This is a genomic window from Streptomyces jeddahensis (genome assembly GCF_001642995.1).
In the GTDB taxonomy this organism is placed as follows: domain Bacteria; phylum Actinomycetota; class Actinomycetes; order Streptomycetales; family Streptomycetaceae; genus Streptomyces; species Streptomyces jeddahensis.
The window spans coordinates 1-57671 of sequence record NZ_LOHS01000052.1 but is presented as its reverse complement, the minus strand read 5'-3'; the positions used below and the strand labels follow the sequence as shown (position 1 = coordinate 57671).

The window sequence follows — 57671 nt, the reverse complement described above, 5'->3', positions numbered from 1 at the left end:
GTCGCCCAGGAGCAGGTGGGCCTGGCGTACGCGGGGTGGGACCGGCTGCTGACCAGGGTCGCGCTTCCCGCGTGGCGGATGGGGCGCTGGCCGTCCCGGCTCGACGCGGGTGTGGTGGCCGCCCTCACCGAACTCTCCCGCCGCGACCGCCTCGCCGAGGGCTTCGCCTCGCGGCTCGGGGAGCGGCCGGCGTGCGATCTGCTGGAGGAGCCGGGTGCGGTGGACGAGGCGGCGTCCCTGCTCGCCGCCCGTCTCTTCCACGGCGGACCCGCGGAGCCCGGGCCCGACTGGACGCCGGTGAGCTGGCAGGAGTATCCGGACGAGGTCGTCGACCGCAAGTGGCGTACGGATGCGGCGCGCCTGCATCGCGTAATGGATGCGCTCCGGCCTCTGCCCCGCACGGCCCCCCACGCCGCGGCCCCCCACGCGGTGGCACCCCATTCCGAGGGTGCGACCCTGGCCCGCGTGATGGACCACCTCACCGTCCGCGAACCGGGTGCGTCCAGGGGCCCGACGGCTTCGGCACCCACCGCGGGGGCGGCTTCCCCCGTCCCGGCCGCTCCCGTGCCCGCGTACGGCCCGGCGCGCCGGCCGGCGTCCGCTCCCGCCCCGTCCACGACCCGCACAGCCGATGTCGACAGCGCTCATGTCGACAGCGCTCATGCCAACAGCGCTGATGCCGGCAGAGCTGACGCGGGCGGAGCTGACGCCGGCACAACCGATGCGGACACAGTGGATACCCCCGCGACAACGGCCGATGCCGGCAGGACCCCGGGTGGAGGCGGTGGATTCGGACGGGGCGAAGCCCTCGCGGCGGGCCTCAGCGCCGAGCTGGCCCGGGAGGAGTCCGCGTCCCCGGACGTGCGGTCTGCTCCGGCGGATCGTTCCGGTAGCGCGGGTACCGGCGATGCCCTGTGGGAGGACGGCATGCTGCCCCTCTTCCCGTCGCAGCCGCCGCGTACGGGTCGAGAGCTGCTCACCGACCACGTCACGGCAATGGTGTGCTGCGCCGCCGTGGACACCGCCGGGGCCGCTCCCGGTCTCGACTGGCTCGACGGGCCGGCGCTCATGGTCGGTGGTGAACGTGCGGCGGACCTTACGCCGCTGGTTCTGAGGCTGGTGGAAGAAGGCGATCCCGAGCCGTTGCGGGGCTGGCTCGTGCGCCTGGGCGTCCGCCCCGAGAAGCCGGTGCGACTGGTGTGAGCTCGACGTTCGGAGGCCGGACAGCCGACGCCGACCGGCGGCACGGACCATGCCGTACCAGTCCCGCGGTCCCCGCCCCACGACGGCAGTTGCGGAGCCTGCCCGTCCGGATCGAGTCAATTAACAACGAACGGTGACGGAGTGCGTGCGTAATGTGATGTGCTGGGGAGCGGCCACTGATGCGCGGCCGCACGGCGTCGGATCCGAAAGTCTTCCGGGATGCGGCGCACGCAAGGACAAAGACTCCGGAACATGAGGGAGGGGAGCAGGCAATGGGGCCGGATCGCGGCGAGCAGGGCACAAGGCCGGAGGAGACTGAGCAGCGGCCGAAGCGGCCCGAACGACCGCAGCCGCCGGAACAGACTCAGCCAGCTGACCATCCGCAGCCTACGGCGCCACCGTCCGCGGCCGAACGTCCGCAGTCAACCGTACGGCAACCCCTGTCCGAGCCCTCGCAGCAGGCCGAGCCCTCACGGTCGTCCAAGCCCTCGCAGCAGGCCGAGCCGTCCCAGCCGATCGCCCCTTCGGTGGCAATCCATCCCGTAGAGGCAACCGGCCCCACGGAGGCAACCGGCCCCACGGACTCGACGGGTCCCACGGACTCGACGGGTCCCACGGCCTCGACCGGTTCCGCGGCTGCGGAGTCCCCGACGACCTCGTCCCCGACACCCGCAACCCAGTCCCCGGCGCCCCCGCCCCTGCCCGCGGCACCGTCGCCCCAGCCCCTGACGGCCGCCGTACCCGCCGTACCCGCCGTACCCGCCGTACCCCAGCCCGTGATCCGCCGATGGGAGTCCGGCGCCCTCGCGCACGCCGTGACCGACCCCTTCGGGCAGGGGCCGCTGCCCTGGCTCCGCGGCAGTGAGCACTATTTCGACGACACCGGGCAGGTGGTCCCGTGGTACGTCGACCACGTGCCGGCCCCCGGCGCCGCCAGGATCCCGGCCCCCCGTACGGGCGGCCCCCGTACCGCCGACGACGTGCACCGCCAGATCAAGGGGTTCACCTCGACCGGCGCCGCCGCCCCCGGCGAGGCGATCGACTTCCACGTCACGGTCGACCCGCCGCAGCAGTTCAGCGTCGACATCTACCGGATCGGGCACTACGGAGGCGACGGCGCGGCGAAGATCACCACGAGCCCGCGCCTCTCCGGCATCGTCCAGCCGCCCCCGCTCACCGCCGACCGCACGGTCTCCTGTCACCACTGGTGGCTGTCCTGGCGCCTGCAGATTCCGTCGTACTGGAACATCGGGGCGTACGTCGCCGTCCTGACCACCGTCGACGGCTACCGCTCGCACGTCCCGTTCACCGTCCGCGACCACCAGCCCGCCGATCTGCTGCTCCTCCTGCCCGACATCACCTGGCAGGCGTACAACCTCTACCCGGAGGACGGCCACACCGGCGCCAGCCTGTACCACGCTTGGGACGAGAACGGCCGGCTGCTCGGCGAGAGCGAGGCCGCCGTCACGGTCTCGTTCGACCGCCCGTACGCGGGTGCGGGGCTGCCTCTCCACGTCGGCCACGCGTACGACTTCATCCGCTGGGCCGAGCGGTACGGATACGACCTCGCGTACGCCGACACCCGCGACCTGCACGCGGGCCGCGTCGACCCGACGCGCTACCGCGGCCTGGTCTTCCCCGGCCACGACGAGTACTGGTCGGTCCCGATGCGCCGCGTCACCGAGCTCGCCCGCGAGCACGGCACCTCGCTCGTCTTCCTGTCCGCCAACACCATGTACTGGCAGGTCGAGCTCGGGCCGTCCCCCTCCGGCGCACCGGACCGCCTGCTGACCTGCCGCAAGCGCAGAGGACCGGGAAAGCCCGCGCTCTGGCGCGAGATCGACCGGCCCGAACAGCAGCTGATGGGCATCCAGTACGCGGGCCGCGTACCGGAGCCGCACCCCCTCGTCGTCCGCAACGCCGACCACTGGCTGTGGGAGGCGACTGGCGCGCACGAGGGCGATGAGATCGACGGCCTGGTCGCGGGCGAGGCCGACCGCTACTTCCCGCGCACCGCGCTCCCCGAGCACCGGCGGCGCATCCTGCTGGCCCACTCCCCGTACCGGGACGGGGAGGGCGTGCTGCGCCACCAGGAGACGTCCCTGTACCGCGCCCCGTCCGGCGCGCTCGTCTTCGCGTCCGGCACCTTCGCCTGGTCCCCGGCGCTGGACCGCCCCGGACACGTCGACGAGCGCATCCAGCGGGCCACGGCCAACCTCCTGGACCGCATCTGCAAACGCGCCTGACCCGACCGCGCTGAGCCCCTGGCGCCCACCCCGAAGCAACCCGCCCCGGGCTCGGACACCCCAACGCAACCCGCCTTCGGCCCGGCCACCCAACGCAACCTCCCAGGCCGCCCCGCGCCCACCGACCCACACCCACCCCTGACCGCGCCACCGAAGCCGTGCCGCAGCCGACCCCTGGCCAGGGCCACCATCCGCATACGGGAGAATCGAGGCAGCGATTTAGACAGAACCACGGGGAGGAACCGTGTCCGGATTCGTTGAAAAGCCCGAACCGATCGAGGTTCCGGGCCTGGTGCATCTGCACACCGGCAAGGTGCGCGAGCTGTACCAGAACGAGGCGGGCGACCTGGTCATGGTCGCCAGCGACCGCCTCTCCGCGTACGACTGGGTGCTCCCCACGGAGATCCCCGACAAGGGCCGCATCCTCACCCAGCTGTCGCTGTGGTGGTTCGAGCAGCTCGCCGACCTGGCCCCGAACCATGTGCTGAGCACCGAGCTGCCCCCGGGTGCGCCGGCCGACTGGGAAGGCCGCACGCTGATCTGCAAGTCGCTGCGGATGGTGCCCGTCGAGTGTGTGGCCCGCGGCTATCTGACCGGTTCGGGCCTCGCCGAGTACGAGCAGTCGCGCACCGTGTGCGGTCTCGCGCTCCCCGAGGGCCTCGTCGACGGCTCGGAGCTGCCCGCGCCGATCTTCACGCCCGCGACCAAGGCCGAGGTCGGCGAACACGACGAGAACGTGTCGTACGAGGAGGTCGCACGCCAGGTCGGCGCCGACACCGCGGCGCAGCTGCGCCAGGTGACCCTCGCCGTCTACGCGCGCGCCCGCGACATCGCCCGGGAGCGCGGGATCATCCTGGCCGACACGAAGTTCGAGTTCGGCTTCGACGGCGAGGCGCTCGTGCTCGCCGACGAGGTGCTGACCCCCGACTCCTCCCGCTTCTGGCCCGCCGACGCATGGCAGCCGGGCCGTGCCCAGCCGTCGTACGACAAGCAGTTCGTCCGGGACTGGCTGACGTCCGCAGAGTCCGGCTGGGATCGCAAGAGCGAGCAGCCGCCGCCGGCCCTCCCGGACCACATCGTGGAGGCGACTCGGGCGAAGTACGCGGAGGCGTACGAGCTGCTGACCGGCGCCAAGTGGTCGTAGGCCCGACAGGCCCGTAGAAACGACGAAGCCCCGGCGGTCTGACCGCCGGGGCTTCGATCTGGAGCGGACGACGAGGCTCGAACTCGCGACCTCAACCTTGGCAAGGTTGCGCTCTACCAACTGAGCTACGTCCGCATTGCGCCGTTGCGCGAGAGCTACTATACCCAACCCCGCTCGCGAGCGAGACGCACAGCCGCATGACGGTTTTCCATCCCGAGCTTGGACACGGCCGACGACAGGTAGTTCCGTACGGTCCCCTGCGACAGCGCGGCCCGCTCGGCGATCTCCGAGACCGGCGCCCCGTCGGCGGCCAGCTCCAGCACCTCGGCCTCGCGGGCGGTCAGCGGCGAGTCCCCGGCGGAGATCGCGTCCGCGGCCAACTCGGGGTCGACGTACCGGTTCCCGGCATGCACCGTGCGGATGATCTCCGCGAGGCGTTGCGCGCTGACGGTCTTCGGGACGAATCCGCGCACACCGGCCGCGAGCGCCCGCTTCAGATGCCCCGGCCGTCCGTGACTGGTGACGATCAGCACCTGGCAACCGGGCAGTTCGGCGCGCAGGGATGTGGCGACCTTCACACCGTCCGCGCCGGGCATCTGCAGATCGAGCACGGGCCACGTCGGGCGCGTGCGCCCGCGCCATCGCCAGTGCCTCCGGGCCGGTGGCCGCCTCGGCGACGACCAGGAGGTCGTCCTCCAGTGACAGCAGCGCGGCGAGGGCCCCGCGGATGAGGTGCTCGTCGTCAGCGAGCAGCACGCGCACCACAGGAGACGTCATGACACGCTCTCGCACCCGGCCACCGCCAGCGGCACCTGCGCCACTCCCACGTCCCGGGCCCGCATCAGCAGCCCGGTGGCCGACCGCTGCAACTCATGCGTCCGCAGCCGTACGAACCGCCCCTCCACCGTGTGGCGACGACGCCCAACTCGCCCAGCGCCGGGAGATCCGCCAGGGAGTAGCCCTCGGGCAGTTCGAAGGAATATCCGGGCCGGCTGGGACGCCGTCACCTCGGCCGGAGTCCCGGTCGCCGCGATCCGCCCCTCGTGCAGGATCGCCAGCCGGTCGGCCAGCCCCTCCGCCTCCTCCAGGTAGTGCGTGGTCAGCAGCACGGTCGTCCCCGTGTCTCGCAGCCGCCGGATCAACTCCCAGGTGTCCCGCCGCCCTTCGGCGTCCAGCCCGGTCGTCGGCTCGTCCAGGAACAGCACCTCGGGATCGCTGAGCAGCGCGAGCGCCAGATCCAGGCGCCGCCGCTCACCCCCGGACAGCTGCTTCACTCGTACGCCGGACCGCGGCCCGAGCCCGTTCCGCGCACGGCCTCGAACCCGCCCCCGTACACGCGCCTCAGGTCGGTGACCTCGATCACGTGCTCGTGTTCGTTCGTTTCCATGACCAACAGCGTCGCAGTGATCAAGTGCCGGCAGCAGTGCGCGCTGTCATCACTCCGCATGACAAATGTCAGAGAAATCGCCGGATGAGGACAGCCGGATCAGGACAAAAGCAGAGGCCCCGGTCGATGACCGGGGCCTCTGCTCCTGGAGCGGACGACGAGGCTCGAACTCGCGACCTCAACCTTGGCAAGGTTGCGCTCTACCAACTGAGCTACGTCCGCATTGCCCCCGATCAGCTTTCACTGACCGGTGCGAGCACCAGCCTACCTGATCCACAACCGTGCTCGGTAAGCGATGCAGAGCGGGTGACAGGAATCGCACACTGCGCCTCCCCCTTGGAAAGGGGGTGTTCTGCTACTGAACTACACCCGCAAGATCCGTGAGGTGCGGCCTTTCCGGCCTCGCCCCTCGGCGTGATCCAGACTCTAACTGATCACCAGGGGTCCGACGCAAGTCGGTTGCAGGGGCCAGTGCACCCAAGGGGCCGCGCGGATCCGCGCGCGAGTCCCTCAGTTCGCCGCGTCGAACGCCTCGTACACCTTCTTCGGGATCCTGCCGCGCGGCGGGACCTCCATCTTGTTCGAGCGGGCCCAGGCGCGGACCGCCGCGGGGGATGCGGCGACCGCCGTGTGCGTGTAGTCCGCGGCCTGCTTGGTCGCGGTTCCGCCGGCGGACCTCCCGGCGGCCGTCCGCTTGCGGCCGGCCTGCATGTAGGGAGCCAGCGCCTTACGCAGTTTCCTGGCATTGGCTGGATTGAGGTCGATCTCGTACGACTTGCCGTCCAGGCCGAAGGCGATCGTTTCCGCCGCTTCTCCGCCGTCGATGTCGTCATGGAGGGTGACGACGACACGCTGCGCCACGAATATCGGTCCCTTCGTGCGGCATCACTGCGGTGACGTGCGGTGATGGCGACTGTTCGGCAGTATTTGAGCAAAGTACGGAGCAAGTATCGGCTATTGCCAATTCCTTTGTACAGGGCTTGACATTGCATCGGGGGTCCGACTGAATACGCCCGCGTGTCCGCTTTCGGAGTGAGGGTGGCGGTCCCTGGGCGGAGATGCAATCCGGGCCCGCGGTGTTTTCCCTGAATTTTCCGTGAAGACGCCTGGGCCGATACCGGATCGTGATCGCGATCACGTGCGTTGCTCCATATCTACGCGAGTAGAAATCGGGTGCGGGTAGTCTGAAGACACTTGCTCACGCACCACACACCGGGAGTGCCAGTGGCACGCGTCGTAGTCGACGTCATGCTCAAGCCGGAGATCCTCGACCCCCAGGGACAGGCGGTGCAGCGTGCACTGCCGCGCCTCGGCTTCGAGGGCATCTCCGACGTACGTCAGGGAAAGCGCTTCGAACTCGAGGTGGACGGGCCGCTCGACGAGGCCGCCCTCGCCCGTATTCACGAGATGGCGGAGACCTTCCTCGCCAACACCGTGATCGAGGACTTCGTCGTCAAGGTCGAAGAGGCCGAGGCTGTAAAGGTGGAGTCGTGACCGCTCGTATCGGAGTCGTCACTTTTCCCGGAACGCTCGACGACCGCGACACCCAGCGTGCCGTCCGGCTTGCCGGTGCCGAGGCCGTGCCGCTGTGGCACCGCGACAAGGACCTGAAGCAGGTCGACGCGGTGGTTCTGCCGGGCGGTTTCTCGTACGGCGACTATCTGCGCGCCGGCGCCATCTCGCGTTTCTCGCCGCTGATGGGGACGATCATCGACCAGGCGAAGGCCGGAATGCCGGTGCTCGGCATCTGCAACGGCTTCCAGGTGCTCACCGAAAGCCACCTGCTTCCCGGGGCGATGCTGCGGAACAACCATCTGCACTTCATCTGCCGGGACCAGAAGCTGCGCGTGGAGAGCGACCGCACGGCCTGGACCGCCGATTACGTCGCCGGTCAGGAGATCTCCATTCCGCTCAAGAACATCGACGGCCGGTACGTGGCCGATGAGCGGACGCTGGACATGCTGGAGGCCGAGGGCCGGGTCGCCTTCCGCTACCTGGACGTCAACCCGAACGGGTCGCTGCGCGACATCGCCGGCATCACGAACGAGGCGGGCAACGTCGTCGGCCTCATGCCGCACCCCGAGCACGCCGTGGAGCCGGGGATCGGGACCGGCCGCACCGACGGCCTCGGATTCTTCACCTCGATCCTGAAGAAGCTGGTCAACGTCTGATGACTCTCGACACCGTCAAGCACGCCACCGAAACGCCCGACGTCGAGCAGCCCTGGGCCGAGCTGGGCCTGAAGCGGGACGAGTACGAGCGCATCCGCGAGATCCTCGGCCGCCGTCCCACCGGTGCCGAGCTCGCCATGTACTCGGTCATGTGGTCCGAGCACTGCTCGTACAAGAGCAGCAAGGTCCATCTGAAGCAGTTCGGCGAGAAGGCCCCCGAGAACGACGCCCTGCTCGTCGGCATCGGCGAGAACGCCGGTGTCGTCGATGTCGGCCAGGGTTACGCGGTGACCTTCAAGGTCGAGTCGCACAACCACCCCAGCTACATCGAGCCGTACCAGGGCGCCGCCACCGGCGTCGGCGGCATCGTCCGCGACATCCTCGCCATGGGCGCCCGCCCGGTCGCCGTGATGGACCCGCTGCGGTTCGGCGCGGCCGACCACCCGGACACCAAGCGCGTCCTGCCGGGCGTCGTCGCGGGCATCGGCGGCTACGGCAACTGCCTGGGCCTGCCCAACATCGGCGGCGAGGTCGTCTTCGACGACTGCTACCAGGGAAACCCGCTGGTCAACGCGCTGTGCGTGGGCGTCATGAAGCACGAGGACATCCACCTCGCGAAGGCGTCGGGCGCCGGCAACAAGGTCATCCTGTACGGGGCCCGGACCGGCGGCGACGGCATCGGCGGTGTGTCCGTGCTGGCGTCCGAGACCTTCGAGTCGACGGGTCCCGCCAAGCGCCCGGCCGTCCAGGTCGGCGACCCCTTCCAGGAGAAGCTCCTCATCGAGTGCACGCTCGAGATCTTCAAGGAGAACCTGGTCGCGGGCATCCAGGACCTCGGCGGTGCGGGTCTCTCCTGTGCGACCTCGGAGCTCGCGAGCGCCGGTTCCGGCGGTATGCGCGTCGAGCTCGACACCGTCCCGCTGCGTGACGCGACGCTCTCGCCCGAGGAGATCCTCATGAGCGAGTCGCAGGAACGCATGTGCGCGATCGTCGAGCCCGACAAGGTCGACCGCTTCCTGGAGATCTGCGAGAAGTGGGACGTCATCGCCACCGTCATCGGTGAGGTGACGGACGGCGACCGCCTGGAGATCTACTGGCACGGCGAGCAGATCGTCGACGTACCGCCGCGGACCGTGGCCCATGAGGGCCCGGTCTACCACCGGCCGTACGCCCGCCCGGAGTGGCAGGACGCCCTCCAGGCCGACGACGCGAACAAGCTGCCGCGGCCCGCGTCCGGCGCCGAGCTCAAGGAGCAGGTGCTCAAGATCGTCGCGTCCCCGAACCAGGCGTCCAAGGCGTGGATCACGGACCAGTACGACCGCTTCGTGCAGGGCAACACCGTGCTCGCCCAGCCCGAGGACTCCGGCATGATCCGGATCGACGCGGACACCAACCTGGGTGTCGCGGTCGCGACGGACGGCAACGGCCGGTACGCGAAGCTCGACCCGTACGCGGGCGCCCAGCTCGCGCTCGCCGAGGCCTACCGGAACGTGGCGACGACCGGCGCCAAGCCGCTCGCCGTCTCCGACTGCCTCAACTTCGGCTCGCCCGAGGACCCGGCGGTCATGTGGCAGTTCGCCGAGGCAACGCGCGGTCTCGCCGACGCCTGCCAGACGCTCGGCACCCCGGTGACCGGCGGCAACGTCTCGCTGTACAACCAGACCGGTGAGACGGCGATCCACCCGACCCCGGTCGTGGCGGTCCTCGGCGTCATCGACGACGTGACCCGCCGTACGCCGGTCGCCTTCAAGGAAGAGGGCCAGCTCCTCTACCTGCTGGGCGACACCAAGGAGGAGTTCGGTGGCTCGGCCTGGTCCCAGGTCGTCCACGGGCACCTCGGCGGTCTGCCGCCGGCCGTGGACCTGGAGCGGGAGCGGCTGCTCGCCGAGATCCTGATCTCGGCGTCCCGCGACGGCATGATCGACGCCGCGCACGACCTCTCCGACGGCGGTCTGATCCAGGCCGTGGTCGAGTCGTGCCTGCGCGGCGGCACGGGCGCGCGTCTGGTCGTCCCGGACGGCCTGGACGCGTTCACGTTCCTCTTCTCCGAGTCGGCGGGCCGCGCGGTCGTGGCCGTGCCGCGCTCCGAGGAGGTCCGCTTCAACGACATGTGCGGGGCGCGCGGCCTGCCCGTGACCCGTATCGGTGTCATCGACGGCGACGCGATCGATGTCCAGGGCGAGTTCGCGCTGTCCCTGGCCGAGCTCCGCACGGCGCACGAGGAGACGATCCCGGCGCTGCTGGCCTGACGCATACGGCGCTGAACAGCCCCCGCCCGGTCTCTGGGCGGGGGCTGTTCCGGTTGTGGGCACCTTTCGGTTCCGGTTGTGCGTAGCTGTCGGTAACAGGCCCGGCTACTCGGTACCCCAGAACTCGTCCACCTGCTCGATGTCCGCCACGCACTCGTCCAGGTCGGAGATCTTGCCTCCGATGATGGTGAAGAAGATCCCGCCTCTCATCTCGATGCCGCGGTCGCCGCGCTCTGCGTAGATCTTGTGGACGGATATGGCATGTCCCCGCCCGTCCGGGAAGACGCCGTCGAGCTCGACGCGCATGGTGCCGTCGGTGAGCTCCCAGAGCCTGCGGTACATGCCCAGGACGTTGTCCTGCCCCTTGAAGTGCCCGGAGATCTGACTGCTTCCGGGCGAGTGGTGGACGCAGTCCGCCGTCAGCAGCGAGCGAAGCGTCTGCTCGTCGCCCTTGTTGAACGCTTCATAGCCTTGGCGTACCAGGGCGGTGTCCGGGTGTTCGCCCATGGTTCCTCCATGCCTCTCGTACGGGTGTCCCGCCCCCTTTTCGTGCGGTCATGCCCGCCCTTTTCATCTTCCGCCGGGTCCGCGCCCCCTGTCGTGCGGACCCTCCCGAACCTCTCCCGGGACCGGCTAGCCTCACGGCATGCCACCGGCCAAGAAGCGCAAACGTACGTACGACTCCGCGAAGATCCGCGCCGCCGTCCGCACCCAGTTCGGCACCGTACGAGAGGCCGTACGCGCCCTCACGGACGAGCAGCTGGCGCTTCCCGCGCAGCTCGGGGACTGGACTGTGCGGGATCTGGCCGCACACATCACCATGGCCGTGGAGAGCGTGAGCCGCATCCTCGACGAGGAGCCGCCGGCGCGGCAGGACGTCTCGCTCATGGAATATCCGTCGCTGTCGCTGACCCCCGGGCTCGCGGAGGCCGTCGCCGAAGGCAGCCGTGCCCTCGCCGCCGCCCACGCCGACCTCGACGCGCTGTACACACGGACCGCCGGGCGCATCGAGGAGCGGCTGCCCGGCGCGCCCGACGAACGGCTCCTCGCCACCCGCCTCGGCGCCATGACGCTCCTCGACTACCTGGTCACCCGCACCGTCGAACTCATCGTCCACACCGACGATCTCAACCGCGCCACAGGCCTCGACATCCCGCTCGACCGCCAGGCGCTCGCCGCGTGCACCCGGGTGCTGGCCGACGCGCTCGCCGACAGGGCACCGGGCGCCTCGACCGAGGTGCGCATCCCGCCCTTCGCGGTGGTGCAGTGCATCGAGGGCCCCCGGCACACCCGCGGCACCCCGCCGAACGTCGTCGAGACCGATCCCCTGACCTGGATCCGGCTGGCCACGGGCCGTACGACCTGGGAGGCCGAGCTGGCGGCCGCGCACGTGTCAGCGAGCGGTGAGCGGGCCGACCTCTCCGGCCTCCTGCCGCTCATGGGGTGACATGCCTCACGGGCGACGGAACCCGCTCGTCGTCGGATACGTCACATCGCCGTGAACCGAGTGATGAACGTGACGTACGCCGCCCTGGCCCTGACCGGCACGGTCGCCCTGGCCGCCTGCGGCACTCAGACCGGCGGCGGCAGCGGCACGGTCGGCGGCGACGTACCCGTGGCCGGCGTCCGCTGGATCCCGGAGAAGCTCACCGTGGACGGCAAGGACATCCCCCTTCCGGAAGGGGCTCGCAACGCCCATGTGACGTTCAAGCCCGGCACGGCGAAGCAGGGCGAGGGCGGCGGCCAGTCCGGCGGCTCGGTGGGCTGCAACAGCATCGGCGCCGACGTGGAGGTCGAGGGCGACACCGTCAGGGTCTCCGACGTGGCGAGCACCGAGATGGGCTGCCCCGGCCCTGTCCAGGAGTTCGAAGAGGGGTTCGTCCGCATCTTCAGCGGCGACCTCGAGGCCAGGATCACGGAGCCGGAGGGCGAACCCAAGATCCTCACGCTGACCAGCCACGACGGCGACAGCATTACCCTCAGCTCGGAGGCCGCCCCGCCGTTGACGGGCACCACCTGGACAGTAGATGCCCTCACCACCGGGAAGGGCGCCGATGCCGCCGCCGAACCCCTGCCGCAGGCTGCCCGCGGCAAGGCGTATCTCGTCCTCTCCAAGGACGCACTCACCGGCGACGGAACCGTGCACGGCAGCCTCGGCTGCAACACCTTCTCCGGCAAGGCCACCGTCAGCGACGGCAGCGACGGCACGATCGAGTTCAGCCGCCTGGCCACCACCCGCAAACTGTGCTCGGCCCCCGTCATGAAGACAGAGAACGAGATCAAGGAAATACTGGACGGGAAGGTCGCATACGACAAGGAACACGACGTCCTGACCCTGACAGCGGACTCCGGCAAGGGCCTCACCGCCCGGGCGGAAAAGACGAAGTAAGAAGTCCCACTGTCCCCGAATTCGGACCAGTGGTCGATCTCGCCTACACTCGGTGGCGTGCCACGTGGTGACGGTCGACTCAATCATGATCTGCTCCCCGGCGAGAAAGGCCCCCAGGACGCGTGTGGCGTCTTCGGTGTCTGGGCTCCCGGTGAAGAGGTCGCCAAGCTCACTTACTTCGGGCTCTACGCCCTCCAGCATCGGGGTCAGGAATCCGCGGGAATCGCGGTCAGCAACGGCTCCCAGATCCTCGTCTTCAAGGACATGGGCCTCGTGTCCCAGGTCTTCGACGAGACCTCCCTCAGCTCCCTCCAGGGCCACATCGCGGTGGGCCATGCCCGGTACTCCACCACCGGCGCCTCGGTGTGGGAGAACGCGCAGCCGACGTTCCGCGCGACCGCGCACGGCTCCATCGCGCTGGGCCACAACGGCAACCTGGTGAACACGGCGGAGCTCGCCGAGATGGTCGCCGCCCTCCCCAAGGAGAACGGCCGCGCCACCCAGGTCGCCGCGACCAACGACACCGACCTCGTCACCGCGCTGCTCGCAGGCCAGACCGACGACGACGGCAAGCCGCTGACCGTCGAGGAGGCCGCCGCCAAGGTCCTGCCGCAGGTCAGGGGTGCCTTCTCGCTCGTCTTCATGGACGAGCACACGCTGTACGCGGCCCGCGACCCGCAGGGCATACGCCCGCTCGTCCTCGGCCGCCTCGAGCGCGGCTGGGTCGTCGCGTCCGAGACCGCCGCCCTCGACATCGTCGGCGCCAGCTTCGTCCGCGAGATCGAGCCGGGCGAGTTCGTCGCCGTCGACGAGAACGGACTGCGAACGTCCCGATTCGCGGACGCGAAGCCCAAGGGCTGCGTCTTCGAGTACGTCTACCTCGCGCGCCCCGACACCGACATCGCCGGCCGGAACGTCTACCTCTCCCGGGTCGAGATGGGCCGCAAGCTCGCCAAGGAGGCCCCGGTCGAGGCCGACCTGGTGATAGCCACGCCGGAGTCCGGCACTCCGGCAGCCATCGGATACGCCGAGGCGTCCGGCATCCCCTTCGGCAGCGGCCTGGTGAAGAACGCCTACGTCGGTCGTACGTTCATCCAGCCCTCGCAGACCATCCGCCAGCTCGGCATCCGCCTGAAGCTGAACCCGCTCAAGGAAGTCATCAAGGGCAAGCGCCTGGTCGTCGTCGACGACTCGATCGTCCGCGGCAACACCCAGCGCGCCCTGGTCCGCATGCTCCGTGAGGCGGGCGCCGCCGAGGTGCACATCCGCATCTCGTCCCCGCCCGTGAAGTGGCCGTGCTTCTTCGGCATCGACTTCGCGACCCGCGCCGAGCTCATCGCCAACGGCATGAGCGTCGACGAGATCGGCAAGTCCCTCGGCGCGGACTCCCTCGCGTACATCTCGCTGGACGGCATGATCGAGGCGACCACCATCGCCAAGCCGAACCTGTGCCGGGCGTGCTTCGACGGCGAGTACCCGATGGAGCTGCCCGACCCCGAGCTGCTCGGTAAGCAGCTCCTGGAGACCGAGCTGGCCGCGGGCCCGGCGGCCACCGCCGCGACCGACGCGATCCGCCGCCCGTAACCCCGCAGCGCACGACAGCTGTACGACACGAAAGCCTTCATTTCTCATGTCTGAGACAACTGGTGCCAGCTACGCAGACGCGGGCGTCGACATCGAGGCGGGCGACCGCGCCGTCGAGCTCATGAAGGAGTGGGTGAAGAAGACCCAGCGCCCCGAGGTCCTCGGCGGCCTCGGCGGCTTCGCCGGCCTCTTCGACGCCTCCGCCCTCAAGCGGTACGAGCGGCCCCTCCTGGCCTCCGCCACGGACGGCGTGGGCACGAAGGTCGACATCGCCCGCCAAATGGGCGTCTACGACACGATCGGCCACGACCTCGTCGCGATGGTCATGGACGACATCGTGGTGTGCGGCGCCGAACCGCTGTTCATGACCGACTACATCTGCGTCGGCAAGGTCCACCCCGAGCGGGTCGCCGCCATCGTCAAGGGCATCGCCGAGGGCTGTGTGCTGGCCGGCTGCGCCCTCGTCGGCGGCGAGACCGCCGAGCACCCCGGGCTGCTCGGCCCGGACGACTTCGACGTCGCGGGCGCCGGCACCGGCGTCGTCGAGGCGGACCGCCTCCTCGGCCCGGATCGCATCCGCAAGGGTGACGCCGTCATCGCGATGGCGTCCTCGGGTCTTCACTCGAACGGGTACTCGCTCGTCCGCCACGTGGTCTTCGACCGGGCGAACATGCGCCTGGACCAGCAGGTCGAGGAGTTCGGCCGGACCCTCGGCGAGGAGCTTCTGGAGCCCACCAAGATCTACTCGCTGGACTGCCTCGCGCTCACCCGCACCACCGAGGTGCACGCCTTCAGCCACATCACCGGCGGCGGGCTCGCGGCCAACCTGGCCCGCGTCATCCCGGACGGGCTGCATGCCGTCGTCGACCGCACCACCTGGACCCCGGCCCCGGTCTTCGACCTGGTCGGCAAGGCGGGCGACGTCGAGCGGCTCGAGCTCGAGAAGACCCTGAACATGGGCGTGGGCATGATGGCGATCGTCCCCGAGGAGTCGGTGGACGTGGCGCTCACCACACTCGCCGACCGCGGCGTGGAGGCCTGGGTCGCCGGCTCGATCACGGACCGTGGCGAGCAGGCGACGGGCGCCGCCCTGGTCGGGGACTACGCGGCCTGAGCCGTCGGAGCCGACCGATGGACTGCCCGGTGGGACATCGCCCGATGCGACAGCGACCGGTGCGGCGGCCTGACAGCCAGCTACCGGGCTCCACCACCCACAGCAGCCGCAGGCAGCACGAAACCCGGTCCGGCGCTACGGCCCCGGACCGGGTGAGGTGCAGTTGCTACGAGAACTGCGAATGCTGCAGGATCAAGCGCCGCGGCGCTGCGACGACGGACCGGACTCCTCGTCCTCGTCCTCTTCATCGTCGTCGTTGTACAGATCCGCGTACCGTGCGTACGGGTCGTCGTCCTCGTCGTCCTCGAACGGCTCACCGTTCGGCGGCTGGCTCGAAATCGGACTCGAAGTCGATGCGCCCAGCTCGTTGGCCAGACGCGACAGGTCAGTCCCGCCGCTGTTGTACTTCAGCTGGCGGGCGACCTTCGTCTGCTTGGCCTTGGCCCGGCCGCGCCCCATGGCTCGACCCCCTCGGTGACGGGGCTCGACGGCCCCAGAGTCTTGACACGCGTTCATGATCTGGAACGGGCTCTCCGTGGAGAGACCCGTCCGTAGGGCTTCAACGGTACCTGCTTCCGCGGCCATACGGTACGTCGCCCGCAGCACGTGCCTCGGTGCAGGACCCGCGAGGCGCCCCGTCCTCGCTGGTCAACTGCGATTTTAACCTCTTCCCGACCCCCGACCCGCCGACGGGCGTGAGACGCATCTCTTTGTATGACATGGGGCGCCGTCGGCGACTCGGCCGGTGGACGTGTCAGCGCCTCGTGCGCGCCTCCGCCATCCGCTGCTCGGCGATCCGGTCGGCCGCGGCGGCCGGCGGAATACCGTCCGTCTTCGCACGAGCGAATATTGCCAGCGTGGTGTCGAAGATCTTCGCGGCCTTCGCCCGGCACCGGTCGAAGTCGAAGCCGTGCAGTTCGTCGGCGACCTGGATGACGCCGCCTGCGTTCACCACGTAGTCGGGTGCGTAGAGGATCCCTCGGTCGGCGAGGTCCTTCTCGACGCCGGGGTGGGCGAGCTGGTTGTTGGCCGCGCCGCACACGATCCGGGCCGTGAGCACCGGCACGCTGTCGTCGTTGAGCGCACCCCCGAGCGCGCACGGGGCGTAGATGTCGAGGCCCTCGGTGCGGATCAGCGCGTCCGTGTCGGCCACGGCCGTGACGCGTCCGCCGGGGTGCTTGTCGAGGACACGGCGTACGGACTCCTGGCGGACGTCCGTGACCACGACCTCGGCGCCGTCCTCCAGCAGGTGCTCCACGAGGTGGTGCCCCACCTTGCCGACGCCCGCGATGCCGATCTTGCGGCCGCGCAGCGTGGGGTCGCCCCACAGGTGCTGAGCGGAGGCGCGCATGCCCTGGAACACGCCGTACGCGGTCAGCACCGAGGAGTCACCGGCGCCGCCCTTCTCCGGCGAGCGGCCCGTCGTCCACGGGCACTCGCGCGCGACCACGTCCATGTCCTGGACGTAGGTGCCGACGTCACAGGCGGTGACATACCGACCGCCGAGCGAGGCGACGAAGCGGCCGTAGGCCAGCAGCAGCTGCTCGGTCTTGATCTGCTCGGGGTCGCCGATGATCACCGCCTTGCCGCCGCCGTGGTCGAGACCGGCCATGGCGTTCTTGTACGACATCCCGCGCGAGAGGTTCAGCGCGTCGGCGACGGCCTCTTCCTCGGTCGCGTACGGGTAGAAGCGGGTGCCGCCGAGGGCGGGGCCCAGGGCCGTCGAATGGATGGCGATGACGGCCTTGAGGCCGCTGGCGCGGTCCTGGCAGAGCACGACCTGCTCATGGCCTCCCTGGTCCGTCCGGAACAGGGTGTGCAGTACATCAGCAGGTGCGCCGGTTACATCGGTCACTGTGGTGACTCCTGAGGTAAGTAGCGGCGGTTGGAGGGCCGGCCCCGTAAGGGTGGCGGGTCCGTGACATGAGCCTAGAGCCCGCACGCGTCCGCCATGGGCGCAGTGCCGAGGATCACCCTCTCCTGGAGTATGGGCATGGGACGATTTGCAGTGTTTCCCGCCTGCCCGCGGGGGAGGGAGCTGCTGTGCCCAAGGTGTCGTCGGTGATCGTTCCGTACACGTGCTACCTGCGCGTGTACGAACCGCTGGCCGCCTTTCCCGAGCCGGAGCGGACGCACTGGGCGCGCTATGCCCGGCGCCCCGAGCACCCCTCGTACCAGGACGAACTCCGCCGTGCGCTGGCGGACTTGCTGCCCACGCCGCCCGTCGCGGTGCCGGTGCACGAGAGCGACGACGCCTTCGTCGCGGACGTCGACGGGGTGCTGTGCATCTGTCCGTGGCGCACCCGGCTGCGCGCCTGGCAGGCGATGGGCGAGCTGGCCGGGGAGCTGCCCGCGCCGGTCCTCGACGCGGTGCTGCCGCCCGTGGTGCGCCGCCAGACGGTCGCGGACTACGAGCGGTGGCTCGAGCGCAATCCGGACGCCCGGCCGTGGATCCGCACCGCGCGGTGGCAGGTCCCCCTGAACTGGTTCGTGCTCGTCTCGGACGAGGAGCGCGAGTACGAGAAGGGCTCCGGCGAGGCTCCCCCGGTGCTGCGCTACCGGACGCCCATGGTGCAGGCGCGCAGGCGCGTCGCGCGCGGTCTCAAGGCGCTGAAGGACGCCATGGACGAGGGGCCGATGATCGACGGCCTGGTAGATGTTGGGCGATGGCTCGAAGAGTTTCATCCGCGCTCGCTCGTCGAGCTCGACTACGGCGGCCTGGTGCACGCCCTGCCCGAGGAACACCTCGAGGGCGATCACTCGGCGGCCGACGTGGCCGAGGGCATCGACGCGCTGCGCGGCGGCGACGGTGCCGCGGCCGGCGAGGCGTACGCACGGCTGGTGGAGCGCTGGCGGGCGGTACGGGACCTGCAGTCGGCCAACTGACGCCGTGAGCGGAGTGGCTGGTACGGGTCTACGGACGTAGGTGCCGATCCGGGGCTTTGGTCCCAAGCGTGACGGACCACACGTACAGGTACCTTGCGTCCATCGGTCCCCCTCGTGCCAAAATAGGACAAGGAGTCCGGGGAGGACTCCATCGTCCAACTATGCGCCAGATGCTGGATATTGCATATTTTGGGGGGGGCTTGTTGCCTCCTGATCGTCCTGTGACTGATCGTCACAGTGGCGTGACTGTCCGCTATGGCATGGTCCATCGGCTTCCGTCGCTGATGAACACCTGGGAGGGCAATTCCATCGGTTTGGCCGACGCGGCTGGACAGATGGTGTAGTTGTAGTGCCGAGGACAAGCCGTTCGTCCTATAACCGACTCGACTCGCGTCCGCTCATTTCGGGCAACGCGGGTCAAGGTGCAGAATTTAGAGGAAAGAACCGAGATGGATTCGGTTCTCCCGAGGAGGCCGCTCATGACCGCTCGCACCCCTGATGCCGAGCCGCTGCTGACCCCGGCTGAGGTCGCCACGATGTTCCGCGTCGACCCCAAGACGGTCACGCGCTGGGCCAAGGCTGGCAAGCTCACGTCGATCCGTACGCTCGGCGGGCACCGCCGCTACCGCGAGGCCGAGGTCCGCGCTCTGCTCGCGGGCATTCCGCAGCAGCGCAGCGAGGCCTAAAACAACCGAATAACGGGCATTCCGGTCCGGTCCCCCAACCTGACCGCCGCCCAACACGCAGCTCGATACGACGCAGGTCCCGCCCCAACGGGGCCTACACCCAAGTCCACCCCCAGGGTGCGTCGTTGATCGCGCCGGACTCCGCCGGGTCCGGCGCGATCTTTTTTGTGCGCGGAGGCAGCGTGGAGGCTGCGCGGAGGCCGTCACCTCGCGCCGGCGGCGGTTCCTCTGTGGGCCCTCAGGGGGTCTGTGAGCGGCCTGGCCACTGTCTGAGGCGCACTGTCGGGGCGGTTGTGAGCAGTCGGGACCGGGGGCTCTGTGAGGCGCCGGACGGCTCTCGGCGGAGAGTGCAATTGCACATATTAAATTGAGCCTACGTAGACGGGGTGTAAGTAAGGGTGGTTTCAAAACTCATTTGGTGACACCCGTCACACCTCGCGACTCTTGCTGATGGTGTGTCACCTGAGCTATAGAGTCCCGCCGCCGAAGACATGCTTCCAGCCTCCCACTCGACGAGCGGGAGCCGGGTCGGCTTTGGTCACGTCTTGCCGGGACTTTGGTCCTCACAGGCCTCGCGGCACACTCTCGCCGCCGCCGCTGGTCTCATCGGCAGCGCTGTCGCTACCCGCGCCGGCCCCCTCGCCGTCCTCCGCGGGGCCCGCTGAGGGCTCCATGGCGAGCCGCAGGAGCCGGTGACAGACCGGGCAATGGCGCGTCAGATGGCGGTAACCGGCGGCGGCCGACAGATGGGCGCGCAACAGAGCACGCGTCTCGTGCCTGGCGGACACCGCCATGCGCCACCTCCTGCGGTCGCGGTCCTTGCTGTCTGGGTACCGGCGGAATGTGACGCAGTCAAGACGGGGCGGGGCGGGCAGCCTGAAGGGGCCGCAGAGGGGCGGTTGGGCTGGTCGAGCCGCCGCGGCGGGGCAGGCAAGCCGAAGGGCCGCATCCCCACCGGGATACGGCCCTTCACTGTGCGGTCCTGACGGGATTTGCTGTGTCTGATTGCGGCTGCGCCGCGGGCGCGGCCTCCGCCTTGGCGGGGTGGTCGGCGGGTGCCTTGGGGCGGTGCGTACGCCGAAGGGCCGCGCCCCTACGGGATGCGGCCCTTCATCATGCGGTCCTGACGGGATTTGAACCCGCGGCCTCCACCTTGACAGGGTGGCGAGCACTCCAAACTGCTCCACAGGACCAGGTCTCGCAGTCACTTTCGTGCGCTGTGCTGCGAGAAGAGACTGTACAGCAGTGCGGGGGCGGCGGTCGAACTCACGCAGGGCGACGTCGCCGTCACAACCCTCGGGTGGCGGCAGGGGCCGCTACGGAACGGCCGCGTCGATCGCCTTCACGATGCGCTTGTCGGAGACCGGGTACGCGGTGCCCAGCGCATGCGCGAAGTAGCTGACCCGCAGCTCCTCGATCATCCAGCGGATGTCCAGGACCTCCTGCGGCACGGGACGCCCTTGCGGCATCTGCTCCAGGAGCCAGGCGTACTCGTCCTGCATCTCCTGAACCTTCTCCATGCGCGTGGTGTCCCGCTGGACGTTCGTCGGCATTTGCTGGAGCCGCCGGTCCGCCGCGACCAGATAGCGCATCAGATCCGGCAGCCGGCGCAGCCCGGCCTCCGTCACGAAGCCCGGCCTGACGAGGGCGGAGAGCTGCTTCCGTACGTCCGTGAGGTTGGCCAGCAGTGCCGGGCTCGTCGTGGACTTCAGACGGCGCTCGCAGGCCTGCCAGGCGGCCAGCACCTGCTGCACCTGGCCGACCGTCCGCACCGTCGTGTCCACTATGTCGGCGCGCACCTTGTCGTAGAGCTTGCGGTACGACTCCTCGTCCCAGGCGGGACCGCCGAAGTCGGCGATCAGCTTGTCCGCGGCGGCCATGGCGCAGTCGTCGAAGAGCGCCTGGATCGAGCCGTGCGGGTTCGCGGACAGCGCGAGCTTCTGCGGGTTGGTGAGCTTCTCGGATGCGAACTTCGCAGGGTTCACCGGGATGTTGCGCATGATCAGGCGGCGGGTGCCCTTCCACATCGCCTGCTGCTGCTCCGCCTCGGTGTCGAAGAGGCGTACGGAGACGGTGTCGCCGTCGTCGACGAGTGCCGGGTACGCCTTGACGGGCTGGCCCGCGCGGCGCGTCTCGAAGACGCGGGTGAGCGAGCCGATCGTCCAGTCCGTGAGGCCGGTCTGCTCGAGCGAGGTGCCACCGGAGCGCTCCGCCGTGGCGGCCGCCGCCTGGGACAGGGCCTGGCGCGCCTTCGGCTTCAGCTGGAGCTTCAGCACCTCCAGGTCCTTGTCCTCGGCGAGCTTGCGGCGCCGCTCGTCGGTGATCCGGAACGTTATGCGCAGATGGTCGGGGACCTTCGCCCAGTCGAAGTCGTCGGCCGTGACCGGGACGCCGACCATGCGCTTCAGCTCGCGGGCGAGCGTGACGGGCAGCGGCTCCTGCAGGGGTACGGCACGTTCCAGGAACGCCTTCGCGAAGTTCGGGGCGGGCACGTAGTTGCGGCGGATCGGCTTCGGCAGGGAGCGGATCAGCTCGGTGACGACCTCCTCGCGCAGGCCGGGGATCTGCCAGTCGAAGCCCTCGGGGGTGACCTGGTTGAGCACCTGGAGCGGGATGTGGACGGTCACACCGTCCGCGTCCGCGCCCGGCTCGAACTGATACGTCACCCTGAACGAGAGCCGGCCCTGGCGCCAGGTGTCCGGATAGTCATCCTTCGACACGTCACCGGCGCGCTCGTTGATGAGCATCGACCGCTCGAAGTCCAGCAGCTCCGGCTCCTCGTGGCGCTTGTGCTTCCACCAGGAGTCGAAGTGCGCGCCCGACACGACGTGTTCGGGCACCCGCTGGTCGTAGAAGTCGAACAGTGTCTCGTCGTCGACGAGGATGTCGCGGCGCCGCGCCCGGTGCTCCAGCTCCTCCACCTCGGTGAGCAGCTTGCGGTTGTCGGCGAAGAACTTGTGGTGCGTACGCCAGTCGCCCTCGACCAGGGCGTTGCGAATGAAAAGCTCGCGGGAGACCTCGGGGTCGATCCGCCCGTAGTTGACCTTCCGCTGGGCGACGATCGGTACGCCGTACAGCGTCACCTTCTCGTACGCCATCACCGCCGCCTGGTCCTTCTCCCAGTGCGGCTCGCTGTACGTCCGCTTCAGCAGGTGCTGGGCGAGCGGCTCGACCCACTCGGGCTCGATCTTCGCGTTGACGCGGGCCCAGAGGCGGGAGGTCTCCACCAGCTCCGCGGACATGAGGAAACGCGGCGGCTTCTTGAAGAGCGCCGAGCCGGGGAAGACCGCGAACTTCGCGTTCCGCGCGCCCAGGTACTCGTTCTTCGCGCCGTCCTTGATGTCCTTCATGCCGATGTGGGACAGCAGGCCCGCCAGCAGCGACACATGGATGGCCTGCTCGGGTGCGTCCTCCTCATTCAGATGGATGCCCATCTGCTTCGCGACGGTCCGCAGCTGCGTGTAGATGTCCTGCCATTCGCGGATGCGCAGGAAGTTGAGGTACTCCGTCTTGCACATCCGGCGGAAGGCCGAGGAGCCGAGCGTCTTCTGCTGCTCGCGCACATAGCGCCAGAGGTTCAGATACGCCAGGAAGTCGCTGGTCTCGTCCTTGAAGCGGGCGTGCTGCTGGTCGGCCTGCGCCTGCTTGTCGACGGGGCGCTCGCGCGGGTCCTGGATGGACAGCGCGGCCGCGATCACCATGACCTCGCGTACACAACCGTTCTTGTCCGCCTCCAGCACCATGCGGGCAAGCCGTGGGTCGACGGGCAGCTGCGCGAGCTTGCGGCCGAGCGGGGTGAGGCGCTTGCGTGCGTCCTTCTGGGCGGGATCGAGTGCGCCCAGTTCCTCGAGGAGCTGCACGCCGTCGCGGATGTTGCGGTGGTCCGGCGGGTCGATGAACGGGAACTTCTCGATGTCGCCGAGGCCGGCCGCGGTCATCTGGAGGATGACGGAGGCGAGGTTCGTACGGAGGATCTCGGCATCCGTGAACTCCGGACGGGCGAGGAAGTCGTCCTCGGAGTACAGGCGGATGCAGATGCCGTCGCTCGTACGGCCGCAGCGGCCCTTGCGCTGGTTGGCGCTGGCCTGGCTGACCGGCTCGATCGGCAGGCGCTGCACCTTGGTGCGGTGGCTGTAGCGCGAGATGCGGGCCGTACCCGGGTCGATGACGTACTTGATGCCGGGGACGGTGAGAGATGTCTCGGCGACGTTGGTCGCCAGAACGATCCTGCGGCCGGTGTGCGGCTGGAACACGCGGTGCTGCTCGGCGTGGGACAGGCGGGCGTAGAGCGGCAGGACCTCGGTGAATCTGTACTTCTTCTTGTTCAGCGCGTCCGCGGTGTCCCGGATCTCCCGCTCGCCGGAGAGGAAGACGAGGATGTCGCCCTTGCCCTCGCCCATCAGCTCCTCGACCGCGTCCGTGATCGCCGTGATCTGGTCGCGGTCGGCGTCGTCCGAGTCCTCCTCGAGAAGCGGCCGGTAGCGCACCTCGACGGGGTACGTGCGCCCGGAGACCTCGACGATCGGGGCGTCACCGAAATGGCGCGAGAAGCGCTCGGGGTCGATGGTCGCGGAGGTGATGACGACCTTGAGGTCCGGGCGGCGGGACAGCAGCTGGGCCAGGTAGCCCAGCAGGAAGTCGATGTTGAGGGACCGCTCGTGGGCCTCGTCGATGATGATCGTGTCGTACGCGCGCAGCTCGCGGTCCGTCTGGATCTCGGCGAGCAGGATGCCGTCCGTCATCAGCTTGATGAACGTCGCGTCCGGGTCCACCTGGTCGGTGAAGCGGACCTTCCAGCCGACGGCCTCGCCGAGCGGTGTCTTCAGCTCGTCGGCCACGCGCTCGGCGACCGTACGGGCGGCGATACGGCGGGGCTGCGTATGGCCGATCATGCCGCGCACGCCGCGGCCCAGCTCCAGGCAGATCTTGGGGATCTGCGTGGTCTTTCCGGAACCGGTCTCGCCCGCGACGATCACCACCTGGTGGTCGCGGATCGCCTCGAGGATCTCGTCCCGCTTCTGGCTGACCGGCAGCGACTCGGGATACGTGATCTCCGGCACCCGGGCCGCACGCCCCGCCAGCCGGTCCGCCGCCTTGTCGATCTCCCCGGAGATCTCGGCCAGTACCGCTTCCCGGGCCTGCGGCTTGCGGATGCGGCGGGCCCCATCGAGCCGGCGCCCGAGCCGGTGCGCGTCACGCAGGGACAGCTCGGCAAGCCGGGCGCCTAGGTCGGCGAAGGCGGCGGGGGCGGAGGAAGGGTGCGTAGACATACGGGGACCAGGATCGCATCCGGGGCGTGCGTGCGGCCAACCTATTCCGGGCGGCGCGGCTCGGGGAGGCGCGGCCCCTGACCGATACCTACGTCGTTTGGGCTTCCCACGTGAAGTTCACGTTGGGCGTGGAGCCGCCCTGGGTGGAGTCGGGAGCCGACTCCTGGAACGTCCAGGTGATGCGGAACGTCTTGGTCTCGGGCGGGTTCCCGGTGAGGGCCCAGGGTCCGATGCCGTTGGCGTAGTTGGTGCGGGTGGTGGTCAGGTTCTCGAGGGTGCCGGTGTAGTCGGCGGCGCCGGCGGGGGTGAAGCCGTCGCAGGAGTCGAACGAGCCGCCCGTGCCGTCCTCGACGGTGACGTCGATGTAGGGGCTGATGTCGTTGGCCGGCGGGTTGGCCGTGGAGGTGTAGAGCTTGATGTTCGTCGGGACGGTGGCCTGGGAGGTGATGGCGATACATCGGGTGCCCGTGTCCCCAGGCGTGATGTTCGTCATGTCGAACATGGGCTGGCCGCCGCTGTCATTGGTCAGGTTGATCGACCCCGCCGTCCAGGAGGTGCCGGAGTTGGTCGTCCGTCCCGAAAAGGCGGCATCGGACGCCTGCCAGACCAACGCACCGCTGAGCACCAGGCCGAAGGGCACCGGCACCACATAGGCAACCAGCCTCAGCCGGGATCCCCGCGTTCCAATGGATCTGCTTTTCATCGCCATGTGGGACGAATAACCTGTGCGCCATCCCGAAAATCGGGTGATTTAGCCGCCCGGGTGAATGCCGAGTGCCGTGTTCATTCCATCGGGCTGGATAGAGCCGCCATTCGCCGCACAGATGTATTTGTTCATCCGATTGCCGGTTGCTGTGCGAACCGGATCGAGCTTGCCTCGCAATTGCTCCAGCGTGCTCCAGATTGCTCGGCAGAGGCCATAAAACGCATCGGCGCATCAGAGCACATCCTGCGAGCGCCCGCGCATTGTGCGTGCATCCGGGCTCCCGCTGTTCAGGCGAATCGATCGGAATGAGCTTCCGTTAAGCGATGGCGCGCATCAATCTTGAGGCGTCATATTTGCTGCGCCTCACGGGAGTGCATATGCGCGCACCTGCTTCTGCCCGTCGTCTGTTCCGCACTGCGGCCCGTACCGTCGTCGCCGCTTTCGGTGCGACGGTGCTGGCCACCACGCTCGCCTCGGCCCCCGCCTCGGCCCAGTCCGGTGCCTTCGTCTGGTACGACGAGGACGGCGAGTCCCATGTCATGGAAGACCCGCTGGGCGCGTGTATCGAGCTGGTGCCGCCTGCGGACCCGAACTTCCCGGTCGACAACGCCACCGACACGATCGTCCAGGTCTTCACCAACAACTGCTTCACCACCCCGGTCGCCCAGCTCAGCCCCGGCGAGCGCGCCAGAATGAACACGGACCAGCCGGCCTACCGGATCAAGGTCTGGTCGACCGACTGACCGGCCCGCACGCCTGCCACCAGGCGCCAGGGCCAGGCGCGCGACGCACAACCCCGCCGAAGAATTCTTCGGCGGGGTTGTGTCCCGATCGGGGATGCAGCCGGGCTTTCGTCACTCGCATGTCTCCGCGTACGCCCAGTTGCCGTATATGTCCTCGGCGTACGCCCAGTAGCAGACTGTGGAAGGGGCGGATTCCTTCACTTGCCCGGAGGATTGCGGGGCGGCGGAAGCGGTGCTGACCGGTATCAGCACGGCACTGGATGCGATCACGGCGCCGGATGCCCAACGTATCGCACGGCGAGTCCAGGTGGGTGTTTTCATGGCGAATTCCGTTTCCCTGAAGGTCCGTCGGAGAGCTTCAGACTTTTCCGGGGATACCTGGCTTCCAGTAGACCGGCAGCGGATCCACACGGTCATGACGCGGATTTTCGTGACTTGATGCACGAGGGAAATCGCGGTAGAGGCGGTCGGCGCGGCCGGACGGCACGAAAACGCTCCCGCCGCGCCAGGGCGTCTCTGGGTGCTCTTGGGGCACTCTCAGGGCGGGCTGGTGGCTGTGGGGCAGGAGTGGCTTGTGTTGGTGGTGGCCGCGTTGCGACGGCGTTCCTGTGGGAACGGGAAAAGCCCCGTCCGGGGGACGGGGCTTTCGGTTGTGGCTGGGGCCGGGGTCGAACCGGCGACCTTCCGCTTTTCAGGCGGACGCTCGTACCAACTGAGCTACCCAGCCACGCGATCCGCGAGAGAATCGCAGCGGTCCTGACGGGATTTGAACCCGCGGCCTCCACCTTGACAGGGTGGCGAGCACTCCAAACTGCTCCACAGGACCAAGCTGTTGTGTACGAACAGTGTCGCACACGGTGTTGCGTGCCCCCAACGGGATTCGAACCCGTGCTACCGCCTTGAAAGGGCGGCGTCCTGGGCCACTAGACGATGAGGGCTAAGGGCCCGCCTGGGCGCTTCTCAGCGCGTCGGGGACGTGAGAAGCATATGGGATGCGGGGAGCTATCGCCAAAACGGTTTCCGGCGGGCCGGTGCGGGACCGGTCGGAGACTGCGCAGGCGCAGGTCAGGGGCGGGGGAGCGGCGATCGCGTGATCGGCAGTCGGGCGGGCGGCGGCGCCGGTGTCGCCCGGCGTGTGCCGCCGGGCGGAGCGGCTCCGTCACGGCGACGACCGGGGCGTAGAGGGCGTGCCCGGGGAAGGCGTGCCCGGTAAGGCCTTGGACGGGGAGGCCGTGGACGGCGTCGGTGTCGTGGGGGCGCCTGGCTGGTTCTCTTCGGGGAGGTGGCGGCTGACCTCGGCCGTCGTCAGGCCCAAGCCGCCCAGCTTGATCTCGTCCCAGGCCTGCAGGCGCTTGGTGTCGCGGTCCAGATAGAGGACGGAGGCCTGGACCGGGTCGGGGTGCTTGCCCTCGACCGCCCGTAGCCCGCTCCCGCCCGTCGACCCCTCGATCCGCAGCCGGGTGCCGAGCTTCATGACCTCCATCTCCTCGTGGTGGACGTGGCCGGCGAGGACGAGCGGCACCTCGCCGTCCGTCTCCCGGGCCGCCACCGGATTGTGGACGACCGCGATGTCGACGGGCGTCCCGGCCGCCTCCTGGTCGCGCAGCGCCGAGGCGAGCCGGATGCCCGCCATGCGCTCGGCCGGATCGCCCTGCGCCTTGACCGAGCGGTCGGGCGTGTACTGCGGGTCGCCCGTCCCGGCGAACCGCAGGCCGCCGACGGAGACCGCCCTGCCCTCGTCCAGCACGTGGACGTTCTTCATGTCCTCCAGGTAGCGCTGGGTGGTGAGGGAGTCGTGGTTGCCGCGCACCCAGACGTAGGGGGCGCCCAGGTCCTCGATGGGGTCCAGGAAGGCGTTCTCGGCGGCCGAGCCGTGGTCCATCGTGTCGCCGGAGTCGACGATGACATCGATCTCGTACTGCTCGACGAGCGACGAGATGATGTGCCAGCTCGCCGGATTGAGGTGGATGTCCGAGACGTGCAGCACGCGGATCGTGGACGGGTCCGGCTGGTACGCGGGGAGCGTGGACGTCACGTCGTACAGCTTGGTGACGTTGGTGACCAGACGGGCCAACTCCTTCTGGTAGACGTCGAATTCGGTGACGATGCTGCGGGCGTTGCCGACGGCGGACGGGGCGCTGGTGAGCAGGCCGGAGAACTTCGGCTCGAGGACCGAGTTCGGGTTCCAGGTGGCGAGGGCCGTGCCGGCGGAGGCGGCCAGCAGTGTCAGGGCGAGGCCGCCGGCCGCGAGGGCGCGGCGGGGGCGGCGGTAGACGGCGAGTCCAAGGGCGGTCGCGCCCGAGACGACGGCGACGCAGGAGCGTACGGCCAGGTCGCGCGTGCCGTCCCCGACGTCGCGGGTCACCTCGTCCTGCAGTCCGGACAGCCGTTCCGGATGGCGGACCAGGGCCTCGGCGCGCACCGGGTCGAGCCGGTCCACGTCCACGTCCAGGCGGATGGGTGCGATGTGGGAGCGGAGCTCCAGGGCGCCGAGCGGGGAGATGTTGATCTTCGTGCCGCCGCTGAGGGACGGCCGCAGCGCCATCCGGGTGTCCACCGGCCCGACCGGGGCGCGGACACTGCCCACGACCAGCAGTCCCAGCCAGGCGCCGAGCAGCACGACCGCGACGAGGCCGAGCGCGCGGCCGAAGGGGTGCGGGGGAGGGACGTGGACCAGTTCGCCTACGGGGTCGGGGCGGCGGGATCGGCGGTGGCGCAGCAGCGCCGCGGGCACGTGGCGTGCGAGTGCGGCGGGAACACTCTGTGGGCGCAGCGGCATGCGGCGGCGGCGCGGGACGCTGCGCTGTAAAAGCTCCAGAACGCGGGCGAGGACGCGGGCCATTGGTCCCGTATGCCCACATGCGCGGCCCCGTATGCCCCCTGGGCGCACGGGTGGATGTGCGGCATGCTCTCGTGCACCGTTCGATACGGGGCGTCGTAGCCGACAATGGCCGTGTGCTGGAGATGACGCGCGAGGAGTTCGAGGAACTGGTCGCCGAGGCGCTGGACCGGATCCCGCCGGAGCTGACGCGGCTGATGGACAACGTGGCGGTGTTCGTCGAGGACGAACCGCCCGCCGACGACCCCGAGCTGCTCGGGCTCTACGAGGGGACTCCGCTGACCGATCGCGGCGAGTGGTACGCGGGGGTGCTGCCGGATCGCATCACGATCTACCGGGGGCCGACGCTGCGCATGTGCGAGTCGCGCGAGGACGTGGTGGTCGAGACCGAGGTGACCGTGGTGCACGAGATCGCGCACCACTTCGGGATCGATGACGCGCGGTTGCATGCGCTGGGGTACGGCTGAGGCGGGCGGGTCCTGGTAGGGCGGCCCGCCGAGTAGGGGGAGAGGGGGCACCGGGGCCCGGCCCGGGTGCCGCCCGAGTGCGCTGTCCGGTGCGGGATCCTGCGCCGTCCGGTGCGGGATCCGTGTCTTCTTGCGGGCTGCGGGAGTTGGGCAGAGGAGACCTGTTCCCCTGCACTGATGTCAGCCCCCTGCACTGATCTCAGCGTTCCGCGCCCCGGAGGTGCCCGCCCGTGCGCCAGTTACTCCCATCCGTCCGTTGGGCTGCCGTGGCGGTGGCCGTCGCGGCGACCGCAGGCTGCATGAGCGTGAGCGACGACGGGGCGGGGCGGTCCCCTTCCCAGTCCGCCGGACCGCGCGGTGCCGCCGCTCCCGACGGTGGCGGGGCGGGGTCGGCGGGCAGCGGCTCCCAGTACGGGCACGGCGGCGACGCGGCGCAGGGCGTGCCGCACCCCAGGGGCTCTGCGTCGGAGTCGGCCCTGCCCTCGGAGTCGGCCTCCGGTGACGACGCGCCCGGGCGGAAGGCGAGCGAGAAGCCCGGGTCCCCGCAGGCGTCGCCGTCGAGGTCGAAGCCCAGCAAGAAACCCAAGCCCAAGCCCGAGCCGACGACGACGCCCACGCCCACGGAACCGTCACCGACGGAGCCGTCACCGACCCCGAGCATGGACCCCACGACCGCGGAACCGTCGTCGTCGGCCCACGAGCAGAGGGCGGCGCGGAGCGCGGCGGCGCCGTCCGGGCAGGAGCCCTCGCCGGCGGCGGGACAGCCGGTGTAGGCAGGGGCTGGGGGAGGTGGCGGGCTCGGGAAGTGGCGGCGGGCCGGCGGGGTGGGGCGCGTGTCTTTGGCGCACCGCCCTGACGCGTGTCTGCTGTGCACCGCCCTGAGCTGCGTGTATGGGCGCGGTTTGCGCTCGGGGGTGGAGGGTGCGTATGGTGGCAGATCGTTTGATCCCATTTGCCCGGCGCCTTCATGACGCGCCGCGTGTGGCGCGTACTCTCCCTTGCCGTGGCCGGACCGCATTGAGGCGGTCGATTGCAACTTCACGGAGTTTGGGCGCGTGCCGAGACTCCGGAAGGTTTCGCATTTCGCATGTCCGTTTCCAGTACTGACCGTTCCGTCCTGCCCGAGAACGAGATCGACCTCGAGGTCGAGATCGCGGAGGTCGCGGCAGCAGCCGACGTCGCCGAGACCGTCGCCGACGCCGCGCCTGAGCTCACCTTCGCCGACCTCGGACTGCCCGAGGGCGTCGTCCGCAAGCTCGCGCAGAACGGTGTCACGACCCCGTTCCCGATCCAGGCCGCGACCATCCCGGACGCCCTGGCCGGCAAGGACATCCTCGGCCGCGGCCGCACCGGCTCCGGCAAGACCCTCTCCTTCGGCCTGCCGCTGCTCGCGACGCTGGCCGGCGGCCACACCGAGAAGAAGCACCCCCGCGGTGTCATCCTCACCCCCACCCGTGAGCTCGCGATGCAGGTCGCGGATGCGCTGCAGCCGTACGGGGACGTCCTCGGCCTGAAGATGAAGGTCGTCTGCGGCGGTACGTCCATGGGCAACCAGATCTACGCCCTCGAGCGCGGCGTCGACATCCTCGTCGCCACCCCCGGCCGACTGCGCGACATCATCAACCGCGGCGCCTGCTCGCTCGACAGCGTGCAGATCGCCGTACTCGACGAGGCCGACCAGATGGCCGACCTGGGCTTCCTGCCCGAGGTCACCGAGCTCCTCGACCAGGTGCCCGAGGGCGGCCAGCGCATGCTGTTCTCCGCCACGCTCGAAGACGAGATCGACACCCTGGTCAAGCGCTACCTGAACAAGCCGGTCACGCACGAGGTCGACCCGTCCGCCGGTGCGGTCACCACCATGACCCACCACATCCTGATCGTGAAGCCGCGCGACAAGGCGCCCGTGACGGCCGCCATCGCCGCCCGCAAGGGCCGCACCATCATCTTCGTCCGCACCCAGCTGGGCGCCGACCGCGTCGCCGAGCAGCTCCGCGACGCGGGCGTCCGCGCCGACGCGCTGCACGGCGGCATGACGCAGGGCGCGCGTACCCGCACCCTGGCCGACTTCAAGGACGGGTACGTCAACGTGCTCGTCGCGACGGACGTCGCGGCCCGCGGCATCCACGTCGACGGCATCGACCTCGTCCTGAACGTGGACCCGGCCGGCGACCACAAGGACTACCTGCACCGGTCCGGCCGTACGGCCCGTGCCGGGCGCAGCGGAACCGTCGTGTCGCTGGCGCTGCCCCACCAGCGCCGCCAGATCTTCCGGCTCATGGAGGACGCGGGCGTCGACGCCTCGCGCCACATCATCAACGCGGGCGGTGCCTTCGAACCGGAGGTCGCCGAGATCACCGGCGCCCGTTCGATGACCGAGGTGCAGGCCGAGTCGGCGGGTAACGCAGCGCGGCAGGCCGAGCGCGAGGTCAAGGAGCTGGCCAAGCAGCTGGAGCGCGCCGAGCGCCGGGCCGCCGAGCTCCGCGAGGAGGCCGACAGGCTGACCGCCCGTGCGGCTCGTGAGCGGGGCGAGGACCCGGCTGCCGCGGTGGCCGAGGCGGCCGCTGTCGCCGGCGCCGACGCTTCCGCTCAGGCGGCGGAGTCCGCCGACGCGCCGGCGACCGTTTCGCTGCAGGAGCAGCCGGCTGGTGACGAGCGTCCGGTGCGGGACGAGCGCCCGGTGCGTGAGGAGCGCCCGTCGTACGAACAGCGTCAGCGCCGGGACGACCGGGGTGACCGTGGCGACCGCGGTGACCGTGCCGATCGTGGTGGCTTCCGCCGGGACTTCGACCGGGACCGTGACCGGGATCGGGGCTTCGGTGGCCGGGACCGTGACCGTGGGTTCGACCGTGACCGTCGGGACGGCGACCGCGGTGGGCGTTCGTTCGAACGCCGGGACGACCGTGGCGGTTTCCGCCGGGACTTCGACCGGGACCGTGACCGGGGCGGCTTCGGCGGCCGGGACCGTGACCGTCGCGACGGTGACCGCGGGGGCCGTTCGTTCGAGCGCCGTGATGACCGGGGTGACCGCGGCGACCGTGGTGGCTTCCGCCGGGACGACCGTGGTGACCGTGGCGGCCGTTCGTTCGAGCGCCGTGACGACCGGGGTGACCGCGGCGACCGCGGTGGCTTCCGCCGGGACGACCGGGGCGACCGTGGCGGCCGTTCCTTCGAGCGCCGGGACAACGACCGCGGCGGCTTCCGCCGTGACGAGCGTGGCGGCCACCGCGGCCACGACCGCCCGTACAACCGCGACCGCCGCGACGACCGCCCCTCCGGCGGTTTCCGCTCCGGTGGCCACGACCGGCCGTACAACCGCCGTGACGACCACCGCGGAAGCGGTTCCGGCACCGGCTCCTTCGGCCGCCGCCAGGACAAGCCGCGCTGGAAGCGGAACGGCTGACCTGCGCTGAGCAGACCCTGAAGGGCCCGGACGACTTCGGTCGTCCGGGCCCTTCGGCTTTCGCCCGGACATGGGGCGCATGCCATGCCCCCAGCGAGGGAATCGCTGGGGGCATGACAGACGACGCGGTCGGTGGTGCCGCTGAAACCCCCGGAAAGCCCTCGCCGGACGCGTCAGCGTCCGGCACCGCGCACCTGACGGACGAGGAGCGGCTGGCCCAGCTCGGCTATACGCAGGTCCTCGCGCGCAGCATGTCCGCGTTCTCCAACTACGCGGTCTCGTTCACGATCATCTCGGTCCTCTCCGGCTGCCTGACTCTCTACCTGTTCGGCATGAACACCGGCGGTCCCTCCGTGATCACGTGGGGCTGGGTCGGCGTCGGCCTGATGACGCTGTTCGTCGGCCTTGCGATGGCCGAGATCTGCTCGGCGTATCCGACGTCGGCCGGGCTCTACTACTGGGCGTACCGGCTGGCGCCGTCGCGGAGCGCCGCGGCGTGGGCGTGGTTCACGGGCTGGTTCAACGTCCTCGGCCAGGTCGCGGTGACGGCGGGCATCGACTTCGGCGCGGCGTCGTTCCTGGGTGCCTATCTGAACCTGCAGTTCGGCTTCGAGGTGACGCCCGGCCGCACGATCCTGCTCTTCGCCGCGATCCTGCTGCTGCACGGTCTGCTGAACACGTTCGGCGTACGCATCGTCGGCCTGCTCAACAGCGTCAGCGTGTGGTGGCACGTCATCGGCGTCGCCGTGATCGTCGGCGCGCTCACGTTCGTACCGGACAGCCACCAGTCGGCGAGCTTCGTCTTCACGGAGTTCGTCAACAACACGGGCTGGGGCAGCAGCGTCTACGTCGTACTGCTCGGTCTGCTGATGGCCCAGTACACCTTCACCGGGTACGACGCCTCCGCACACATGACCGAGGAGACCCACGACGCCTCGACCGCTGGTCCCAAGGGAATCGTTCAGTCGATCTGGACGTCGTGGATCGCGGGCTTCGTCCTGCTGCTGGGCTTCACCTTCGCCATCCAGTCGTACGACGGGGCGCTGGAGTCCCCGACCGGCGTGCCGCCCGCGCAGATCCTGCTCGACGCGCTCGGCGCGACGGCCGGCAAGCTGCTGCTCCTCGTCGTCATCGGCGCACAACTGTTCTGCGGCATGGCGTCCGTCACCGCCAACAGCCGCATGATCTACGCGTTTTCGCGTGACGGCGCCCTGCCGCTCTCGCACGTCTGGCACACGGTCAGCCCGCGGACGCGCACCCCGGTCGCGGCGGTCTGGCTCGCCGCGGGCGGCGCGCTCGTGCTGGGCCTGCCGTACCTGATCAACGTCACGGCGTACGCGGCGGTGACCTCGATCGCGGTCATCGGCCTCTACATCGCGTACGTCGTCCCGACCCTGCTGCGCCTGTGGAAGGGCGACGCCTTCGAGCGCGGGCCGTGGCATCTCGGCGCCTGGTCACGGCCGATCGGGATCGTCGCGGTGGTGTGGGTCGGTGTCATCACGGTCCTCTTCATGCTGCCCCAGGTGTCCCCGGTGACGTGGGAGACCTTCAACTACGCGCCGATCGCCGTCCTCGTCGTGCTGGGCTTCGCGGCGACCTGGTGGCTGGCCTCGGCCCGCCACTGGTTCCTCAACCCGGAACACGAGCGCACGCTGGCCCGTGAGGCGGCGCGGAAGGGGGCGTTGGAGCCGTTGGATCCATGAGGCCGGGGGAAGCGACGAAGCGGTGGGATCCATGAGGCCGCGGGGACCGACGAAGCGGTTGGATCCGTGAGAGCGGGGCGCCGACGTGCCCGTGGTCGCCGATACCCGATCGGAGACCCGGGCTCGTCCGGCTATGCTCGGGGATGCAGTACCGCGGGCCGTTAGCTCAATTGGCAGAGCAGTGGACTTTTAATCCATTGGTTGTGGGTTCGAGTCCCACACGGCCTACCGGGCCCTTCGGGGCCGGAACCCTCGTTGACCTGCGTCGACGGGGGTTCCGTCGTGTCGGGGCCGGGTCGGCCGTGGGGGCGCGGCGGGGCCGCCGGCCGAGGGGAGGGGGGACGGCGGCCCCTCCCGCACAACCGGTCTTGCGGGGTGTGCGGGTCCGCCGCCAGTGGACCGCCGCGGCATGCGCGCCGGGAGCGTGCGAGAGCCGCGGGCGTGAGTGCGCGGTTCACACGGGGCGCGAATCGCGCTGGTCAAAGAGGTCCCGCGGATGACGTACACTTGTACTTACCGACGCGGGGTGGAGCAGCTCGGTAGCTCGCTGGGCTCATAACCCAGAGGTCGCAGGTTCAAATCCTGTCCCCGCTACTGAAGGCCCAGGGGCCGGAACCAGATGATGGTTCCGGCCCCTCGGTGCGTTGCGTGACCGTGCCTTCCACCGTGTCTTCCGGCGCGCCTTCCCCGGTGCTCGGCCTTCCGTGGTGCTCACTCGGGCGGCCCACCGCAGGTCGCGTCCCGTGCCGCGGCGGGAATGCCTGAGGGGACACAGCGACGGGCGTTGGGCGTGGAGGCGGCGGGAGACGAGCGGTGCGGCAGCGAGGAGGACGCGACGCAGGGGAGGACGGCGGCGAGGCCGATCGGGACGGCGGCGAGCCCGATCGGGACGGCGGCGAGCCCTATCGGGATGGCGGCTGGGCGGACCAGGATTTTGCGGAGGACGGGACGGAGGACACCGAGCGGCCGGGTTTCGCGATCGTGCGGACCTTCGTGCGGTTCCTGCCCGTGCTGCTCATCGCCGCCGGAACGGTCTACGACGTCCTCGCGCCCTCGGCCTTCACGGGAGCGCCCCTCTTCACCGCGGCCCCGCTCGTCGCCGCCGCGCTCTACCCGCTCCGCGGCACCGTGCTGGCAGGGGGCGCCTCGCTCGTCGCCGTTCTCGCCGTGCGCCTGAGCCCCGGCGCCACGGTCGATGTCGGCGCCGTCACCGAAGTGGTGACCGTCGCCGTCGTCGCCGTGATCGCTGTCGCCCTCAACCGCGTCGTACGCCGCAGCGGCCGGCAGCTCGCCTCCGCCCGCGAGATCGCCGAGGCCGCCCAGCGTGCCCTGGTGCCGGAGCCCGCCGAGCGGGTCGGCGGCCTTGACGTCGCGGCCCGTTACGAGGCCGCGCAGGCCGGCGCGTTCATCGGCGGCGACCTGTACGCGGTGCAGGACACCCCGCACGGCGTACGGCTCGTCGTCGGCGACGTACGCGGAAAGGGCATGGGCGCGGTCGCCGCCGTCGCGGTCCTCATCGGAGCCTTCCGGGAGGCCGCCGAGCAGGAGGCGTCGCTGGAAGCGGTGGCGCAGCGCCTCGATCGGGCGCTTGCGCGGGAGGCCACGCGGCGGCGCGGGATCGAGCTCCTCGAAGGGTTCGCCACCGTGGTTCTCGCCGAGGTCCCGCACGGCCGCGACGCCGTACGCGTGGTCAACCGTGGCCACCCGGAGCCGCTGCTGCTCGACGCGGACGGGACCCTGCGCGTGCTCACGGTCGCCGAGCCCGCGCTGCCGCTCGGCATGAGCGATCTGGGCACGTGGCCCGACCGCGCGTATGAGACCGGCTTCCCGAGCGGGAGCATGCTGCTCTGCTACACGGACGGGCTGTCGGAGGCGCGCGACGAGCACGGCGAGTTCTACGATCCGGCGAGCCGCCTCGCCGGGCGGGTCTTCGACGGGCCGGGCGCCCTGCTGGCCGCCCTCGCCGCGGAGGTGCGCCGGCACACCGGCGGCGGGACGGCGGACGACATGGTGCTGCTGGCGGTACGGCGGCCGTAAGCGGTCCGGTGTATCCGGCATCAGACAGTCGTCCGGCGACGGTAGCCACGGGGGTCACCTTCCGTGATCGAACGACCTCCCTGCGCATAACAAATGACACACCGTCAAGAAGGCGCTCGTCATCAGTGCGGGGGCAACTCGCCCGATTCCGCCCGGTCGTGCCCCGTTAAGTCCAGACCAACGGCGTTAACGATCAGCCGGAACAGCTTGGAATTCGGTACCCCCGTCTATTAACGTTCGATAACGCAGCGCGGTCGTCCCAGCCGTCACAAGAGGCGGCTCCGTGCGCACGCGCCGAATCCCGTAAGGGAACCGGGGAACCACCAACTTGGGGTGAATCGGGCGCCTTTCGCATGAAGGCGGTCGTAGGAGACCTTCCTGCTCCGAACCCGTCAGCTAACCCGGTAGGCGAGAAGGAAGGAAAGGAGTGCGCCCCAGTGGCGTCCAACCCGCCTGCCCCACAACCCTCGTTCGCGCCGTACGACCCTGAAGGCGCTGGATACGGCACCGACGCCGGCACCGGATTCGACGCGGGAGCGGCCTCCGGTCACAACGCGGGCACCGGCTTCGCTGCAGGTACTGCCCTCGGTACCGGCACCGGCCTCGCCACCGACACCGGCTTCCGCCAGGACGAGGGGCCCTGGGAGGAATGGAACCCCACTGAGGAGTCCGTCCGGCCCGTCCGCGGCCGGCACCGCGTCATCAAGCAGCGCGGCGGAGGACTCGCGCGCAGCTCCACGGTTCTCGGGGTGGGCGTCATCGCCGCCGTCGGCGCGGGCGGCATCGCCACCGCGCAGGGCGGCAAGCCGCCCGTGCAGATTTCGATGCCCGACCTGTCATCGGTCACCGAGTCCCTCCCCGGCGTCGGCGCCCTGGTGCCCGGTGGCTCGTCGGACTCCGACAGCACCGGCGTCGCGCCGCTCACCGGAGCAGGTGTCACGGCCGCCGACGCCGAGCAGGGCACCACGGATGCGGGCGAGGCACTGCGCGCCCGCATCATGCAGCAGGCGGAGCAGCAGCAGGACCAGGCGGAGAGCGAGGCGGCGAGGGCCGCCGAGGAGGCCGCCGCCAAGCAGGCCGCCGAAGAGGCGGCCAAGAAGCAGGAAGCGGCCGAGGCCAAGGCCGCCGCCGAGAAGAAGGCGGCGGAGGAGGAGGCCAGGCGAAAGGCCGAGGCCGAGCGCCTCGCCAAGCTCGCCGCGAGCTACGCCCTCCCCACCTCGTCGTACACGCTGACCTCGCAGTTCGGTGCCGCCGGCTCCCTGTGGTCCTCCGGCTATCACACCGGCCTGGACTTCGCGGCCCCCACCGGTACGCCGCTCAAGGCCGTCCACAGCGGCACGATCAAGGAAGCCGGTTGGTCCGGGTCGTACGGATACCGCACGGTCCTGGAACTCGAGGACGGTACGGAGATCTGGTACTGCCACCAGTCCTCGATCAGCGTGAGCGTCGGCCAGAAGGTCACCACCGGCGACGTCATAGGCCGCGTGGGCGCCACCGGAAACGTCACCGGCGCGCATCTGCACCTGGAGATCCACCCTGGCGGGGGCGACGGAATCGACCCGCTCGCCTGGCTGCGCAGCAAGGGCCTGACCCCCTGAGCTGAGGCTGAGCTGAGCCAGAGCTGCAGCTGACGGAGCGTCAGGACAGGTAGGGGTTGTACGCGGCATACGCCGCGGGCGCGGCCGGCCCGTAAGGAACCTGCCCGTAAGGAGCCTGCCCGTACGGAACCTGCCCCAGCGGGTGCCCGTACGGGGGACCGTACGGCACGACGACCACCGGCGCCGTCGCCGCGGACGCGTAGGCCAGCGCGGGCCGCGCCACGTCCTTGCGCCGCCACAGTTCGTGCAGCAGCTCCCGTTCCCGTACGACGAAATCGGCTCCCGCGCGGCCGCGGCGCCCGCGGTGGCGCAGGAACGCCAGGGACGTCGCATACGCCTCGTACTCCGCGACCGCCCGCGCCGCGGGCTTGCCCAGGTGGCGGCCCGCGTACTCGCGTGCCAGCCGGCGTGCGCGCATCGAGCCCAGGGCGAACGGCTCGGGCGGCGTCAGCCAGCCCGCGGCCGCGTACGCGGGCAACTCGTCGCGGATCGTGCGCAGCTCACGCTGTCTCGTCCAGATCACCAGCCACGTGAGCAGCCCGAACGCGGGCACCATGAACGCGGCGTAGACGGCGAAGAACCCGTACGGGCCGAAGTTCGACGAGCCGTTCCAGGCGGCGTGCATGCCCATCGCGAGGAGCAGGCCGGCGATCGGCAGCAGGATCCGGCGCAGGCGGTGGCGCTCGGCGGACAGCGCCGTGATGCCGAAGCCGATGCCGCTGAGCACGGTGAACAGCGGATGCGCGAACGGCGACATCACGATGCGGACGAAGAAGGTCGCAGCCGTCACGGAGGCGAGGCCCTGTTGGCCGCTGAGCTGGTCGGTGCCGAAGGCGGTGCCGAGATAGAGGATGTTCTCGGTGAATGCGAAGCCGGTGCCGGTGACGCCCGCGATGACGACACCGTCGACGATTCCGGTGAATTCCCGTCTGCGGAAGAGGAAGACCAGCAGGACCGCCGCGGCCTTCGCGGACTCCTCGACGACGGGCGCTATGACGGTGGCGCCCAGCGTGTCGGCGCTGCTGGGGTCGGCGGTCGCGACGGCTATCCAGCGGGTCGCGAAGCTGTTCGCGACGATCGCTATCAGCGCGGCCGCGCATGCTCCCCAGGCGAAGGAGAAGAGCAGGTTCCGCCAGGGGCCAGGTTCCACCCGGTCCAGCCAGCGGAAGGCGGCGATGAGCAGCGGCACCGGCAGCACGGCCAGACCGAGTCCCACCAGGAAGCCCTCGGTGCCGGTCTGTTCGCGGACCAGGGCCAGGATGACGAGCCCGGAGAGCGCGAGCAACGTGATGAGCGCCCCCGCGCGCACCGCCCGCCGCTGCCACCAGTGCGCATGCCGCAGCGCGCTGCCGGTGCCGGTGCCGGTGCCTGTGCCGGTGTCCGGGGCGGGAGCGCCGGTGCCGGGGCCGGGTGGCAGGACAGGGTAGGCGGGCGACGGTGGATGCGAGGGATGCGAGGGGCAGTTGGCCACGTCATCGACCCTAACGAGGGATGGCCGGTGGCCGCGACGGTGCGTCAGTGGGCCTTGGGGTTCGCCGGTCCTGCCGGTCCTGCCGGTCCTGCCGGTCCTGCCGGTCCTGCCGGTCCCGGCGGGCTCGCCGGCCTCCTGGCCTCGCTGGACCCAGCGGTCTCGTCGGGCGTTGCAGCCTCGCTTGGCCCGGGCGCATGGGCGTGCTCGACGCCATCGGCAACCGGGCCGGCGCCGACAGCGTCACCTCTCGCAAGTCCTCATGGCCTCGCTCGGCCCGGTGGTCTCGTCCGGCCTGGCCGTCTAGCCCGGCGGGCGGGCTAGACAGGGCCGGCGGTCTCGTCCCGCCTGGCGGTTTCGCCCGGCCCGGCGGCCTCGTCGGGCCCGGCGGCCTCGTCCGGACCGGCGGGCTCGGGATGCGTGCGGCGGAACAGCAGGTCGCGGACCACGTGGCCCTTGTCCAGCCCTTGGCCTTCGAAGCGGGTCAGCGGGCGGAAAGAGGGGCGGGGCGCGTAGCCGCCGTCTTCCCGGGTGTTCTCGAAGGCCGGGTGCGCGGTCAGTACCTCGAGCATCTGCTCGGCGTACGGCTCCCAGTCGGTCGCGCAGTGGATCAGCGCGCCCGGCTTGAGGCGGGTCGCGGCCAGGGTGAGGAACTCCGGCTGGATGAGGCGGCGCTTGTGGTGCCGCTTCTTCGGCCAGGGGTCCGGGAAGTAGACGCGCAGTCCGTCGAGGCACGCGGGCGGCAGCATCTCGCGGAGCAGGATGATCGCGTCGCCGTTGGCCACCCGGATGTTGGACAGCCCGTTCCGGTCGGCGAGATTGAGCAGATTGCCCTGGCCGGGCGTGTGCACGTCCACGGCGAGGATGCCGGTGCCGGGCTCGGCGGCGGCCATCTGCGCGGTGGCCTCGCCCATGCCGAAGCCGATCTCCAGTACGACGGGGCAGTCGCGGCCGAAGAGCTCGGCGAGGTCGAGGGTGCGCTGCCCGTCGATGTCCAGACCCCACTTGGGCCACAGCCGTTTCAAAGCGTCTGCCTGGCCACTGGTGACCCTGCTGCGACGGGGCTGGAAGCTGCGGATCCGCCGCTCGAAGTGGGAGCCCGCGGGGTCGGGTGCGGGACCGGTCCCCTCGGGGAACATGCGCTTCCCAGGGCGCCGGCGTTCCGGGGCGCCCGCCTGGTGCTTCTCGTCGTACTCGTACACAGTGGGATCGATTCTACGGAGGTTCGCCGTGGGCCCCGGGCCAGCGCTGACCCGGCACTGGGCCGGCGACTGGATCAGTACTGACCCGGCACCGGGCCGGTACGTCACCCGCGCGCCAACGCGGCGAGCGCCCGCCGCGCCACCTCCCGCCCCACCGGCAGGGAAGCCGTGGCCGCAGGAGAGGGCGCGTTCAGCACATGCACCGCCCGCACCCCTTCCCGGATGAGGAAGTCGTCCACCAGCGCCCCGTCCCGCAGGACGGCCTGCGCCCGCACCCCGCTGGGCGCCGGCACCAGATCGTCCTCGGTCACGGCGGGCAGCAGCCGCCGCACCGCCGTCGTGAACGCGGACTTCGACACCGAGCGCCGCAGCTCCCCCGCCCCGTACCGCCAGTGCCGGCGCGCTATCCGCCATGATCCGGGCCAGCTGAGCGTCGCCCCCAGCTCGCGGGGGCGCACCGTGCCCCAGTCGTACCCCTCGCGGGCCAGCGCGGGCACCGCGTTCGGACCGATGTGCACGCCTCCGTCGATGCCGCGCGTGAGGTGCACCCCGAGGAAGGGGAACGCCGGGTCGGGCACCGGATAGACCAGGCCCTGCACCAGCTCGGGCCGCGCCAGCTCGTAGTACTCGCCGCGGAACGGGATGATCCGCATCCCCGGGTCGTCGCCCGTGAGCCGCGCCACCTCGTCGCAGTGCAGTCCCGCGCAGTTCACCAGGACCCGCCCGCGGACCACCGCGCCGTCGGCAGTACGGACGGCCACCCCGAGGTCCGCCCGCCGGTCGATGGCCGTGACCTCCGCGCCGTACCGGATCTCCGCCCCCGACGCCTCCGCGAGCTGCTGTGCGACTGCCGTGAAGTCGCAGACGCCCGTCGTGCCGACATGGATTGCGGCGAGGCCCCGCACCTCCGGCTCCAGCTCTGCGATCTGGGCCGGGCCCAGCTCGCGCACCGGAATGCCGTTCTCCCGGCCGCGCTGCACGAGCGCGTGCAGCCGCGGCAGCTCCGCCCTGTCGGTGGCCACGATCAGCTTGCCGGTCACGGCGTGCGCGATGTCGTACTCGGCGCAGAACTTGACCATCTCCGCGGCGCCCTTGACCGCATACCGGGCCTTGAGCGAGCCCGGGCGGTAGTAGATCCCACTGTGGATCACGCCGCTGTTGCGCCCCGTCTGGTGCCGGGCGGGACCCGGCTCCTTCTCCAGCACCGTGACGCGCGTCCCGGGTGCGGCGCGCGTGATCGCATACGCCGTCGACAGGCCGACGATCCCGCCGCCGATCACCAGCACGTCGCAGTCGAGCGCACCGCGCGCCCCACGCATGCCTGCCGCCGTCACCACGTCTCTCACCTCCTGCCCCCGATAGTGCACTGCGCCACTGACAATGCCCTCAAACCCCGGAGGTGAGGTGACCCATGAAGGGGCGCGGGGAACTGCGCGACCAGCCACAAAGGCGCCGCAGCAAACCGACGGCACATCGCGGCACGTCCAGCGGAGCGCCTACGCCGGAGCCATCAGCAGCGGCCGCGCCCGCTCCCGCAGCTCCACGACCCGGGGCTCGTCCCCGTACGGCTCCAGCCGGTGCAGCAGGTCCTTCACGTACTCGGTCGTCCGGGCGGACGATATGCGTCCCGCGACCTCCACCGCGCGTACGCCCTGCTCGCAGGCTGCGTCCAGGTTGCCGGACTCCAGCTCGGCCACCGCGGACACGACGAGGCGCAGCCCGTGCGAGCGCACGTACTCCTCGGTGGGGCGCGACAGGGCCTGCTCGGTGAAGCGGCGCACCTGGCGGGGTGCCTTCAGGTCGCGGTAGCACTCGGCGGCGTCGGCCGCGAACCGGTCGTAGGAGTAGAAGCCGAGCCAGCTCGGGTCGTTGTCGCCGTCGCGGGCCCTTTCCAGCCAGCCTTCGGCCGCCTTCAGCGAGGCCCCGGCGGCCTGTGCGTCACCCGCGCGCGCGTGCGCGCGTGCCTCGACGAGCCGGAAGAAGCTCATCGTGCGGGCCGTTGCCAGGCCGCGGTTGCGCTCCAGGGCGGCCTGCGCGAGGTCGACGCCCTCGTCGCCGAAGCCGCGGTAGGTGGCCTGGAGGGACATCGACGCCAGGACGTACCCGCCGAGAGGCACGTCCGCCGCCGCGCGGGCGAGGCGTAAGGCCTGGATGTAGTAGCGCTGGGCGGCCTCCTGCTGGCCGGTGTCGAACGCCATCCAGCCCGCGAGACGGGTCAGTTCGGCGGACGCGCCGAACAGGGCGCGGCCCACCTCGTCCGAGTACGAGCCGAGCAGCAGGGGGGCCGCCTCGACGCGCAGGCACTCGGGGACCATCGACGAACGCCAGTCCCCGCCGCCGTATTTGGAGTCCCAGCGCCGGGCGTCCTCGGCGGCCTCGCGGAGTTTCTGCACGTCGCTGTGGCCGACCTTGAGCGGTGCGCTGCTGCTCTCGCCGCTGTCGGCGCCTTCAGCGGTGTTCGCCGCGCGTGCGACCGACGCGTCGGCGGGGGTGATCAGCCAGCGGGATGCGGGGGTCGCGTACGCGCTCACGGCGAAGGAGCCTGCGAGCGACTGCCAGATGCCGCCGCTGCCGGCCCGCCGGCCCGCGAGATCGAGCCGGTACAGCTCGGTCGCCGACCTGACGGCGGCTCCCACGTCGCGCGGGAAGGCGAGGCCCACCTCCGGCGCGGGGTCCGCGTCCGCCAGGCCGATCTCCTGGAGCGGCACCGGGCGGCCGAGCTTCTGGCCGATGGCGGCGGCGATCAGATGCGGGGCGGCGCCCTGCGGCACCATGCCCTTCGACACCCACCGGGCCACCGAGGTCTTGTCGTAGCGAAGCGTCAGACCGCGTTGGGCACCGAGGTCGTTGACTCTCCGCGCCAGTCCCGCGTTACTGATTCCCGCGAGGGCGAGAACGGCGCCGAGCTTTTCGTTCGGCCCGCGTTGCTCCCTGGACATGCGCCACCCCTCGACACAAGACGGCTGCCGCGCCGGCATCAGCACGCGGCGTTCGTGCTGCGTCCCGGAAGGCGCACCCGCGGCGGCTCTGCCGCGAGCCCGGCTCCCGGCCGCAAAAGCGTGTGGCCGGGCCCCGGGGAATATGCCTCCCGCGAAAACGCAGGCATACACAGCGTAGTTCGCTGCATCCCAAGCGTTAAGAGGCATAGGTCCGGATGGCGGGATTGTGGTCCGTGGCGAAGGAAACAGGCTGTGATCCACGTGCTCCGGCTGTGTGGCCGTGCGCCCGTCCGTGCGCTCTTCTCCGGCCACGGCGGGAGCGCTTCCATGGGTCGTGCGTGGGTCGGCCCGCTGTACTGGATCCAGCGGGCTGGGGGACACCGCCGCCTTCATCCCCGCGGGTGGCGGACCGGTCCGGGAGGCGAATTCCGCCTCCCGGACCGTGCGTTGTGCCCACAACTCGGGGAGTTGTGAACATCCTCAGCCGATTTGGCCGAATCTCGCCTATGCGGCGCTCTGCGCCTGCCCTGCCCGTGCCGTGCACGGGTCGGCGCCTTCGCGTTCCAACTCCCGCCTCACGGTGCCCTGAAGGGGTTGCCAGGGGCGCATGCCGGGGGGCTCGAGCCCATCCGTAGCCCCCTCCGTGCGCCTCCTTCGTGGCAGCATGGTCCCGGTTCGTACGGTGCACTGGTTGTCCACAGCCTGTGGAGGCGGCGATGCGGTGGTTGGTGGGGTGGAGCAGTGCCGCCGCTGGGTCCGCCGGTGCGGCGGCCCCCGGCGCCACCGGGATCGACGGGGAAACCGTTCACCCCGTGGGCTCCCAACTGCTGTGGGGCGACCCCGATCCGCTGTGGGCGGTGGGCGACTGGCGGCCCGACGAGGTGCGCGTGGTCAAGGCCGACGCCCAGACCCGGATCGCGGTCCTCGGCACCTGCGGAGCCTCCGATGAACAGCTCAGAGTGGCCCTGTTCGCCGCGCGCGGCGGCGCACTCCGGCATCTGACCGCATGGCCCGGCAGCTACACGGCGGTCGTCCAGGTCGGTCGGCGCCTCACCATTGCGGGTGATCTCGCGGGCGTGCGCCCCGTCTTCTACACGCCCTGGGCGGGCGGCACGGCGTACGCGACGGCGGCCCTGCCGCTCGCCGACCTCATCGAGGCCCATCTCGACATCGGCCACCTCGCGGCCCTGCTCGCCGCCCCCGACGTACCGGAGGCGCTGCACGACTCGACGCCCTATCAGGGCGTACGGCGCATTCCGCCCGGGCATGCGCTGATCCTGCGGGCCGGTGCGCGCGAGATCGCCGGGTACGAGCCCGTGGCATCCCTGGCCGTCGCGGCTCCCGCCGCCGACGCGGCGAGCGCGGTGGACGGCGTACGCGACGCCCTCGTGGAGGCCGTACGCACGCGTCTCACGGCCCCGCGCCATGTGCCCGGAGCGGACATCGACCCCGGTCCCGTCCCCGGGATGGGCCCCGCCGACCGGCGCGCGGCCCGCGGCATGCCCGTGCCCGGCATCGGCGCCGACCTCTCCGGAGGGCCCGCCTCCGGAACCCTCGCGCTGCTCGCCGCGGGACTGCCCGGAATGCCCGGAACCGTCCTGGGCCACGGCACCGGTGCGGGGGAGCGGCTGCTGGCCGTCACCTTCAACGACCTGGCGACCGGCGGCCGCGAGGCCGAACTGGAGCGCGCCGGGTCCATCGCCGCCAACCCGCGCCTGCACCACGTCGTCGTCACCGGCGGCGAAGAGACCCTCCCTTACGTCGACCTGGACGCCCCGCTGACCGACGAGCCCGGGCCTTCCCTCGTGACGGCCGCCCGCCACCGTGCGCGGCTCGCCTCAGGCAGCGCCGACCACCTCACGGGCTACGGCGCCCGCCAGGTCATGGACGCCCACCCGGCCCGCCTCGCCGACCTCCTCATGGACCGCAAGCGCCGCCACCTGGTGAAGCCGGTGGCAGCGCTGACCAAGGCCGACGGGTCGGTGATGGTTCCCGCGCGCATGTACGCCGCGGCACGGCGGCTCGCCCGTACGCCGTACCGCGCGGGCATCGAGGGGCTCGCCGACAGGCTGCTGCACCGCAGGTTCGAGGAGCCGGGAGGTCCCGTGGGCGCCTCGCTCGCCGCGCTCGCCTGGGGCAGACCCGGGCCGGCCGCGCGCTGGCTGACCGGTGAGGCGCTCGCTGAAGTATCGGTTCGTCTTCAGGACACGGTGATCCGCCCGGGGGCCGGGCCCGGGCAGCGCCCAGGCGACTTCCGCGCCCGCGCCGCGCTCGCCCGCCACGCTGCCGACCTCCGGGTCCTGGAGCAGGCGGCGGAGATCCGCTTCCAGCGCCTCCACACGCCCTTCCTCGACAACCAGGTCGTCCGCGCGTGCCGGGCGCTTCCCGAGGCCCTGCGCGTCCAGCCGGGCGCCCGCGCCTCCGTCCTGCGTACGGTCCTGGAGGGCGCCGGCGTCTCCGATCTGCCGTCCGGCTGGGGCGCCCCCTCGCACGCCTCGTCGGCCGCCGCCGCCCGCATCGGGCTGCGCGTCGCCGTCGACGAGTTGATCGCCCTCTTCGACACCCCGCTGCTCGCCCAGGCGGGCCTCGTCGAGGCCCGCGTCGTACGCAAGGCTCTGCGCGCCGCAGCCCAGGGCGAACCCCTCCCCCTGGACGGCCTGGCCGACCTGGTCTCCCTCGAACTGTGGCTCCGCCGCATCGTGGCCCGCCGCGGCACGTGCTGGACGGGGACGCCGGCACGTCAGCGGGCGGTGCCGACGGGGACGGTGCGGCCGCAGAGGGGGGCGTTGGGGGCGGCGGGGAGGCCGTAGGGGATCAGCTCGGCGGGGGTGCGGCTCCCGGGAGGGCGGCTCCGGGGGAGGGCGGCTTCGCTGGGGTGCGGCTTCGGGGGAGTGCGGGTGAGGCGCGGTTGAGGCGGGGCGGTTCGGCGTTTGTGCCGGGCTGGTCGGGCTGTCGCGGTCGAGGCCGGGCGCAGCGCACGCACGCGTGCGTCGGTGAAAGCGGCATGCGGCGGCGCCGGGCGGCGCTTCCCGCGCCGGCGAGCCCGCTCCCGCGCACATGCCGCCACGATCTCCCGCGCACATGCCGCCACGATGACGGGCGGCCGCGTGGGCGGCGGGCGCTCGCCATCCCGGGCAACTCCTGCCAAACCGGCTGGGGCGCACCAGCGAACCGTAAACCAGCGGACCGGCCCGACGCGCCGGGCGAGAATGGGCCGGTGCGGTACCGAATTCTGGGCGTCACAGAGGCGCAGACCGAAGAGGGCGCCCCCGTACCCGTCGGCGGCCCGCGGCTCCGCGCGCTCCTCGCCGCACTGGCCCTCCACGCGGGTCGCCCCGTCCCGGTCGACGTGCTCATCGACGAGGTGTGGGCCGACGAACCGCCGTACGACGCCCCTGCCGCCCTGCAGGCGCTCGTCGGCCGGCTGCGCCGGGTGCTGGGCCGGGAAGCCGTCGTCTCAGAACCCGGCGGCTACCGCCTCACCGCGGCGGCCGACGACATCGATCTGCACCGGTTCGAACGCCTGGTGCGTGAGGGAACCGCGGCGCTCCACGCGCGCGATGCGGTGTCCGCCGCCCGCATCCTGAGCGAGGCGCTGGCCCTGTGGCGCGGCCCCGTCCTCGCCGATCTGCCGGACCGCAGCGCCGCCACGCGCCTCGAGGCGCAGCGCCTGGAAGCCACACGCGCGCGTGCCCAGGCCGAGCTGGCACTGGGCCGCGCCCCCGGCCTCGTACCGGAGCTGAAGGAGCTCGTCACCGCGCACCCGTACGACGAGCCGCTGCACGCGCTGCTCATCCGCGCCCTGCGCGACGCGGGCCGCCGGGCGGACGCCCTCACCGCGTACGAGGACGCGCGCCGCATCCTGGCGGACGGCCTCGGCACCGATCCGGGCCCGGAACTGCGGGCGCTCCATGCGGAATTGCTCGCGCCGGAGGGGGTCGCGTGGGGTGGGGTCCTCGAGGGGAACCGGGCGGGGAGCCCGGCGGTGGGTGCGCCCAGCGGGGCGCGAAGCCAGGAGGCTGGTGCGCCCGACGGGGCGGGGAGCCGGGACGCGGGCGCGCCCAGCGGTGCGGGGGGCCGGGGTGCGGGTGCATCCAGCGGGGCGGGGAGCCGGGTGGCGGATCCGTCCGGCCCGTCCATCGCTGCGTCTGCTGGGCGGGCGGACGGGCCTGTCGCGTCGATGGGCGCAGAGGCAGGTCCTGCTGCCGCGCCCGCCGCGCCAGGCGCATCTGCCCTCGCCGACCCACGGGCATCCCCCTCCGCCGCGCCCGGCGGATCCGCGCCCGCGCTCGGCGGATCCGCGCCCGCGCTCGGCGGATCCGCGCCCGCGCCCGGCGGATCCGCGCCCGCCGCGCCCACCGCGCTCGGCGAGTCCGCGGGTGCTGGGCCTGGCGAGCCCCCGGGTGCGGGGCCGGCTCAGCCCGCGCACCCCGCCGCCACCCCCCACCGCCCCGAGCGGAAGGGCAATCTCCGGCCGCGGCTGAATTCCTTCGTCGGGCGGGAACCCGAACTCGCCGCCATCCGTTCGGACTTGCAGAGAGCACGCCTGGTCACCCTCACCGGACCCGGTGGCTCGGGCAAGACCCGTCTCGCCGAGGAAGCCGCCGCCGGGCATCCCGACGCGTGGCTGGTCGAGCTGGCCCCGCTCGATCAGCCGGAGGCGGTCCCGGGTGCCGTCGTCAGCGCGCTCGGCCTGCGCGAGACGGTGCTGATGACGAGCGAGCTGACGGCCCCGCAGGACGACCCCGTCACCCTGCTCGTCGAGTACTGCGGGCCACGAGGGCTGCTCCTGGTCCTTGACAACTGCGAACACGTGATCGACGCCGCGGCCCGGCTCGCCGAGACCCTGCTCACCCGCTGCCCGGACCTCACCGTGCTGGCCACCAGCCGCGAGCCCCTCGGCGTACCCGGTGAATCCGTGCGCCCCGTCGAGCCGCTGCCGCCCCACCCGGCGTACCGCCTCTTCACCGAACGGGCCACGGCCGTGCGCCCCGGGTTCGAGGCCGCCGCCGATGCCGATACGGCGGCCGTCGCCGAGATCTGCCGCCGTCTCGACGGGCTGCCGCTCGCCATCGAGCTGGCCGCCGCCCGGCTGCGGATGCTCACGCCACGGCAGATCGCCGACCGCCTCGACGACCGCTTCCGCCTCCTCACCAGCGGAAGCCGTACCGCACTGCCGCGTCAGCAGACCCTGCGGGCGGTCGTCGACTGGTCCTGGGACCTCCTCGACGAGCGTGAACGAACGGTTCTGCGGGAGCTGTCCGTCTTCGCCGGCGGCTGGGACCTCGAGGCCGCGGAGGCCGTCTGCACCGGACCGGCCGCGGATGTCGTCGGCGCACTCGTCGACAAGTCCCTCGTCGTCGCCGCGCCCTGCGCCAGGGTCGAGGACGGCATGCGGTACCGCATGCTCGAAACCATCCACGAGTACGCGTCCGAGCGCGCCGCCGAGGCCCCGGAGCTGCGGGCCACCGCAGAGCGCCGCCACTCCGCGTACTTCCGCGCGCTCGTCGAGAAGGCCGAGCCCCTCCTGCGCTCCGCCGAACAGCTGCCCTGGATCCGGCGGATGGAGACCGAGCTCGACAACATCCGCGCGGCCCTGCACCGGGCCGTCGCGACCGGCCACGAGGAACAGGCCTGTGCCCTGGCCCTGGGGACCGGCTGGTTCTGGTGGCTGCGCAACTTCCGCAGGGAGGGCGTCGAGTGGATCGAGCGCATCCTGCGCATGAGCGCGGCCACGGACATACGGGACGCGCCCTCTCCGTGGTGGGCCGAACTCCCGCCCAGTCTCACAGCCGAGGAGCAGCCCCGACCCGGCCCCGTGCCGCAGACGGGTCCCGCAGTCGAGGGCCAGTCCGGCCCCGGCCCCGTGCCGCAGACGGGCCCCGCAGTCGAGGAGCAGCCCGGCTCCGCCTTCGACCGTTCCGACGACCCCCTCTACTGGCCCCGGATGAGCCTCCGCCTGCTGCATCTCTTCCTGGTGGCGGAGTCCAGGCCCGGCGCCTTGCTGACCAGTGAGCGGGTGCGTGAGTACGTCACCCAGGTGCAGCACGCCTTCGACAAGCCCGTGCCCGCCGCGGCCCGCTTTCCCGGTCTGATCTGGCCCTTCACTCCGCTCCTCCTCGGCGGGCCCCCGGATGTCGGCGAGCCCCTGGAGGCGGCGGTCGCCAACTGCCGCCGGTTCGGCGGGGACTGGGAGGTCGCCGTCCTGCTGATGTTCCGTACGCACACGGTCGTCGACTCCGTCGGCGGCGTGGAGGGCATCGACGACGACCTCGCGGAGCTGCGGAGACTGGGCCGGCGGGTGGGCGACCGCTGGGTGCGCGCCCAGGTGTCCAGCGCCGCGGGCGAGGCGGCGATGGCCCGCAGCCGCTTCGACGAGGCCAAGGAGGAGTACGAGGAGGCACTGCGGCTCGCGTACGAGGTGGGTGCCTACGCGGAGACGCCCTTCCTGATCGCCCGGCTGGCGGAGATCGCCTACCGCTCGGGGGACCGGGAGACAGCCGGGAAGGCCCTCGACGAGGCAAGCGCCGAAGCGGATCGGCACGGGGTGACGGACTCACGGGCCTTCGTGCGGCTGCTGGCGGCCATGATGGCGCTGGACGACGGCGACGTCGTACGCGCCCGCATGCTGTGTGACGCAGGCCGCGAGGAAGCCGCGCGCGGCACGCCGCCGCCGCAGTTCATCGCCGGTATCGCGGCTGTCGACGCGCGGATCGTCGCCGTCGAGTCGGGCCCTGAGCATGCGCTGCCGCGGGTGGCCGAGATCCTGCGCGAGGCCGTCGCGAGCGGGTGCGCCGAGGCGGTGACGGCCGCGCTCGTGGACACCGCCGCCACCTTCCTGGCGCGCCTCGGCGACCATGCGCGCGCCACCCGGCTGCTCGCTGCGGGCGCCCACTGGCGCGGCGGACACCCGCGTCCGATGCCGGATCGGGCCGAGGCCGAGGAGGTCGCCGCCGATGCCCGCGCGGCACTGGGCCCGCGGCGCTACGAGGCCGAGTACGAGGCGGGTGCGGGCCTCACGGCCGACGGTGTGCTCGCCGAACTGGCAGCGGCCCTCGCTCCGTAAGCCGGCCGTGTCCCCCGATCCCGCCCTGACGCTCGATCCCGCCGTGACTCGCCGATCCCGCCGCAACCCCCGCCGGACGAGCTGGTCCGCGCGGCCCGCGTCGGCGACGGCCTCCCCGGCGTCACGCCGGCCGCGACCTGAGCCCCTCCAGCAGGATGTCCAGCAGCCGCGCCGACGCCGCCGCCTGCTGGGCCGCGTCCGGCAGTGCGGGCGCGGCCGTGGCTATCACCAGCAGGACGTCCGCGACGGTGACGTCCGCCCGCAGCTCACCGGCCGCACGCGCCCGCTCCACCAGTCGGCCGACGACCTCGAGCAGCTCCGCCGCCCCCGCGTCGCCCGGCTCGTCGGCCTTCGCCGTCCGCTGCCCGACCAGGCGCAGTTCAGGCCCCGCCGACTGGGAGGCGCGCTGCTGCGGCACCCGCGTCTCGTCGAACCCGGTACCGGCCGCACCCGCGCCCGTACCGTCCTCTGCGACGCCCACCCGCAGCACCTGCGGCGGCAGCAGCCGGCCCGCGCCCGAGGCCACGGACGTACGAAGGAAGCGCGACAGCGCCGACCACGGCTCGTCCTCCTGGCCGAGCGCCGCACGGGCCTGCTCGGTGAGCCGCGAGGTCTCCTCCTCGGCTATGCGCCGGACCAGGACCTCCTTGCTGGGGAACCGCCGGTAGACCGTGCCGACGCCGACCCGGGCCCGCCGCGCCACGTCCTCCATCGGCGCGCCGTACCCCAGCTCCCCGAAGACCTCGCGCGCCGCGCGCAGCACGTGCTCCAGATTGCGCTGAGCGTCCACCCGCAGCGGCGTCGTGCGCCCTCCGTCGCCCACGGCACGCCCGTCACCGACGCGCGAGTCGTGCGTCCCATGGGTGCCGTGCGTGCCGTGCGATCCCGCCGCCGCGAAGGCGGATGTGGACGACCAATGAGAGTCCTGAATATGCATGTTTGTTCCCCCGGTAATGACGTCTCCCCCCGGAGACTCTCCCCGCCATAGGCAGCCGGAGCGCACAGGAACACACGTGGTCCCACGAGCCCACTGGCCGGGCCCGTCGAGAGCATCCCCCCACACCCCGACGAGACACGAACATAGTTGAGCCGGAGTCAATTCAGAAGAGGGACGTTCCGCACGGCGCGTACCACGATCGGAGTACGTACCGGTTCGACCCCGATTGCACCCCCGCGCTCCCCGTAGCGCCCATCCGCTGACCTGCGCTTCTTTCAGAGAGTCCGACAAATCGCCCAACTATGGCCGCTCGCTCTGTCCGGTCACATAATTTGCCGGGACTGTGGACAAACGCCGGTGACGGGTGCGTCATGGGATGGTGAACGCTGCGATCAATGACGGCACACCGCATCCGACAGCCACTGCACGGCAGGCGGAATCCCCCGAGCGCGCGCGCATTCTCGTCGTGGGCGGCGGCTACGTCGGGATGTACACGGCTCTGCGTCTGCAGCGGAAGCTGAAACCCGAGTTGCAGCGGGGCGAGGTCGAGATCGTCGTCGTCACGCCCGACCCCTACATGACGTATCAGCCGTTCCTGCCCGAGGCGGCCGCGGGCTCCATCTCGCCCCGGCATGTCGTGGTGCCGCTGCGCCGCGTCCTCGACGGCTGCCGCGTCGTCGTCGGCGAGGCCCGGTCGATCGACCACGCCAAGCGCACCGCGACCCTCACCACGCTCGCCAGCGAGGAGGAGGGCGCGGGCAGCGTCACCCTCGCGTACGACGAGCTGGTGCTGGCCCCCGGCTCCGTCTCGCGCACCCTCCCGGTCCCCGGTCTCGCCGACCACGGCATCGGCTTCAAGACCGTCGAGGAGGCCATCGGCCTGCGCAACCACGTCATCGAACAGATGGACATCGCCTCATCGACCCGCGACCCGGCGATCCGCGACGCGGCCCTCACCTTCGTCTTCGTCGGCGGCGGGTACGCGGGCGTGGAGGCCCTCGCCGAGCTCGAGGACATGGCCCGCTACACCGCGCGGTACTACCACAACGTCAAGCCCGAGGACATGAAGTGGATCCTCGTCGAGGCGACGAACCGCATCCTCCCCGAAGTCGGCGAGGAGATGGGCAAGTACGCCGTGCGTGAGCTGCGCCGCCGCAACATCGACGTACGCCTGGAGACCCGCCTCGAGTCCTGCGAGGACCGGGTCGCCGTGCTCAGCGACGGCGCGCGCTTCCCGACCCGTACGGTCGTGTGGACCGCCGGCGTCAAGCCGCACCCGGTCCTGGCCGCCACGGACCTGCCGCGGAACGAGCGCGGCCGCCTCAAGTGCACCGCACAGCTGACCATCGACGGCGTCACGCACGCGTGGGCGGCCGGAGACGCCGCCGCCGTCCCCGACATCGCCGCCGGCGAGCCGGGCAGGGAGTGCGCCCCCAACGCCCAGCACGCGGTGCGCCAGGCGAGGGTCCTCGGCGACAACATCGCCGCCTCACTGCGCGGCGAGCCCCTCCAGGAGTACGCGCACAAATACGCCGGATCGGTGGCGTCACTGGGGTTGCACAAGGGCGTTGCGCATGTCTACGGACGCAAGCTGAAGGGCTACCCTGCCTGGTTCATGCACCGCGTCTACCACCTCAGCAGGGTGCCCACCTTCAACCGCAAGGCCCGCGTACTCGCCGAATGGACCCTGTCCGGGCTCTTCAAGCGGGAGATCGTGTCGCTGGGTTCGCTCGAACATCCCCGTGCGGAGTTCGAACTCGCGGCCGGTGGGAAGCCTCAGGACAACCCGAAGGGGTCGTCCTGAACGGAGGCAGGAACTCCGGCAAGTTGACCGGCGTCTGACGGATGTCAGTCCCGTCGGCCAGACTGTTCCGTGATGGTGACCGCGACCATGACCATGACGATGCCGGACGGCCGTTCCTGCGCCCGCACTCGACATCACCTTGACATCACCAAGACATCTTGAGGCTTTCCCCAGTGCTGTATCTGTCCGGAGTGCGCAGCCGCCGACCACGGCTGCGCGGCGGTCCGGACCCCCGGCCGTTCAGGAGCTGGCCGAAGACGACGACACGAGGCATGAATCGGTGAACTTCACGCGCTGGAGCGCCCGGCTCCCCGGAACGCAGCGCCGCGCGGCAGCGCGGGCCGACGAGACGGCCTCCGCGGTACCACCCGCGGACGGAGGGGGCTCCGTTCCCGCGGCCCGCGTCGAACAACTGACCGACACGGACGCGGCATCGGCCGCGGCGGCCCTGGACGATCTCCCGGTCCGCGAGGTCCTCGACCGCATCCCGGCCCTCGTCGCCCTCGTCCACGGCCCGGAGCACCGCATCGCCTACGTCAACGACGCGTACGCAGCGGCGTTCGGCCCCCGCCCTGCCGGCGAACCCGCGCGCGAGGCCCTCCCCGAGCTCGACGAGATCGGTCTGCTGCCGCTTCTCGACCAGGTGCTGCGCAGCTCCAGACCCCGCACCGTCAAGTCCCGCAAGGCCCTCGACGGTCGCTCGTACACGTTCACCTGCACCCCCGTCGACACCCTGGCAACGCCCGAAGGCGGCGGCGTCCTGATCTTCGCCGCCGACGTCACCGACCACGCCGAGGCCGCCGAACGGCTGCGCGCCAGCGAGCGCCGCCAGCGCGAGACCGCCGTCACCCTACAAAGGTCCCTGCTGCCGCAGGAGTTGGAGGAGCCCGACGACCTGCGCATCGCCGCCACGTACCAGCCGGGCGGCACCGACGCGGCCGTCGGCGGCGACTGGTACGACGTGATCACTCTCGGCGGCGGCCGCACCGCCCTGGTGATCGGCGACGTGATGGGCCGCGGTGTGCGCGCCGCGGCCGTTATGGGCCAGCTGCGCACGGCGGTCCGGGCGTACGCCCGCCTGGACCTGCCCCCGCACGAGGTCCTGCAGCTCCTCGACGGCCTCGCCGCCGAGATCGACCCGAACCAGATCGCCACCTGCGCATACGCCGTCCACGACCCCAACGAGGGCAGGCTCGTGTACGCGTCCGCGGGCCATCTCCCGATCCTCGTACGCGACGAGAAGGGCACCATCCACCGCGCCGAGGAACCCACCGGTCCTCCGCTCGGCACGGGCGGCTGGATGCACGCCTCCGGCTCCGTCCCGCTCGGCCCGGGATCCACCGCCGTGCTCTACACCGACGGCCTCGTCGAGCGGCGCGGCGAGGACATCGACGAAGGCGTGGCCGCCCTCGAACACGCACTCGCCGGAGCGACCGGTACTCCCCAGGTCGTCTGCGACCGTCTCATCCGCACGGCGGGCGTCACCGCGGACCATGCCGACGACGTCGCCGTACTCGTTCTGCAGCACCCCGCGCGCAGCGGCCCGGACGAGGAGCTCTTCCGCAATGCCGCGCTCGAACTGCTCGGCGGCGTGGAAGCCGCCCCACGCGCGCGTGCCTTCGCTTCCGGCGTCCTCACCAGCTGGCGCTTCCCGCCCGAACTGCACGACCTGGGCGTCCTGGCCGCCAGCGAACTCGTCGCCAACTCGCTCCAGCACGGCACCCCGCCGATGCGTCTGCGGCTGCGCCGCACCGATCGCCGCCTGATCATCGAGGTGACCGACGGCAACGACCATCTGCCGCGCCGCCGCCGCGCCGAGCCCGCAGACGAGACGGGCCGCGGCATCTCCATCGTCGCCACGATCGCCTCCAACTGGGGCTCGCGCCGCACGCCCGGGGGCGGCAAGGCGGTGTGGTGCGAGTTCGCCCTGCCCGGCGCCACGTAGGCTCCGCGCCGTCCGGTTCACCGCCACACCCGCGTACAGCGGGAATCCCGTCAGGCGCCGGACGGCACCGGCTCGGCCGGAGCACCGCCCTGCGCCACCACGCGGCCCCTGGTCAGCGACGGCTGGTCCTGCACCGCGGTGAGCCGGCGGCCCAGCCGCAGCGCCAGCACCGTGATGCCGAGCGAGAAGAGCAGGAACGTCACGATGTACGGCGCATGCAGCGAAGCCCCCATCGGACCGCCCACGGCCGGACCGACCGCCAGCGCCAGCTGCTTCACCAGGGCGAACGCGGAGTTGTACTGCCCCACCATGCCCGTCGGCGCCAGATCCGCCACCAACGGCGCGAGGGTCGGCGACAGCATCGCCTCACCCAGCCCGAACAGGGCGTACGTCGAGACGAACGCGGCCGTCGCCATGGCCTGCCCGACGTGCCCGAGCCCCGCATAACCGGCGAACGCCCACGCGACCGCCCACAGAATCCCCACGGACGCGATCACGCGGGACCGCCTGCGCCGTTCGACGAACTTCAGCACCGCGAACTGCGCGACCACGATCACCGCCGTGTTCGCCGCCAGCGCGATCCCCAGCGTTGACGCCGAGATCCCCGCGGCCTCCACGCCGTACGCGGACAGGCCCGACTCGAACTGTCCGTAGCAGGCGAAGAACAGTACGAACCCGAGTACACACAGCTGCACCATCGCCCGATGCCGCAGCAGCGCCCGCACGCCGTTCCCGCCGACCGCGGACTCCTCCCGCGGCACGGCACCGCGGAGCGCCGACGTCTGCGGCATCCGAACCGTGGCAGCGATCGCGGCCAGCACCAGGAACATCACGGCCTCGATCGAGAACAGCAGAGTGAAACTGCCAGGCCGGTGCTCGTCGACGATCTGGCCTCCGATCAGTCCGCCGATGCCAAGCCCCAGGTTCTGCAGGAAGAACTGCATGGCGAAGGCACGCGTGCGCGCGCCCGTCTCCGCGCACGCCACGATCAGGGTCGCGAGCGCCGGCTGCATCACCGCGGTGCCCGCGCCGAGCACCGCGGCCGACACGATCGCCGCCACCTCTCCACGCGCGAAGCCGAGCGCCAGAGCGCCTACGGAAGCGATCAGCGAGGCGCCGACCAGCACCGGAAGCGGCCCACGCCGGTCGAGGGCGCGACCGGTGACGGGCAGGACGACCAGAGCGGCGACGGCGAAAGCGGCGAGCACGACGCCCGCCGTACTGGCTCCCAGGCCCCGCACCTGCGCCACATAGACGTAAAGGAACGGAACGGTGAAGCCGACGCCGAACGCGCTCAGCGCGCTGCCGATCTGGATCCGGCGCATCGCTGCACCCGTAGCCCTGGTCACTTTCCCCTCAACTCTCAAGACTTCGAACCTAAATTTCGAAGATAAACAGTACAGGCTGAAGGACTTCGATGCCAAGCGAGATCATGCGATACTGCCGACCATGGGCGATACCCCCGGCGTCTCTGAGCCGACCCTCGAAGAGCAGATCGCCGCCTACCAGCGCGAATTCCAGGACCTCGACCCGCAAGTGGAAAAGATCGTCTCGGCCTTGGGGCGCCTCAACCGCCGTATGAACGTCGCCTACGGCCGCCAGACCGCGACCCTCGGCATCAGCAACGCCGAGTGGGAGGTCCTCAAAGCCCTCGTCCTCTCCGGCGCCCCGTACCGCATGGGTCCCGGAGACCTCGCCAAGCGACTCGGCCTCACGCCTGCCGCGATGACCCACCGCATCGACCGGATGGTCGCCGAGGGGCTGGTCACTCGCGAGAGGGACGAGTCCAACCGGGTACGCGTCATCGTCGAGCTCACGGCCGAGGGGCGCGAGAAGTGGCTCGAGGCCATGCGGCTCGCCTCGGTCTTCGAGGAGGAGCTGCTCCAGGACCTCTCCGCGGAGGAGCGCACCACGCTGGGCGAGGTGCTGACCCGTCTCCTTCGGCGCGTGGAGGCAGCCCAGCCGGACGCCGGCGGACGCCTCAGTGACCTGGACTGACCTGGTCAGGCCCTGGGCTGACCTGGACTGATGTCCCTCACCGGCCGCGCCGAAAAAATCTTGTCTGGGAGTGTTGACATCGCCCTGGGCGATCCGTAGAGTTCTTCGGGTTGCCAGGAGAGGTAACGGTTCTCCGGCAACACCTTTCGCCGCTCACGCGGCACCCCAAACCATCAGCAGGAACTCCCAGCGGGATTGTTCTCGGCGCGCCCGAATTCAATTCCAAGGCTCGATTATGAGTCGCCGGGACAATCCGCTAAGGTTTGGGACGTCGGAACGGCCCAACAGCCGGAAAGACAGCCCACTCTGACTGGGAATCAGGCCCGAAAGGATCTGATAGAGTCGGAACCGCCGGAAAGGGAAACGCGAAAGCGAGAACCTGGAAAGCACCGAGGAAATCGGATCGGAAAGATCTGATAGAGTCGGAAACGCAAGACCGAAGGGAAGCGCCCGGAGGAAAGCCTGAGAGAGTCTCTCGGGTGAGTACAAA

The 57671-nt window shown here is 71.0% G+C and carries 38 protein-coding genes, 9 tRNA genes, 2 pseudogenes and 1 riboswitch (1 of these 50 running past the window's edge); of the genes and pseudogenes, 25 read left to right on the top strand and 24 right to left on the bottom strand.

The annotated features are described in order from the left end of the window. The 3 genes from STSP_RS07825 to STSP_RS07815 form a co-directional block, all read left to right on the top strand. Positions 1 to 1203 carry the 3' portion of a hypothetical protein gene (locus STSP_RS07825; protein WP_408646245.1) on the top strand. It extends 867 nt beyond the left edge of the window, so only the last 1203 of its 2070 coding nucleotides appear in the window; its start codon lies beyond the left edge, outside the window; its stop codon occupies positions 1201 to 1203. A 776-nt stretch (positions 1204 to 1979) separates the two neighbouring features. Continuing rightward, positions 1980 to 3449 carry a N,N-dimethylformamidase beta subunit family domain-containing protein gene (locus tag STSP_RS07820; RefSeq protein ID WP_067273906.1) on the top strand — a complete coding sequence of 490 codons (1470 nt, stop codon included), beginning with the start codon at positions 1980 to 1982 and terminating at the stop codon, positions 3447 to 3449. Positions 3450 to 3693: 244 nt separating this feature from the next. Next, complete coding sequence (locus STSP_RS07815; protein ID WP_067273904.1) at positions 3694 to 4593, top strand: phosphoribosylaminoimidazolesuccinocarboxamide synthase; 900 nt, start codon at positions 3694 to 3696, stop codon at positions 4591 to 4593. A gap of 59 nt (positions 4594 to 4652) precedes the next feature. Here the strand turns inward: STSP_RS07815 and STSP_RS07810 are convergent. From STSP_RS07810 to STSP_RS07785, 6 genes and pseudogenes are all read right to left on the bottom strand, one after another. Beyond that, positions 4653 to 4728, bottom strand: a tRNA-Gly gene (locus tag STSP_RS07810). Positions 4729 to 4751: 23 nt separating this feature from the next. Continuing rightward, a pseudogene (locus STSP_RS07805) lies at positions 4752 to 5370 on the bottom strand (response regulator). Then, positions 5367 to 5900 (bottom strand): annotated as a pseudogene (locus tag STSP_RS07800) (ATP-binding cassette domain-containing protein); the annotation flags it as partial. The pseudogenes STSP_RS07805 and STSP_RS07800, both read right to left, overlap by 4 nt. 226 nt (positions 5901 to 6126) lie before the next feature. Then, positions 6127 to 6202, bottom strand: a tRNA-Gly gene (locus tag STSP_RS07795). 79 nt (positions 6203 to 6281) lie between these two features. After that, a tRNA-Gly gene (locus STSP_RS07790) sits at positions 6282 to 6353 on the bottom strand. A 137-nt stretch (positions 6354 to 6490) separates the two neighbouring features. Continuing rightward, positions 6491 to 6841: a histone-like nucleoid-structuring protein Lsr2 gene (locus STSP_RS07785; protein ID WP_067273901.1), complete on the bottom strand. Its 351-nt coding sequence runs from the start codon at positions 6839 to 6841 to the stop codon at positions 6491 to 6493. A 363-nt stretch (positions 6842 to 7204) separates the two neighbouring features. Here STSP_RS07785 and purS point away from each other — a divergent pair, with 363 nt between their 5' ends. The 3 genes from purS to purL are packed head-to-tail and all read left to right on the top strand — an operon-like array spanning position 7205 to position 10400. Beyond that, positions 7205 to 7474: a phosphoribosylformylglycinamidine synthase subunit PurS gene (gene purS / locus STSP_RS07780; RefSeq protein ID WP_067273899.1), complete on the top strand. Its 270-nt coding sequence runs from the start codon at positions 7205 to 7207 to the stop codon at positions 7472 to 7474. Further along, positions 7471 to 8151, top strand: coding sequence for a phosphoribosylformylglycinamidine synthase subunit PurQ (purQ, locus tag STSP_RS07775; protein ID WP_067273897.1), 681 nt, complete (start codon positions 7471 to 7473; stop codon positions 8149 to 8151). The genes purS and purQ overlap by 4 nt, the downstream gene beginning before the upstream one ends. Further along, complete coding sequence (gene purL / locus STSP_RS07770; RefSeq protein ID WP_067273894.1) at positions 8151 to 10400, top strand: phosphoribosylformylglycinamidine synthase subunit PurL; 2250 nt, start codon at positions 8151 to 8153, stop codon at positions 10398 to 10400. Before purQ ends, purL begins: the two co-directional genes overlap by 1 nt. Before the next feature lie 105 nt (positions 10401 to 10505). Here purL and STSP_RS07765 read toward each other — a convergent pair whose 3' ends face one another. Beyond that, the gene (locus tag STSP_RS07765) at positions 10506 to 10907 is read right to left on the bottom strand and encodes a nuclear transport factor 2 family protein (protein WP_067273891.1); all 402 of its coding nucleotides are present in this window, start codon (positions 10905 to 10907) and stop codon (positions 10506 to 10508) included. Between the two features lie 139 nt (positions 10908 to 11046). Between STSP_RS07765 and STSP_RS07760 the strand changes: the two genes are divergently transcribed. Genes STSP_RS07760 through purM form a run of 4 tightly spaced genes read left to right on the top strand, consistent with a single transcriptional unit; the run spans position 11047 to position 15487 of the window. After that, complete coding sequence (locus STSP_RS07760; RefSeq protein ID WP_067273889.1) at positions 11047 to 11847, top strand: maleylpyruvate isomerase family mycothiol-dependent enzyme; 801 nt, start codon at positions 11047 to 11049, stop codon at positions 11845 to 11847. Between the two features lie 51 nt (positions 11848 to 11898). Further along, positions 11899 to 12789: an META domain-containing protein gene (locus tag STSP_RS07755; RefSeq protein WP_232789556.1), complete on the top strand. Its 891-nt coding sequence runs from the start codon at positions 11899 to 11901 to the stop codon at positions 12787 to 12789. 57 nt (positions 12790 to 12846) lie between these two features. Beyond that, positions 12847 to 14373, top strand: coding sequence for an amidophosphoribosyltransferase (gene purF / locus STSP_RS07750; RefSeq protein WP_067273885.1), 1527 nt, complete (start codon positions 12847 to 12849; stop codon positions 14371 to 14373). 46 nt (positions 14374 to 14419) lie between these two features. Continuing rightward, positions 14420 to 15487 carry a phosphoribosylformylglycinamidine cyclo-ligase gene (gene purM, locus STSP_RS07745; protein WP_067273883.1) on the top strand — a complete coding sequence of 356 codons (1068 nt, stop codon included), beginning with the start codon at positions 14420 to 14422 and terminating at the stop codon, positions 15485 to 15487. Between the two features lie 192 nt (positions 15488 to 15679). Here the strand turns inward: purM and STSP_RS07740 are convergent, their stop codons facing one another. Together STSP_RS07740 and STSP_RS07735 are read right to left on the bottom strand one after the other, a co-directional pair. Beyond that, complete coding sequence (locus tag STSP_RS07740; protein WP_067273880.1) at positions 15680 to 15946, bottom strand: DUF3073 domain-containing protein; 267 nt, start codon at positions 15944 to 15946, stop codon at positions 15680 to 15682. A 295-nt stretch (positions 15947 to 16241) separates the two neighbouring features. After that, entirely contained in the window at positions 16242 to 17342 is a 1101-nt protein-coding gene (locus STSP_RS07735; protein WP_067273879.1) for a Leu/Phe/Val dehydrogenase, read from the bottom strand. Between the two features lie 188 nt (positions 17343 to 17530). Here STSP_RS07735 and STSP_RS07730 point away from each other — a divergent pair, with 188 nt between their 5' ends. Beyond that, on the top strand, positions 17531 to 18373 hold the full coding sequence (locus STSP_RS07730; RefSeq protein ID WP_067273876.1) for a hypothetical protein: 843 nt from the start codon (positions 17531 to 17533) through the stop codon (positions 18371 to 18373). Between the two features lie 479 nt (positions 18374 to 18852). Beyond that, a complete protein-coding gene (bldC, locus tag STSP_RS07725; RefSeq protein ID WP_003949541.1) occupies positions 18853 to 19059 on the top strand; it encodes a developmental transcriptional regulator BldC in 207 nt (68 codons plus the stop codon). Between the two features lie 563 nt (positions 19060 to 19622). Here the strand turns inward: bldC and STSP_RS07720 are convergent. From STSP_RS07720 to STSP_RS07705, 4 genes are all read right to left on the bottom strand, one after another. Continuing rightward, complete coding sequence (locus tag STSP_RS07720; RefSeq protein ID WP_067273874.1) at positions 19623 to 19853, bottom strand: DUF6274 family protein; 231 nt, start codon at positions 19851 to 19853, stop codon at positions 19623 to 19625. Positions 19854 to 20177: 324 nt separating this feature from the next. After that, positions 20178 to 20252, bottom strand: a tRNA-Asp gene (locus STSP_RS07715). 123 nt (positions 20253 to 20375) lie between these two features. Beyond that, positions 20376 to 24329: an ATP-dependent RNA helicase HrpA gene (hrpA, locus tag STSP_RS07710; RefSeq protein ID WP_067273872.1), complete on the bottom strand. Its 3954-nt coding sequence runs from the start codon at positions 24327 to 24329 to the stop codon at positions 20376 to 20378. Positions 24330 to 24417: 88 nt separating this feature from the next. Further along, complete coding sequence (locus STSP_RS07705) at positions 24418 to 24978, bottom strand: hypothetical protein (protein ID WP_078066971.1); 561 nt, start codon at positions 24976 to 24978, stop codon at positions 24418 to 24420. 434 nt (positions 24979 to 25412) lie between these two features. Here STSP_RS07705 and STSP_RS07700 point away from each other — a divergent pair, with 434 nt between their 5' ends. After that, positions 25413 to 25778: a hypothetical protein gene (locus tag STSP_RS07700; RefSeq protein WP_067273869.1), complete on the top strand. Its 366-nt coding sequence runs from the start codon at positions 25413 to 25415 to the stop codon at positions 25776 to 25778. A 653-nt stretch (positions 25779 to 26431) separates the two neighbouring features. Here the strand turns inward: STSP_RS07700 and STSP_RS07695 are convergent. From STSP_RS07695 to STSP_RS07680, 4 genes are all read right to left on the bottom strand, one after another. Next, positions 26432 to 26505 (bottom strand) — tRNA-Phe (locus STSP_RS07695). Positions 26506 to 26529: 24 nt separating this feature from the next. After that, positions 26530 to 26604: transfer RNA gene (locus STSP_RS07690), tRNA-Asp, on the bottom strand. Positions 26605 to 26643: 39 nt separating this feature from the next. Then, positions 26644 to 26716 (bottom strand) — tRNA-Glu (locus STSP_RS07685). Positions 26717 to 26937: 221 nt separating this feature from the next. Further along, entirely contained in the window at positions 26938 to 28620 is a 1683-nt protein-coding gene (locus tag STSP_RS07680) for a metallophosphoesterase family protein (protein ID WP_408646242.1), read from the bottom strand. A 113-nt stretch (positions 28621 to 28733) separates the two neighbouring features. On the opposite strand from STSP_RS07680, the gene STSP_RS07675 reads away from it, so the two are divergent. Beyond that, a complete protein-coding gene (locus tag STSP_RS07675; RefSeq protein ID WP_181660974.1) occupies positions 28734 to 29084 on the top strand; it encodes a metallopeptidase family protein in 351 nt (116 codons plus the stop codon). 199 nt (positions 29085 to 29283) lie between these two features. Here the strand turns inward: STSP_RS07675 and STSP_RS39045 are convergent, their stop codons facing one another. Further along, the gene (locus STSP_RS39045; protein ID WP_157902787.1) at positions 29284 to 29958 is read right to left on the bottom strand and encodes a hypothetical protein; all 675 of its coding nucleotides are present in this window, start codon (positions 29956 to 29958) and stop codon (positions 29284 to 29286) included. A gap of 213 nt (positions 29959 to 30171) precedes the next feature. Here STSP_RS39045 and STSP_RS07665 point away from each other — a divergent pair, with 213 nt between their 5' ends. From STSP_RS07665 to STSP_RS07640, 6 genes are all read left to right on the top strand, one after another. Further along, a complete protein-coding gene (locus tag STSP_RS07665) occupies positions 30172 to 32484 on the top strand; it encodes a DEAD/DEAH box helicase (RefSeq protein ID WP_067273862.1) in 2313 nt (770 codons plus the stop codon). Positions 32485 to 32597: 113 nt separating this feature from the next. Beyond that, entirely contained in the window at positions 32598 to 34187 is a 1590-nt protein-coding gene (locus STSP_RS07660; RefSeq protein ID WP_232789555.1) for an amino acid permease, read from the top strand. A gap of 155 nt (positions 34188 to 34342) precedes the next feature. Further along, a tRNA-Lys gene (locus STSP_RS07655) sits at positions 34343 to 34415 on the top strand. A gap of 292 nt (positions 34416 to 34707) precedes the next feature. Beyond that, positions 34708 to 34781: transfer RNA gene (locus STSP_RS07650), tRNA-Met, on the top strand. 219 nt (positions 34782 to 35000) lie between these two features. After that, a complete protein-coding gene (locus STSP_RS07645; RefSeq protein WP_078066969.1) occupies positions 35001 to 36224 on the top strand; it encodes a PP2C family protein-serine/threonine phosphatase in 1224 nt (407 codons plus the stop codon). A 282-nt stretch (positions 36225 to 36506) separates the two neighbouring features. After that, positions 36507 to 36650, top strand: a riboswitch (cyclic di-AMP (ydaO/yuaA leader). 11 nt (positions 36651 to 36661) lie between these two features. After that, positions 36662 to 37822, top strand: a complete 1161-nt coding sequence (locus STSP_RS07640; RefSeq protein WP_067273857.1) for a M23 family metallopeptidase — start codon at positions 36662 to 36664, stop codon at positions 37820 to 37822. 40 nt (positions 37823 to 37862) lie between these two features. Here STSP_RS07640 and STSP_RS07635 read toward each other — a convergent pair whose 3' ends face one another. From STSP_RS07635 to STSP_RS07620, 4 genes are all read right to left on the bottom strand, one after another. Further along, positions 37863 to 39293: a PrsW family intramembrane metalloprotease gene (locus STSP_RS07635; protein WP_078066968.1), complete on the bottom strand. Its 1431-nt coding sequence runs from the start codon at positions 39291 to 39293 to the stop codon at positions 37863 to 37865. Positions 39294 to 39610: 317 nt separating this feature from the next. Continuing rightward, positions 39611 to 40429, bottom strand: a complete 819-nt coding sequence (gene trmB, locus STSP_RS07630; RefSeq protein WP_078066986.1) for a tRNA (guanosine(46)-N7)-methyltransferase TrmB — start codon at positions 40427 to 40429, stop codon at positions 39611 to 39613. 167 nt (positions 40430 to 40596) lie between these two features. Beyond that, positions 40597 to 41811, bottom strand: coding sequence for an L-2-hydroxyglutarate oxidase (gene lhgO / locus STSP_RS07625; RefSeq protein ID WP_067274106.1), 1215 nt, complete (start codon positions 41809 to 41811; stop codon positions 40597 to 40599). 177 nt (positions 41812 to 41988) lie between these two features. Beyond that, positions 41989 to 43431, bottom strand: coding sequence for an MFS transporter (locus tag STSP_RS07620; RefSeq protein ID WP_067273853.1), 1443 nt, complete (start codon positions 43429 to 43431; stop codon positions 41989 to 41991). A gap of 716 nt (positions 43432 to 44147) precedes the next feature. On the opposite strand from STSP_RS07620, the gene STSP_RS07615 reads away from it, so the two are divergent. Continuing rightward, on the top strand, positions 44148 to 46241 hold the full coding sequence (locus STSP_RS07615; protein WP_067273850.1) for an asparagine synthase-related protein: 2094 nt from the start codon (positions 44148 to 44150) through the stop codon (positions 46239 to 46241). Positions 46242 to 46648: 407 nt separating this feature from the next. Next, a complete protein-coding gene (locus STSP_RS36740) occupies positions 46649 to 50497 on the top strand; it encodes an AfsR/SARP family transcriptional regulator (RefSeq protein ID WP_107441224.1) in 3849 nt (1282 codons plus the stop codon). A 121-nt stretch (positions 50498 to 50618) separates the two neighbouring features. On the opposite strand, the gene STSP_RS07605 is transcribed toward STSP_RS36740, so the two are convergent. Beyond that, complete coding sequence (locus STSP_RS07605) at positions 50619 to 51434, bottom strand: TetR/AcrR family transcriptional regulator (RefSeq protein ID WP_067273848.1); 816 nt, start codon at positions 51432 to 51434, stop codon at positions 50619 to 50621. Positions 51435 to 51810: 376 nt separating this feature from the next. Between STSP_RS07605 and STSP_RS07600 the strand changes: the two genes are divergently transcribed. Beyond that, the gene (locus STSP_RS07600) at positions 51811 to 53238 is read left to right on the top strand and encodes an NAD(P)/FAD-dependent oxidoreductase (RefSeq protein ID WP_078066966.1); all 1428 of its coding nucleotides are present in this window, start codon (positions 51811 to 51813) and stop codon (positions 53236 to 53238) included. Between the two features lie 280 nt (positions 53239 to 53518). Continuing rightward, on the top strand, positions 53519 to 55183 hold the full coding sequence (locus tag STSP_RS07595; protein ID WP_067273845.1) for an ATP-binding SpoIIE family protein phosphatase: 1665 nt from the start codon (positions 53519 to 53521) through the stop codon (positions 55181 to 55183). Positions 55184 to 55233: 50 nt separating this feature from the next. Here STSP_RS07595 and STSP_RS07590 read toward each other — a convergent pair whose 3' ends face one another. Beyond that, positions 55234 to 56508, bottom strand: a complete 1275-nt coding sequence (locus STSP_RS07590) for an MFS transporter (protein ID WP_198547296.1) — start codon at positions 56506 to 56508, stop codon at positions 55234 to 55236. Positions 56509 to 56632: 124 nt separating this feature from the next. Here STSP_RS07590 and STSP_RS07585 point away from each other — a divergent pair, with 124 nt between their 5' ends. Then, positions 56633 to 57181, top strand: coding sequence for a MarR family winged helix-turn-helix transcriptional regulator (locus tag STSP_RS07585; protein ID WP_067273840.1), 549 nt, complete (start codon positions 56633 to 56635; stop codon positions 57179 to 57181). Positions 57182 to 57671 lie beyond the last annotated feature (490 nt).

Bases quoted from the DNA above. Each gene is read 5' to 3' on its own strand.
- bldC (WP_003949541.1), top strand. From the start codon at position 18,853: ATGACCGCTCGCACCCCTGATGCCGAGCCGCTGCTGACCCCGGCTGAG.
- STSP_RS07765 (WP_067273891.1), bottom strand. From the start codon at position 10,907: ATGGGCGAACACCCGGACACCGCCCTGGTACGCCAAGGCTATGAAGCG.
- STSP_RS07700 (WP_067273869.1), top strand. From the start codon at position 25,413: ATGCGCGCACCTGCTTCTGCCCGTCGTCTGTTCCGCACTGCGGCCCGT.
- STSP_RS07590 (WP_198547296.1), bottom strand. From the start codon at position 56,508: ATGCGCCGGATCCAGATCGGCAGCGCGCTGAGCGCGTTCGGCGTCGGC.
- STSP_RS07740 (WP_067273880.1), bottom strand. From the start codon at position 15,946: ATGGGGCGCGGCCGGGCCAAGGCCAAGCAGACGAAGGTCGCCCGCCAG.
- purL (WP_067273894.1), top strand. From the start codon at position 8,151: ATGACTCTCGACACCGTCAAGCACGCCACCGAAACGCCCGACGTCGAG.
- purM (WP_067273883.1), top strand. From the start codon at position 14,420: ATGTCTGAGACAACTGGTGCCAGCTACGCAGACGCGGGCGTCGACATC.
- STSP_RS07760 (WP_067273889.1), top strand. From the start codon at position 11,047: ATGCCACCGGCCAAGAAGCGCAAACGTACGTACGACTCCGCGAAGATC.
- lhgO (WP_067274106.1), bottom strand. From the start codon at position 41,811: ATGCGTGGGGCGCGCGGTGCGCTCGACTGCGACGTGCTGGTGATCGGC.
- STSP_RS07585 (WP_067273840.1), top strand. From the start codon at position 56,633: ATGGGCGATACCCCCGGCGTCTCTGAGCCGACCCTCGAAGAGCAGATC.
- STSP_RS07600 (WP_078066966.1), top strand. From the start codon at position 51,811: ATGGTGAACGCTGCGATCAATGACGGCACACCGCATCCGACAGCCACT.
- STSP_RS07615 (WP_067273850.1), top strand. From the start codon at position 44,148: ATGCGGTGGTTGGTGGGGTGGAGCAGTGCCGCCGCTGGGTCCGCCGGT.
- STSP_RS07660 (WP_232789555.1), top strand. From the start codon at position 32,598: ATGACAGACGACGCGGTCGGTGGTGCCGCTGAAACCCCCGGAAAGCCC.
- STSP_RS07605 (WP_067273848.1), bottom strand. From the start codon at position 51,434: ATGCATATTCAGGACTCTCATTGGTCGTCCACATCCGCCTTCGCGGCG.
- trmB (WP_078066986.1), bottom strand. From the start codon at position 40,429: ATGTTCCCCGAGGGGACCGGTCCCGCACCCGACCCCGCGGGCTCCCAC.
- hrpA (WP_067273872.1), bottom strand. From the start codon at position 24,329: ATGTCTACGCACCCTTCCTCCGCCCCCGCCGCCTTCGCCGACCTAGGC.
- STSP_RS07720 (WP_067273874.1), bottom strand. From the start codon at position 19,853: ATGGCGGTGTCCGCCAGGCACGAGACGCGTGCTCTGTTGCGCGCCCAT.
- STSP_RS07680 (WP_408646242.1), bottom strand. From the start codon at position 28,620: ATGGCCCGCGTCCTCGCCCGCGTTCTGGAGCTTTTACAGCGCAGCGTC.
- STSP_RS07665 (WP_067273862.1), top strand. From the start codon at position 30,172: ATGTCCGTTTCCAGTACTGACCGTTCCGTCCTGCCCGAGAACGAGATC.
- STSP_RS07620 (WP_067273853.1), bottom strand. From the start codon at position 43,431: ATGTCCAGGGAGCAACGCGGGCCGAACGAAAAGCTCGGCGCCGTTCTC.